This window comes from Enterovibrio sp. FF113, assembly GCF_041439165.1.
Lineage (GTDB): Bacteria > Pseudomonadota > Gammaproteobacteria > Enterobacterales > Vibrionaceae > Enterovibrio > Enterovibrio norvegicus_A.
The window spans coordinates 57,672-114,725 of the sequence record NZ_JBGONO010000001.1 but is presented as its reverse complement, the minus strand read 5'-3'; the positions used below and the strand labels follow the sequence as shown (position 1 = coordinate 114,725).

General features: G+C 45.7%; 59 protein-coding genes (1 of these 59 cut by a window edge). 34 read left to right on the top strand and 25 right to left on the bottom strand.

The window, feature by feature from the left end:
- The 4 genes from ACED36_RS00590 to ACED36_RS00575 all read right to left on the bottom strand — a co-directional run.
- Positions 1-564 carry the 5' portion of a LysE family translocator gene (locus ACED36_RS00590; RefSeq protein ID WP_241823323.1) on the bottom strand. 60 nt of this gene lie to the left of the window's left edge, so 564 of the gene's 624 nt are visible here — the first part of the coding sequence; its start codon is at positions 562-564; the stop codon falls past the left edge of the window.
- 180 nt (positions 565-744) lie between these two features.
- Entirely contained in the window at positions 745-1,539 is a 795-nt protein-coding gene (locus ACED36_RS00585; RefSeq protein WP_016958675.1) for an ABC transporter ATP-binding protein, read from the bottom strand.
- A complete protein-coding gene (locus ACED36_RS00580) occupies positions 1,536-2,447 on the bottom strand; it encodes an ABC transporter permease (protein ID WP_016958676.1) in 912 nt (303 codons plus the stop codon). The genes ACED36_RS00585 and ACED36_RS00580 overlap by 4 nt, the downstream gene beginning before the upstream one ends.
- Before the next feature lie 16 nt (positions 2,448-2,463).
- Positions 2,464-3,432 (bottom strand): ABC transporter substrate binding protein, encoded by a 969-nt coding sequence (locus tag ACED36_RS00575; RefSeq protein ID WP_016958677.1) that lies wholly within the window; start codon positions 3,430-3,432, stop codon positions 2,464-2,466.
- Between the two features lie 752 nt (positions 3,433-4,184).
- On the opposite strand from ACED36_RS00575, the gene nhaD reads away from it, so the two are divergent.
- The 3 genes from nhaD to ACED36_RS00560 all read left to right on the top strand — a co-directional run bounded on the left by nhaD (position 4,185) and on the right by ACED36_RS00560 (position 6,525).
- Complete coding sequence (nhaD, locus tag ACED36_RS00570; protein ID WP_016958678.1) at positions 4,185-5,609, top strand: sodium:proton antiporter NhaD; 1,425 nt, start codon at positions 4,185-4,187, stop codon at positions 5,607-5,609.
- Positions 5,610-5,723: 114 nt separating this feature from the next.
- Positions 5,724-6,182: a dCMP deaminase family protein gene (locus ACED36_RS00565; RefSeq protein WP_016958679.1), complete on the top strand. Its 459-nt coding sequence runs from the start codon at positions 5,724-5,726 to the stop codon at positions 6,180-6,182.
- Positions 6,183-6,246: 64 nt separating this feature from the next.
- On the top strand, positions 6,247-6,525 hold the full coding sequence (locus tag ACED36_RS00560) for a peptidylprolyl isomerase (protein WP_016958680.1): 279 nt from the start codon (positions 6,247-6,249) through the stop codon (positions 6,523-6,525).
- A gap of 109 nt (positions 6,526-6,634) precedes the next feature.
- Here ACED36_RS00560 and ACED36_RS00555 read toward each other — a convergent pair whose 3' ends face one another.
- Complete coding sequence (locus tag ACED36_RS00555) at positions 6,635-7,069, bottom strand: DUF3069 domain-containing protein (RefSeq protein WP_016958681.1); 435 nt, start codon at positions 7,067-7,069, stop codon at positions 6,635-6,637.
- 115 nt (positions 7,070-7,184) lie between these two features.
- Positions 7,185-7,613 (bottom strand): polymer-forming cytoskeletal protein, encoded by a 429-nt coding sequence (locus tag ACED36_RS00550; RefSeq protein ID WP_371732556.1) that lies wholly within the window; start codon positions 7,611-7,613, stop codon positions 7,185-7,187.
- 338 nt (positions 7,614-7,951) lie between these two features.
- On the opposite strand from ACED36_RS00550, the gene ACED36_RS00545 reads away from it, so the two are divergent.
- From ACED36_RS00545 to ACED36_RS00535, 3 genes are read left to right on the top strand one after another with little or no spacing between them, the layout of a single operon-like run.
- Positions 7,952-8,578 carry a YceH family protein gene (locus ACED36_RS00545; protein WP_371732555.1) on the top strand — a complete coding sequence of 209 codons (627 nt, stop codon included), beginning with the start codon at positions 7,952-7,954 and terminating at the stop codon, positions 8,576-8,578.
- Between the two features lie 29 nt (positions 8,579-8,607).
- Positions 8,608-8,931: a GIY-YIG nuclease family protein gene (locus ACED36_RS00540; protein WP_016958684.1), complete on the top strand. Its 324-nt coding sequence runs from the start codon at positions 8,608-8,610 to the stop codon at positions 8,929-8,931.
- Positions 8,932-8,944: 13 nt separating this feature from the next.
- Positions 8,945-9,493, top strand: a complete 549-nt coding sequence (locus tag ACED36_RS00535) for a YaeQ family protein (protein WP_371732554.1) — start codon at positions 8,945-8,947, stop codon at positions 9,491-9,493.
- A gap of 77 nt (positions 9,494-9,570) precedes the next feature.
- Here the strand turns inward: ACED36_RS00535 and ACED36_RS00530 are convergent, their stop codons facing one another.
- Complete coding sequence (locus tag ACED36_RS00530) at positions 9,571-11,817, bottom strand: bifunctional diguanylate cyclase/phosphodiesterase (RefSeq protein ID WP_017003473.1); 2,247 nt, start codon at positions 11,815-11,817, stop codon at positions 9,571-9,573.
- Between the two features lie 157 nt (positions 11,818-11,974).
- On the bottom strand, positions 11,975-12,826 hold the full coding sequence (gene thiD / locus ACED36_RS00525; RefSeq protein ID WP_371732553.1) for a bifunctional hydroxymethylpyrimidine kinase/phosphomethylpyrimidine kinase: 852 nt from the start codon (positions 12,824-12,826) through the stop codon (positions 11,975-11,977).
- Positions 12,827-13,035: 209 nt separating this feature from the next.
- Between thiD and ACED36_RS00520 the strand changes: the two genes are divergently transcribed.
- From ACED36_RS00520 to ACED36_RS00460, 13 genes are all read left to right on the top strand, one after another.
- On the top strand, positions 13,036-14,571 hold the full coding sequence (locus ACED36_RS00520) for an EAL domain-containing protein (protein ID WP_016958688.1): 1,536 nt from the start codon (positions 13,036-13,038) through the stop codon (positions 14,569-14,571).
- Between the two features lie 274 nt (positions 14,572-14,845).
- Positions 14,846-15,850 (top strand): peptide antibiotic transporter SbmA, encoded by a 1,005-nt coding sequence (sbmA, locus tag ACED36_RS00515; RefSeq protein WP_016958689.1) that lies wholly within the window; start codon positions 14,846-14,848, stop codon positions 15,848-15,850.
- A 158-nt stretch (positions 15,851-16,008) separates the two neighbouring features.
- A complete protein-coding gene (locus ACED36_RS00510) occupies positions 16,009-16,968 on the top strand; it encodes a DUF523 and DUF1722 domain-containing protein (protein WP_016958690.1) in 960 nt (319 codons plus the stop codon).
- On the top strand, positions 16,958-17,803 hold the full coding sequence (locus ACED36_RS00505) for a MerR family transcriptional regulator (RefSeq protein ID WP_016958691.1): 846 nt from the start codon (positions 16,958-16,960) through the stop codon (positions 17,801-17,803). Before ACED36_RS00510 ends, ACED36_RS00505 begins: the two co-directional genes overlap by 11 nt.
- Positions 17,800-19,251: a deoxyribodipyrimidine photo-lyase gene (phrB, locus tag ACED36_RS00500; protein WP_371732552.1), complete on the top strand. Its 1,452-nt coding sequence runs from the start codon at positions 17,800-17,802 to the stop codon at positions 19,249-19,251. The genes ACED36_RS00505 and phrB overlap by 4 nt, the downstream gene beginning before the upstream one ends.
- Positions 19,248-19,694, top strand: coding sequence for a nuclear transport factor 2 family protein (locus ACED36_RS00495; RefSeq protein WP_016958693.1), 447 nt, complete (start codon positions 19,248-19,250; stop codon positions 19,692-19,694). Before phrB ends, ACED36_RS00495 begins: the two co-directional genes overlap by 4 nt.
- The gene (locus tag ACED36_RS00490; protein WP_371732551.1) at positions 19,691-20,422 is read left to right on the top strand and encodes an SDR family NAD(P)-dependent oxidoreductase; all 732 of its coding nucleotides are present in this window, start codon (positions 19,691-19,693) and stop codon (positions 20,420-20,422) included. The genes ACED36_RS00495 and ACED36_RS00490 overlap by 4 nt, the downstream gene beginning before the upstream one ends.
- Positions 20,419-21,705 carry an NAD(P)/FAD-dependent oxidoreductase gene (locus tag ACED36_RS00485; RefSeq protein ID WP_371732550.1) on the top strand — a complete coding sequence of 429 codons (1,287 nt, stop codon included), beginning with the start codon at positions 20,419-20,421 and terminating at the stop codon, positions 21,703-21,705. The genes ACED36_RS00490 and ACED36_RS00485 overlap by 4 nt, the downstream gene beginning before the upstream one ends.
- A complete protein-coding gene (locus ACED36_RS00480; RefSeq protein ID WP_017003480.1) occupies positions 21,702-22,439 on the top strand; it encodes a DUF1365 domain-containing protein in 738 nt (245 codons plus the stop codon). Before ACED36_RS00485 ends, ACED36_RS00480 begins: the two co-directional genes overlap by 4 nt.
- A gap of 2 nt (positions 22,440-22,441) precedes the next feature.
- Positions 22,442-23,680 carry a cyclopropane-fatty-acyl-phospholipid synthase family protein gene (locus ACED36_RS00475; RefSeq protein WP_017003481.1) on the top strand — a complete coding sequence of 413 codons (1,239 nt, stop codon included), beginning with the start codon at positions 22,442-22,444 and terminating at the stop codon, positions 23,678-23,680.
- 36 nt (positions 23,681-23,716) lie between these two features.
- Positions 23,717-24,235 (top strand): DUF2878 domain-containing protein, encoded by a 519-nt coding sequence (locus ACED36_RS00470; protein WP_017003482.1) that lies wholly within the window; start codon positions 23,717-23,719, stop codon positions 24,233-24,235.
- A complete protein-coding gene (locus tag ACED36_RS00465; RefSeq protein WP_016958699.1) occupies positions 24,199-24,843 on the top strand; it encodes a hypothetical protein in 645 nt (214 codons plus the stop codon). Before ACED36_RS00470 ends, ACED36_RS00465 begins: the two co-directional genes overlap by 37 nt.
- A gap of 2 nt (positions 24,844-24,845) precedes the next feature.
- A complete protein-coding gene (locus ACED36_RS00460; protein ID WP_016958700.1) occupies positions 24,846-25,370 on the top strand; it encodes a DUF3833 domain-containing protein in 525 nt (174 codons plus the stop codon).
- Here ACED36_RS00460 and ACED36_RS00455 read toward each other — a convergent pair.
- Positions 25,367-27,001 (bottom strand): DUF2813 domain-containing protein, encoded by a 1,635-nt coding sequence (locus tag ACED36_RS00455; protein WP_016958701.1) that lies wholly within the window; start codon positions 26,999-27,001, stop codon positions 25,367-25,369. The genes ACED36_RS00460 and ACED36_RS00455 overlap by 4 nt on opposite strands.
- 268 nt (positions 27,002-27,269) lie before the next feature.
- On the opposite strand from ACED36_RS00455, the gene ACED36_RS00450 reads away from it, so the two are divergent.
- Together ACED36_RS00450 and ACED36_RS00445 are read left to right on the top strand one after the other, a co-directional pair.
- Positions 27,270-28,175 carry a LysR family transcriptional regulator gene (locus tag ACED36_RS00450; RefSeq protein ID WP_371732549.1) on the top strand — a complete coding sequence of 302 codons (906 nt, stop codon included), beginning with the start codon at positions 27,270-27,272 and terminating at the stop codon, positions 28,173-28,175.
- Positions 28,176-28,205: 30 nt separating this feature from the next.
- On the top strand, positions 28,206-28,520 hold the full coding sequence (locus tag ACED36_RS00445; protein ID WP_016958703.1) for a Dabb family protein: 315 nt from the start codon (positions 28,206-28,208) through the stop codon (positions 28,518-28,520).
- Between the two features lie 100 nt (positions 28,521-28,620).
- On the opposite strand, the gene ACED36_RS00440 is transcribed toward ACED36_RS00445, so the two are convergent.
- Positions 28,621-31,302: a bifunctional acetate--CoA ligase family protein/GNAT family N-acetyltransferase gene (locus tag ACED36_RS00440; protein WP_016958704.1), complete on the bottom strand. Its 2,682-nt coding sequence runs from the start codon at positions 31,300-31,302 to the stop codon at positions 28,621-28,623.
- Between the two features lie 258 nt (positions 31,303-31,560).
- On the opposite strand from ACED36_RS00440, the gene ACED36_RS00435 reads away from it, so the two are divergent.
- A complete protein-coding gene (locus ACED36_RS00435) occupies positions 31,561-32,130 on the top strand; it encodes an SPOR domain-containing protein (protein WP_016958706.1) in 570 nt (189 codons plus the stop codon).
- Positions 32,131-32,396: 266 nt separating this feature from the next.
- A complete protein-coding gene (locus tag ACED36_RS00430) occupies positions 32,397-33,398 on the top strand; it encodes a D-alanine--D-alanine ligase (RefSeq protein WP_017005547.1) in 1,002 nt (333 codons plus the stop codon).
- Here ACED36_RS00430 and ACED36_RS00425 read toward each other — a convergent pair.
- Entirely contained in the window at positions 33,395-34,357 is a 963-nt protein-coding gene (locus tag ACED36_RS00425) for a tyrosine-type recombinase/integrase (protein ID WP_017003485.1), read from the bottom strand. The genes ACED36_RS00430 and ACED36_RS00425 overlap by 4 nt on opposite strands.
- 224 nt (positions 34,358-34,581) lie before the next feature.
- Here ACED36_RS00425 and ACED36_RS00420 point away from each other — a divergent pair, with 224 nt between their 5' ends.
- The 3 genes from ACED36_RS00420 (at position 34,582) to yciH (ending at position 35,817) form a co-directional block, all read left to right on the top strand.
- A complete protein-coding gene (locus ACED36_RS00420) occupies positions 34,582-34,935 on the top strand; it encodes a DUF3319 domain-containing protein (RefSeq protein ID WP_016958709.1) in 354 nt (117 codons plus the stop codon).
- 139 nt (positions 34,936-35,074) lie between these two features.
- A complete protein-coding gene (locus tag ACED36_RS00415; protein ID WP_371732548.1) occupies positions 35,075-35,413 on the top strand; it encodes a DUF3319 domain-containing protein in 339 nt (112 codons plus the stop codon).
- Positions 35,414-35,490: 77 nt separating this feature from the next.
- Complete coding sequence (yciH, locus tag ACED36_RS00410) at positions 35,491-35,817, top strand: stress response translation initiation inhibitor YciH (RefSeq protein WP_016958711.1); 327 nt, start codon at positions 35,491-35,493, stop codon at positions 35,815-35,817.
- Positions 35,818-35,940: 123 nt separating this feature from the next.
- On the opposite strand, the gene ACED36_RS00405 is transcribed toward yciH, so the two are convergent.
- On the bottom strand, positions 35,941-37,452 hold the full coding sequence (locus tag ACED36_RS00405) for a sodium:alanine symporter family protein (protein ID WP_016958712.1): 1,512 nt from the start codon (positions 37,450-37,452) through the stop codon (positions 35,941-35,943).
- Between the two features lie 679 nt (positions 37,453-38,131).
- Here ACED36_RS00405 and ACED36_RS00400 point away from each other — a divergent pair.
- The gene (locus ACED36_RS00400; protein WP_371732547.1) at positions 38,132-38,659 is read left to right on the top strand and encodes a hypothetical protein; all 528 of its coding nucleotides are present in this window, start codon (positions 38,132-38,134) and stop codon (positions 38,657-38,659) included.
- Between the two features lie 59 nt (positions 38,660-38,718).
- Here ACED36_RS00400 and ACED36_RS00395 read toward each other — a convergent pair whose 3' ends face one another.
- On the bottom strand, positions 38,719-40,530 hold the full coding sequence (locus ACED36_RS00395; protein WP_016958714.1) for a PLP-dependent transferase: 1,812 nt from the start codon (positions 40,528-40,530) through the stop codon (positions 38,719-38,721).
- A 176-nt stretch (positions 40,531-40,706) separates the two neighbouring features.
- Here ACED36_RS00395 and ACED36_RS00390 point away from each other — a divergent pair, with 176 nt between their 5' ends.
- The 3 genes from ACED36_RS00390 to ACED36_RS00380 all read left to right on the top strand — a co-directional run bounded on the left by ACED36_RS00390 (position 40,707) and on the right by ACED36_RS00380 (position 42,157).
- Positions 40,707-41,171, top strand: coding sequence for an Lrp/AsnC family transcriptional regulator (locus ACED36_RS00390; RefSeq protein WP_016958715.1), 465 nt, complete (start codon positions 40,707-40,709; stop codon positions 41,169-41,171).
- A gap of 102 nt (positions 41,172-41,273) precedes the next feature.
- Positions 41,274-41,696 carry an antitoxin Xre/MbcA/ParS toxin-binding domain-containing protein gene (locus ACED36_RS00385; RefSeq protein ID WP_016958716.1) on the top strand — a complete coding sequence of 141 codons (423 nt, stop codon included), beginning with the start codon at positions 41,274-41,276 and terminating at the stop codon, positions 41,694-41,696.
- Positions 41,696-42,157, top strand: coding sequence for an RES family NAD+ phosphorylase (locus ACED36_RS00380; RefSeq protein ID WP_017003487.1), 462 nt, complete (start codon positions 41,696-41,698; stop codon positions 42,155-42,157). Before ACED36_RS00385 ends, ACED36_RS00380 begins: the two co-directional genes overlap by 1 nt.
- A gap of 207 nt (positions 42,158-42,364) precedes the next feature.
- Here ACED36_RS00380 and ACED36_RS00375 read toward each other — a convergent pair whose 3' ends face one another.
- Positions 42,365-42,709 carry a YajD family HNH nuclease gene (locus ACED36_RS00375; protein WP_016958718.1) on the bottom strand — a complete coding sequence of 115 codons (345 nt, stop codon included), beginning with the start codon at positions 42,707-42,709 and terminating at the stop codon, positions 42,365-42,367.
- Between the two features lie 652 nt (positions 42,710-43,361).
- Entirely contained in the window at positions 43,362-43,577 is a 216-nt protein-coding gene (locus ACED36_RS00370) for a DUF6500 family protein (RefSeq protein WP_016958719.1), read from the bottom strand.
- Positions 43,578-43,732: 155 nt separating this feature from the next.
- Here ACED36_RS00370 and ACED36_RS00365 point away from each other — a divergent pair, with 155 nt between their 5' ends.
- On the top strand, positions 43,733-44,131 hold the full coding sequence (locus ACED36_RS00365; RefSeq protein ID WP_016958720.1) for an ACT domain-containing protein: 399 nt from the start codon (positions 43,733-43,735) through the stop codon (positions 44,129-44,131).
- Positions 44,132-44,174: 43 nt separating this feature from the next.
- Here the strand turns inward: ACED36_RS00365 and ACED36_RS00360 are convergent, their stop codons facing one another.
- Both ACED36_RS00360 and ACED36_RS00355 read right to left on the bottom strand, forming a co-directional pair.
- Positions 44,175-44,513, bottom strand: coding sequence for a hypothetical protein (locus ACED36_RS00360; RefSeq protein WP_371732546.1), 339 nt, complete (start codon positions 44,511-44,513; stop codon positions 44,175-44,177).
- 268 nt (positions 44,514-44,781) lie between these two features.
- Positions 44,782-45,270 (bottom strand): hypothetical protein, encoded by a 489-nt coding sequence (locus ACED36_RS00355; protein ID WP_371732545.1) that lies wholly within the window; start codon positions 45,268-45,270, stop codon positions 44,782-44,784.
- A gap of 299 nt (positions 45,271-45,569) precedes the next feature.
- Between ACED36_RS00355 and ACED36_RS00350 the strand changes: the two genes are divergently transcribed.
- The gene (locus ACED36_RS00350; RefSeq protein ID WP_371732544.1) at positions 45,570-45,851 is read left to right on the top strand and encodes a hypothetical protein; all 282 of its coding nucleotides are present in this window, start codon (positions 45,570-45,572) and stop codon (positions 45,849-45,851) included.
- A gap of 130 nt (positions 45,852-45,981) precedes the next feature.
- Here ACED36_RS00350 and ACED36_RS00345 read toward each other — a convergent pair whose 3' ends face one another.
- A complete protein-coding gene (locus ACED36_RS00345) occupies positions 45,982-46,188 on the bottom strand; it encodes a hypothetical protein (RefSeq protein ID WP_016958724.1) in 207 nt (68 codons plus the stop codon).
- A 314-nt stretch (positions 46,189-46,502) separates the two neighbouring features.
- Here ACED36_RS00345 and ACED36_RS00340 point away from each other — a divergent pair, with 314 nt between their 5' ends.
- Together ACED36_RS00340 and ACED36_RS00335 are read left to right on the top strand one after the other, a co-directional pair.
- Positions 46,503-48,641, top strand: coding sequence for an LruC domain-containing protein (locus ACED36_RS00340; RefSeq protein WP_371732543.1), 2,139 nt, complete (start codon positions 46,503-46,505; stop codon positions 48,639-48,641).
- 5 nt (positions 48,642-48,646) lie between these two features.
- A complete protein-coding gene (locus ACED36_RS00335) occupies positions 48,647-49,201 on the top strand; it encodes a hypothetical protein (RefSeq protein WP_371732542.1) in 555 nt (184 codons plus the stop codon).
- A 295-nt stretch (positions 49,202-49,496) separates the two neighbouring features.
- Here the strand turns inward: ACED36_RS00335 and ACED36_RS00330 are convergent, their stop codons facing one another.
- From ACED36_RS00330 to hutW, 7 genes are all read right to left on the bottom strand, one after another.
- The gene (locus ACED36_RS00330) at positions 49,497-49,718 is read right to left on the bottom strand and encodes a hypothetical protein (protein WP_016958727.1); all 222 of its coding nucleotides are present in this window, start codon (positions 49,716-49,718) and stop codon (positions 49,497-49,499) included.
- Positions 49,719-49,906: 188 nt separating this feature from the next.
- Positions 49,907-50,122 carry a GDCCVxC domain-containing (seleno)protein gene (locus ACED36_RS00325; protein WP_016958728.1) on the bottom strand — a complete coding sequence of 72 codons (216 nt, stop codon included), beginning with the start codon at positions 50,120-50,122 and terminating at the stop codon, positions 49,907-49,909.
- Between the two features lie 157 nt (positions 50,123-50,279).
- Entirely contained in the window at positions 50,280-52,079 is a 1,800-nt protein-coding gene (locus tag ACED36_RS00320; RefSeq protein ID WP_016958730.1) for an ABC transporter ATP-binding protein, read from the bottom strand.
- A gap of 116 nt (positions 52,080-52,195) precedes the next feature.
- Positions 52,196-54,373 (bottom strand): TonB-dependent hemoglobin/transferrin/lactoferrin family receptor, encoded by a 2,178-nt coding sequence (locus ACED36_RS00315; RefSeq protein ID WP_016958731.1) that lies wholly within the window; start codon positions 54,371-54,373, stop codon positions 52,196-52,198.
- 155 nt (positions 54,374-54,528) lie between these two features.
- Positions 54,529-55,059, bottom strand: a complete 531-nt coding sequence (gene hutZ / locus ACED36_RS00310; protein ID WP_016958732.1) for a heme utilization protein HutZ — start codon at positions 55,057-55,059, stop codon at positions 54,529-54,531.
- Positions 55,056-55,580, bottom strand: coding sequence for a heme utilization cystosolic carrier protein HutX (hutX, locus tag ACED36_RS00305; protein ID WP_016958733.1), 525 nt, complete (start codon positions 55,578-55,580; stop codon positions 55,056-55,058). Before hutX ends, hutZ begins: the two co-directional genes overlap by 4 nt.
- 14 nt (positions 55,581-55,594) lie before the next feature.
- Positions 55,595-57,037, bottom strand: a complete 1,443-nt coding sequence (gene hutW, locus ACED36_RS00300) for a heme anaerobic degradation radical SAM methyltransferase ChuW/HutW (RefSeq protein WP_016958734.1) — start codon at positions 57,035-57,037, stop codon at positions 55,595-55,597.
- Between the last annotated feature and the right edge of the window lie 17 nt (positions 57,038-57,054).

The window sequence follows — 57,054 nt, the reverse complement described above, 5'->3', positions numbered from 1 at the left end:
GCGTTGCAGAAGGGTAGAGACGCGTTTTGAATGGATAATAATATCCCTAACACTTACCGCCAGTGCGCCGTAGAGGATGAATACAAAAAAGGTCATGGCCATAAAAATGCTACCCAAAAGTAGCATGTAGACGGTTGGGTCTACGACATTTGGTGGAACAAATTGTGGCAAGAATGCCATGAAAAACACCGTTAGTTTTGGGTTGAGAATGTTCATCAAGCAGCCTTTTATGGCAATGTTGTACATGCTTTTCTTTTCGGCTTTTTCATCTATTGCGAGTGCACCACTTGCGCGCCACATAGAGATCGCCAAATACAACAAGTAGGCAACACCCGCATATTTCACGATCTGAAAAGCTAATGCGCTAGTGTGAAGAATGATCGCAAGGCCAGTGATACTCGCTATGAGTGATGGGATAATACCAAATGTGCATCCTACAGAGGCCCAGATGCTTGCCCGTAAGCCCAAGAGTAGACCAGTAGAGACGGTATATAACACACCGGTACCAGGTATTAGGACAACGACTAAAGATGTTATAAGAAATTCGAGACTGACCATCATCATGCCTTTGTTCATCTTGTTTAATTCAGACTATCGTCTTTGCATGCCCGAAGACATACCCGAAGACATGTCCTTAGTCGCGTATTAACACCATTATCAAAAATGCGTCATTGAGAACGCGTAAAACGAAAAAAAGCGGCCTAAGCCGCTTTCGTGTTCGTTGGTTCAAAAAACAAGTCGATGTTAGCTAAGAAGCAAACTGTCATCAGCCAGTTCTTCACCACGCACTTTACTGAACATTTCCAGTAGATCGGGTACACCCATGTTAGCGCGTTTGTCCCCAGCAACATCCAACACAATTTCACCTTGGTGAAGCATGACAGTGCGATCGCCACAGGCAAGAGCATCTTTCATTGAGTGGGTAACCATTAAGGCCGTCAAACCGAACTCGGTGATGACTTTCTTGGTTAAGTCGATGACAAATGCAGCCATGCGTGGATCGAGCGCAGCGGTGTGCTCATCAAGCAGCAACAGCTTACTGTCAGACAGTGTTGCCATGACGAGGCTAACCGCTTGGCGTTGACCGCCAGAGAGCAGGCCGATGCTATCGCTAAGACGATCTTCCAAACCTAATCCGAGAATAGAAATTCGATCTCTAAAGATCTCACGTCGATTCTTTGTCAGTGCTTTATGCCAGCCTCTGTAAGAGCCCCGTTTAAATGCCAGTGCGAGATTTTCTTCGATCGTTAATGAGGCGCACGTACCCGCCAATGGATCTTGAAAAACGCGCGCCGCTAAACTGGCGCGCTGGTGGACTTGTTGCTTGGTTACATCGATGCCATCAATGATGACTTGACCACCAACCATCGGTGTTTCACCGCTGACAGCGCCAAGTAACGTCGATTTACCTGCACCATTTGAACCAATAATGGTGAGAAACTGATTTTTAGGAACGGTGAGTGACACGCTACGAAGCGCACGGTTTTCCAGCACAGTGCCAGGATTAAAAGTGACTTGAATGTCTTTCAGTTCAATCATTTCGCCACCCCAGCATCTTTCATTTTCTTGTTCTTTTGGTATTGTTCGCGCGCTTTTGGCGCAATCAATGCTAGTGCGACCAACAACGCGGTCACCAGATTAAGATCAGACGCTTTCAAACCAAACATGCCAGAGCTTAATGCGAATGCCACGGCAAGACGGTAGAGCACTGAACCTAAGATGACGGCAACAACGGCCACCCATACCTTGCGACCAGGGATCAGGGTTTGACCCAAGATGACAGAGGCGAGGCCAACAACAATGGTACCGACGCCCGACGTGACATCCGCGAAGCTGTTAGTTTGCGCGAATAGCGCCCCTGAAAAGCCGACAAAACCATTTGAAATGGCGAGACCAAAATACGTGTAAAAGGCAGTGCTACCGCCTTGTGCTTTCACCATTCGAGCATTGACGCCTGTGGCACGAAGACCCAAGCCAAAATCACTCGCCAGTAAGCGAATCACAAACAGGGCGCTGAGTAATACAAGAATGAAGACGACCAGCGGGCGAGCATAAACAGGGTCTATACCCATATTCTCAAACGGCGTTAGAATCGTATCGACACCGAGTAGAGCAATGTTCGGACGACCCATGATTCGAATATTGATAGAAAACGCCGCAATCATGGTAAGAATACTGGCGAGCAGGTTCAGAATGCCGCATTTCACGGTAAGAAATGCGGTAATAAGTCCTGTTGCTGCACCAGCGAAAATGGCCGCGAATGTCGCGATCCATGGGTCAATACCGGAAATGATGAGCGTGGCTGCAACAGCAGCTCCCATAGGGAAGCTGCCATCTACAGTCAGATCCGGAAAATCGAGAACCCGAAAGGTAAGATATACGCCTAGTGCGACTAGGCCATAAACCAGACCTACTTCCAGTGTGCCGAAGAAGGCAATTGAGGTCATGTATTGCTCCTACCTATTACTTTTCTACAGAGGTTGCGCGATCAAGCAGCGTTTGAGGAACAGTTATTCCCAATTTCTGTGCCGCTTTCAAGTTAATCACCAGATCAGAACCTACGGCTACCTTGGCTGGCAATGCTGCCACTTCTTTACCATCGAGTAGAGCGGCAACATAGTCAGCGGTTTGAACACCGATTTGGTAGTAGTCAAATCCAAGCGCAGCAACTGCACCGTTAGGAATGTAAGAAGTCGCGCCGCCAATGACGGGCTTTTTCGCTTGGTTTGCTGCGTTAACAAGACCATCAATCGCACTCGCCACTGTATTGTCTGTTGGTGCATAAATGACGTCAGACTTAGAGGCAACAATTTGTGCCGCAGATTGCACGTCAGCACTTCTTAGCGCGGTACCTTCAACAACTTTCAGGCCTTGTTGGTCTGCGGCTTCGCGGAGTAATTCAACCAGTGCGACGGCATTAGATTCGCCCGGGTTATATACCACACCAATGGTTGTCATGTTTGGAAGAAGTTCTTTAGCCAAAGCCACGTGTTGAGCAACGGGAGAAAGATCAGATAAACCAGTGACATTGGCACTTGGTTTCGCCATATCTTTAATCAGTCTTGCGCCAACAGGGTCGGTAACGGCAGTGAATACGACAGGAATAGATTTTGTGGCTGCAACCAATGCTTGAGCTGAAGGTGTGGCAATACCGACGAGAACATCAGGGCTTTCACCTACATACTGGCGAGCGATTTGTACCGCAATAGCAGGGTTGCCTTGAGCGGTTTGGTATGAAAACTCGAGGTTTTCACCGTCAACATAGCCTTTCGCTTTTAGACCATCTAACAGTCCTTGGCGCGTTGCATCAAGAGCAGGGTGTTCCACGATTTGTGAAACGGCGACTTTCGCTGTTTCTGCCGAGACCACAAAAGGTGCAGTAAACAGTGTAGTGGCACAGCAAGCCGATAAAAGTAGTTTGGAAATGTTCATCTCGTTCTCCCTGATAAGTGACAATTGGCAGCACACCAATCTAGCTGTCACGTGTTAATCCATTGTTATATCCAAAATCCCGCGTTAAATCAGTCACTAAAGTTGCAGTCTAAGAGTGATGGTCAATAAAACGTAGTGCTTATATGCGCATATTTACTGTTAAGCCCATGAATAAAATAGAGAAATATACAAAAGCTAAACTATACCCAATAATTTAAAATGTCGAACAATTAACCTTAATTAAACTGATAATGTAGATATATAACTGGTTTTTGGTTGCAGGGTGGTGAATAGCTTGTCACATTGGAGTTTATGTGGATGAGTGGGCTTTTTATGAAAAAGTTTGATCTTTGCAGGTTAACAGCGCAATTTTTACACTGTAAACCGAGTCAACGTATTCGCCCATTTCACAAATTAATTTTAGGCTGATATCACCTTTTGACTTTGAAATGAAAGATCCTGCTCTCATTTACCAACACGCTTTACAGCATTGGTGGAAATATAAGCATGTTTGTGGGGCAAGCCTAAAAGCAACACATTTACTCTGCAATTATCTCTTTCTGCATATACTATTTCTCGCAATAGCCAGTCTCTGCGCCTAACTCAACACTTGTTAGGTGACATTACTACAAATCAATAATATTGAGATTTGGCCAATTGGGGTAATGCGTTAACGAAAATGAGATACGAGATCGTGCGTGTGTCATTGCCCCCTGCATTGGAATAATTCTAGTTTGCTCGGAGGCACAAGGATGAAGCTTTTACTCGCGTTAGCATTGCTATTTTCTAGCAATGTGTTCGCATCTGGCAGTGATGCCAACTATCTCGATTTAACAGACTCATACGTGGGTTATATCTCCCTTCTTATATTTGCAGCTGCTTACACTTTAGTGATGCTGGAAGAACAGCTGCACTTGAGAAAATCAAAACCTGTTTTGCTAGCCGCCGGTTTGATCTGGCTCCTGATCGGCTTTACTTATAGCCATTCTGGGGATATCGAGGTTGCGAAAGCCGCGATCGAACACAACTTATTGGAATACGCAGAGCTGATGCTTTTCCTGCTGGTTGCGATGACCTACATATCGGCCATGGAAGAGAGGCGCTTATTTGATGGCTTAAAAGCTTGGATCCTTGGAAAAGGATATGACCTGCGGCAGTTATTCTGGATTACCGGCATTCTCTCATTCTTTATTTCTCCTATTGCCGATAACCTCACCACTGCGCTTCTCATGTGTACTGTGGTGATGAAAATAGGGGCAGACAACCCGCGCTTTATAAATATTGCTTGTATCAACATTGTTGTTGCTGCCAATGCAGGTGGGGCATTTAGTCCATTTGGCGACATTACAACGCTAATGGTCTGGCAGGCGGGCATTGTGAACTTTACTGAGTTCGGTAGCTTGTTTATTCCATCAGTGGTCAACTATGTGATCCCTGCATTTATCATGTCGTTGTTCATTCCTAAAGAACAACCCAATGTGGTTCAAGAGTTTGTCGACGTTAAGCGAGGTGCTAAGCGTATTGTCGTTTTGTTCTTACTCACGATTGTCACTGCTGTTGGTTTCCATGGCCTTGTTCATTTCCCACCTGTCATCGGCATGATGATGGGTTTAGCTTACTTACAATTCTTTGGATTCTACCTCCGCAAAACCTTGCCTCGTTCTTTGGCAAGAAAGCGAGCAGAAGCGCAAGCTAAACATGATGAAGCAGCACTTAAGCGCTTGGGCTCCGTGGTGCCGTTTGATGTGTTTCGAAGAGTGTCCCATGCGGAGTGGGATACGTTATTGTTTTTCTACGGCGTTGTGATGTGTGTAGGCGGCTTGAGTCTGATTGGCTATTTGAGTCTTGTTTCCAATGTTATGTATTTGGAATGGGACCCAATTTGGGCCAATACCATTGTGGGCTTACTTTCCGCTGTTGTAGACAACATTCCCGTGATGTTTGCGGTGCTAACGATGCAACCTGATATGTCACTTGGCAATTGGTTGTTGGTGACGTTGACGGCGGGTGTTGGTGGTAGCTTGCTATCACTAGGTTCAGCTGCCGGTGTGGCTTTGATGGGGCAGGCGAGAGGCATGTATACCTTCTTCGGTCACCTTAAGTGGGCACCCGTTATTCTGTTAGGTTACGTCGCTTCTATCCTGACGCACCTAGTGATAAACAGCGCTGCTTTTTAGAAAATAGTGAAATAATCAAAGAGCGACCGAATAAGGTCGCTTTTTTGTGTTGAGCTATTGGCAGCAGTTTTGCAAAATAGACCCATTACGAATGGGTAACATATTGGAAATACAATGATCTCGAAATGGGCAGTACGTTTTTATCAAATGGCGGAACTTGTCGGTTCATGGAGTAAAGACCCATCAACACAAGTCGGCGCGGTCATTACCAAAGGTAATCGCATCGTATCAGTGGGCTTTAATGGCTATCCACATGGTATATCGGACAGTGCTGACACCGATGACCGCGAAATGAAACTGCTGAAAACGCTGCATGCAGAAGAGAATGCCATCTTGTTTGCTAAACGTGATTTGTTTGAGTGCGAAATTTGGGTCACGCACTTTCCTTGTCCAAATTGTGCGGCGAAAATTATTCAAACGGGCATGACCAAGGTATTTTGCCCAGAGCAGAGTGAAGATTTTCTGTCTCGATGGGGTGAGAAAATCAAAGTTAGCGCCGAGATGTTCGAACAAGCGGGGGTTGAGGTGAATTGGTTGCCGCTTGCAGAGCTTCCACCTAAACGCGACGTGTGACAGCGAGCGTGATATGGGTATAATCAGCGCCCATATCGAAATAGCAGTAGAATAGGGGTGCGTTATGGCCAGCACTGCACATGCACTTCACATTTTGGTGAAGCATAAAGAACAAGCTGATGACATCATGGCTCAACTCAAGAAAGGCGCAAAATTTCAAACGCTTGCGAAGAAATACTCTACGTGTCCGTCGGGTAAGAAAGGTGGTGATTTGGGTGAGTTTCGACGTGGGCAGATGGTGCCACAGTTTGATAAAATCTGCTTTACCGGAGAAGTATTGACCCCACACCTCGTGAAAACCAAGTTTGGTTGGCACGTTGTGAAGGTACTTTTTCGCACGTAGTTTTCAGTGTCAGAATGGCCAATGCGACCAGGACTGACATTTGGGTAAAAAAAAGAGGTGACAGTGTCACCTCTTTTTTTAGCTACAGTTTTTAACGCTATATAACGAATTACTTGGTGAAAATCTCACGGAATTCACGCTTCATTACTGGCTTCAAACGTGCTTGTTTTAGCTGTTTTGCCAAATCTTTCACACAGTTATGAAGCAGTTTGTCGAGCAAGCCTGCTTTGTAATCTTGTGTTTGCTCGTCAGTCATGTCGTCAAATTTCATGTCCTGGGCTTCAGTCATGAAATCGATACCTGCATAGCTTTGGCTTAGGCTAACCAGCGCATGGAATTGCTCGAAGTTATCAAGAATGTTCTGCGCACTTGCTGGCATTGTATTCCAAGTTTCGCGAACAACGTCTTCTGATGCTTCATGAACAGACGCTAGCATGTTGAATAGCTCAACTGGAACTTTTTCGTATTTGATAACTTGTTGAAGCTCTGCAGATAGATCTTCCAGGTTCACAGTTTCTAGAGTTGGGGTAGCTTGTTCAGACATCTCTTTAATTCCTGATAATGCACAAAACTGCGCATCCTATCTCGCTTGAAGGTGAAGTCAACAGAAGATAGCCAAATCGACTATCGAGTGTCGACGATTAAAGCAATATAACGTGTTAGGCAGATGCTTGAGCCTTTTTAGACTCAGATGAAGACTGAGACTTCGTCGTGTTATCTTCATTCACCACTGTCAGTGATGGCTCATCTTTTAGCTTGTTTTCGCCCATCAAACAGCCACCTTTTTCGATGGTGAGCTGCTCACTTTCGATTTGGCCTTTCATTTTGCCGTTGCCGAGAATATTCACTTCACGCGCAACGCATGAGCCTTCGACGAAACCATTAATAGTGACGTGTTCGGCGTAAATGTCACCTTTAAAATGACCTGTTGAAGAGATGACAACATTGCGGGCACGGATGATAGTACCTTCACCCTGACCATCGAACTGAATGTCACCGTCCAAATCAAACTCGCCAAAAACTCGGCATTGTTTCGCAACCAGTGACATCGACGGCATAGACGCAGCGCTTTTACCAAACAGCCCCATTTTCATCTCCTTAAATCGCTTCCACACCAATGTGAGAGAAGTGACTACTACAAAATTAGAATATTGGTCGGATCTTATATGAATTTCTATTAATGACGTGACAAAAATTTTCGTGATTGAGGCGAAATCACATCGTTGCGACAAACTTGCAGGAGAGTGTTCGGTAATAATGATGATTTTTCCAACGATTGCTCGGGTATCCATGCTCAAAAAGGTAAATTGGTGAAATATCTATCAGTCGTCAGTGCCATTTGCGCGTTTATCGACAGAAGTGATTGATGACCTGTCGGTTGATTGCTATAACCTCGAGTTATAAGGATTTATTCAGAGGCATTACCATGGCGATTGAACTTACTCCCTACGAAGCGCGTGTTATCGGCTGCTTGCTTGAAAAAGAAGTGACAACACCTGAACTTTACCCACTCACACTGAACAGCTTGACCACTGCGGCAAATCAGAAAAGTAATCGTGACCCTGTCTACTCACTGACTGATGCAGAAGTGATGGATACGGTTGAGCAACTGAAAGCGAAACGCATGGTCAGTGACGTGGAAGGTTTTGGTAGCCGAGTGACCAAATATCAACACCGATTCTGCAACACAGAGTTTGGTACCTTGCAGTTTACGGTACAGCAGAAGGGCATTATTTGTGTACTTTTGCTCCGTGGACCACAAACGCCAGGTGAACTTCGTACTCGTACTAACCGCCTGTGTGAATTCTCTGAGATGAAAGACGTGGAATCAGCGCTGGTAACCTTGATTGAAAAAGGGTACGTTGCGCAGCTTCCGCGTGAACCGGGTAAACGAGAAAGCCGATATACTCACCTTTTTGGTTCTGATACACCAGAGACGACAGCGTTTGTTGCTTCCACGGAAGTGGCAGATACTTCACTGACTACACGTGTTGAAGCGTTGGAGCGAGAAGTGGCGGAACTGAAAGCACTGGTCAATGAACTGCTTCAATAAGACGCCGAATAGCGAATTCGTTTAACCCGATGGAATCAATACCTGCCGAGCAAACGCCCGACGATTTTCCTTCTTGGTCTGTTTATCTCATCCGAACACGAGACAACGCGCTCTACTGTGGTGTCACAACCGATGTAGAGCGGCGATTTGGCGAACACCAAAAAAACGGCACGAAAACTGCTAAGTATTTGAGAGGAAAACAACCTCTCACGCTTGCTTGGTCTTATGAAGTAGGGAATAAGCAAAAGGCTATGTCGCTTGAGTGGAAAATAAAGCGGCTGACCAAGAGAGACAAGGAGCGCCTTTGCACAGAAAGCGACCTTATCACGGTCTTATTTAACGACAGCATTTAATCTAGGAAATACCATGGCACTTAAAGCAACGGTGTATAAAGCGTCAATTAACGTAGCAGATATGTCGAGAGGCGTGTACCTCGACCACGCTGTTACGTTGGCGCAGCACCCATCCGAAACGAATAAGCGCATGATGCTTCGTCTTCTTGCGTGGACGTTATATGCGGATGAACGTTTGCAATTTACAAAAGGCCTGAGTGACGAATCAGAACCTGAGCTATGGATCAAAAATTATAGCGACGAGATTGAGCTTTGGGTTGAACTCGGTTTGCCGGATGAAAAGCGCCTGAAGAAAGCCTGTTCGCTGGCGAAAGACGTCGTGTTGTTCACCTACGATGATCACGCAGCGAGAGTGTGGAAAACGCAACTGTTAAACAAGTTGCATCCCTTCAAGAATTTGACCGTGATTAATATCATGGATGAAGTGTTGGATGCGGCGGGGACAAGTTTGTCTCGCAGCATGTCGATTCAGGCAACGATTGAAGATGATCAGGTGTGGTTTTCAATTGGCGATACGGTGGTATCAATCCAACCTGAAATTTGGAAAACTGCAACCAACTAGCCAAAATGCTTTGCATTTTGCAGCTAAAAAAATAGTCATCAAGTCGTTCTGGCTGAAATGCGATGAAGCTGAAAAGATTAAGAAGCCGGGTAGAGACGCCCGGCTCTTTGTTTCTTGAGCACCACCATTAAATCGTCTGCACTCATTGGTTCATAGTAAAAGTGACCTTGAGCGAAATTACAGCCGATATTTCTGAGCAATTCCTGTTGATCGATCGTTTCAACACCTTCCGCAACCACTTTCAATTGTAACAAGTTCGCCATGCTAACTACGGCCTGACATATGACTAAATCATCTTTTGACTGGGGCAGGTCTTTAATGAAACCGCGGTCAATCTTGACGGTGTTGACAGGGAAGTGTTTGAGGTATGCCAACGAAGAGTACCCCGTGCCAAAATCATCAATGGCGAGACTAATGCCAGAGGCGGTCAGTCGATTAAGAATATGCTGGTTACGTTCAAGGTTTTCGATAAACACTTGTTCAGTGAGTTCGATTTGTACTCGAGATGCGGGTATGTCATAGCGGTTCACAGAACGTATCACATAGTCAGCTAAATACCCGTCTTGAAATTCATGACCAGACACATTGATGGCAATACATTTGGGCGCACAGCGCTCATCAAGCATTCTGGAAAACTCTTTCAACGCTGTATCAACAACCCAATGACCCAGGCGTTGCATCAAGCCTGTTTCTTCAGCGGTTTGAATAATGACATCCGTACTGATGGCGACGCCATTTTGAGACTCCCAACGAACTAAAGCTTCTACGCCGACAATCTGACGTGTCCGCAAATCAACTTGAGGTTGAAAATGCAGTTTTAGTTCATCATTATTGATCGCTTGTCGTATAGCTCGCTCAAGCTCTTTTTTACGATTCAGTTGCTCTTGCATGGTCTGGTTGTAAGCCACTACCTTACGGCTTCCTAAAGCTTTCGCTTTGTTCGCGGCAGTGTCGGCGTGGCGAAGCATGTCATCGGCGAGAAGTTCATTGTTGTAACGATAAGCGATACCTATTGCACAAGTTGTCAGAATGTCGTTGTCTTCGATGTAGAATTCTTCTTCCAAGCACATTCGCAGCTGATTGGCTTGCATTTCCGCTTCCAATTGCGACATACCCGCGCAGGCAACCATAAACTGGTCGTTCCTAATTCTTGCCAAAATTGCGTGGGGCGGCAGCACGGATTTGAACCGTTTCGCCGCTTCAAACAACAACTGGTCAGCCACCAGGTGTCCATACATGTCATTGATTTCTTGAAATTTATCGAGGGACACACACATCAATACCATGTCGTGATCTGAACGAAGGTTTCTATTTAAATATTGTTCCATGGCGAATCGATTAGGCAGATGCGTTTGTGGGTCGTGATTAGCGGTAAACTTGAGTTGCGCTTCAGCCTCTCGACGCTGTGTTATTTCTTCTTTAAGCATCGAGACCATGCTGGACTCAGCGCGTCTTCCGATAATATTGACTTCGAGTAGGTATAGAGACATGGCAACCAATGCTGTGACCACAATTCCCGCAATGAAAATCAATATAGGCAGCGAAAAATAGGTGTGCTCTGCCTCTTTGCTTTGCCAAACAGTCAATTGCCATTGACCATTAAGCGCATTGAGTGCAACCGTATTCACCATCGCTCCAGCAGCCGTGGGAAGCTCTCCGATAAATGGTCTGGCTCCATCACTCAACACTAAGTTTTGTCCAGGTCGCAGAAATTCCGCCGCAATGGCTTCAACCATCATCTTGATGTTGTAACTGGCACCGAGATGACCGGCTATTTCACCATCAAACACAACGGGATGAAGCATTTCAATTGCCAATCTACCATTTGGGGCAGGATGAACCGTGGAGGTTGATAGTCTTGACAGCACAGGCATTGCGTTGAGTTTTACTGAACTCGAGGCTTCCCAATTAGCGTTTGTCGGGTAGGGGGTAAAATTGGTTGGCGTTGTCCATTGGACGGTACTTTCTGCGTCAAGCCAGTACACGCCAGCGAAAAAAGGAAATGTTGAGCGAATCCCTGCCGTGGTTCGTTTCCAAACTCGGTCATCAATTTTGCCTTTATTCTGCAAGGTATTTGCAAGCCAAACCAAAAAATAGGCTTCTTTTTGTAGGTTGACTTCGATGGCACGTTGAACTCGATTTATCTCAACGTTAAGCATGTGATTTTTAAGCTCGTGCTGACGTGATTGCGCGCTGTGGTAAAGCGTAAAGGTGAAAATGAGTATCAACGAACAAACAAGCGCAATAGCCGCTAAGGATGACAAGCGAGGAGAGTAGGGTGACTGCTCAGATGTTTGCTCGGTGTGGTACATGGCTGGCTGCAAAAGTCATAACCTTAATTAAGAGTCTATGGTCTCAAAAATAAGTCTATGTCATAACAGTCAAATCGCAACGTAGAGAGCTGAAAAGTCCCTGATTTTAAAGATGCTTAGTGCTATCTGTGATGAAAAAGCGATTGCAAGGCTAAGCGTGATAATTGGATCAATTTGCATATTGTTCAGGAGAGGTCGCAATCGGGAAATGTTGCAATGCTCCATGACCTTGGCCAAGTTCGAGATGACTTGCATTGATAATGGCGAGGGTCAAATAGCGTTTACTGTGTTCTACAGCCTCAGCCATTGACATGCCCTTAGCAAGGCTAGTCGCAATAGCCGAAGACAGGGTACAGCCCGTGCCATGGGTATTGCGTGATTGAATACGTGGTGCTGAAAAGCATTGAATGTAGTGTTGTCCGACCAATTGGTCGGTCGACAATGCTGGGTCGACGCCGTGTCCTCCCTTGATAAGGAGCCATTGGCAGCCTAACTGTTGTCTAGCGAGTTCGTATACATTTTCATTGTGCGATGTCTGTGTGAAATCGTTGAGTTCGATATTGCCTGTTAACGCCATAAACTCTGGGATATTAGGCGTGAGCAGTGTCGCAAGTGGGTATAAATGGGCTTTGCAGTAAGCTATTGCCTCTTCGCAAAGTAATTCTCGTCCACTGGTTGATAGCATGACTGGATCGACAACAACGTTCTTGGCGGCATACATGGTGAGCTTGTCGACAACAACTTTTGCGATATCGACGTTTGCTAGCATTCCAATTTTAACGGCTGCAACATTAAAATCCGCAAAAATTGCGTCAATCTGAGCGGCAACGCTCGCGGGAGAAAGGGGACAAACATCGTAAACACCTTGTGTGTTTTGTGCAGTCACTGCCGTAATAACTGTGCATGCATAGCCGCCATTTGCCGAAATGGTTTTTAGGTCAGCTTGAATACCTGCACCTGCGGAACTGTCTGAACCTGCGATAGAAAGAACAACAGGCGGTGTAAAGTGTTTATGAGCCATAGTCGCTATACATCTTATTTATTATGCATCTTGATAGAAGAGGCAGAAATATCTGCGTTCGACTTTATCACATGTTGCTAGGTGATATATCCGGGCAAAAATTGCAGACATGAAGAAAAATCACTCATTAGTCTCGATTATTTACATATTTATACGTTCCAATTGTCCTATTCTTAGTGTCAACGTGCAGGGATTAAACGGTAGCCTCAGTGGAATGGCTTGAAAAACACAGTAAAGCGCTAATTATAATATTTGTATCGATACTTTTTGCCTACTTTTCTCAGGTTGCCGTTTCAAACTGGCTTGTGCAGAAAAAAATACAGGAAGATGTTTCGGTTCTTTCGCAGCTATACACTGAGCTTTATCGACAAAGCTTCGAACAAATGCGCGCGTTATCTGAGCAATTGCTTTTTCATTGTGACGATGATGATATCGAGCTGATGAGCCAGGCAGGAACAGGTAATATTTTTATTGAATATGTTGATCTTCACCTCAGTGACGGCAGTTCATGTTCAATTTATAACAAAGAAAAAGCGGGGCGCGCGTTAATGGGGTACGCCCCAGAAAATGAAATTGTTTTTTCGGAAGTTTCCCTGATTTTAAGCGAAAGCCAATTTGAAGAAATGCGCCTTCACAGTCAAAAAGGCGTGCTGAGATTCGTTTTTGAGCAGCCGAGAAACTTTCTGTCAAACTGCGACAAATGCCTTTACATGGTCACCAATGTTAATGGCCGAGACATCACACTTTACCAACGCAATGAGCTACCTTACCGTGAAATATTTGATGGGGATCTCGGTAATAATATTGGCGTTAAACTGTTTATTAATGAAGACGGCGTTGAGTATCTCGTTGGTGATTTAGTTAATTTATTCTCCATACTGGTCATATTGTTTGGTGCCTTGATCGCAGTGGGAGTGGAACTGAATCAATCTGATAGAAAAGGGTTAACTGGATTGCTCAATGAAGCGATTGAATCCAATGCCCTGATACCGTTTTATCAGCCGATTGTGCGTCCTGTTGATGGCGGCTATCGTATCGTTGGCGCCGAAGTATTGGTTCGTTGGTTATCGAACACCGGCGAATATATCCCTCCTGATACGTTTATCCCTCTCGCCGAGCAGAATGGCTCAATTGATAAAATCACCGATCAGCTGGTGGACAATGTTTTGCATCATATTAAAACATTGGTATTACCAAAGTATTTTTTCGTCAGCGTTAATGTGTCACCTAGCTATCTCGAAAAAAATGATACGGCGACGAAGTTACTCGACAAAATGGAAGAGCATGGGCTCGATCCTCATTTATTGTCGCTTGAAATCACGGAACGAACTAAATTTGGTGATCTCAATAAAGCTGCGATTTGCATCGAAACGCTTACAGAAAAAGGCATTTCGATAAAGTTGGATGATTGTGGTACGGGGTATGGCGCGTTCTCTTACTTACATATCTTAAACATCGACACCATTAAAATTGACCGAATGTTTGTTGATGGTATTGGTTTGGAGGATTTCAAAAATACCATTTTGGATTCGATATTAGCTTTTTCACGCGAGTCGGGATTGCATGTGGTTGCAGAAGGAATTGAGACCAAAGTGCAAGCCGACTATTTGATACATGCGGGTGTCGAAATGCTTCAAGGTTCTTATTTTGGTGATCCTGTTCCCTTTGACGTATTTAAGAAGAGCTTGGGAGAAGATTCATTAGATGATGATTTCCCTCTCACCATTGAACCTACGCAACCCTAGTCGCTATCCCAGATAGTTGCCCAATCTGTCTAATACCTGTCGCAAATCACGCTCAAATTCATTTGCTTTTGATAAATTGGTCAATAAGATCAATTTGTTATCTTTGAGTGAAAGGCTATTTATCTGACTAGACTTGAAATAACCTAGTGCAAAACGGGTCTATCTCACTAATGGACTATGCACGCGGAAAAGCGGCGGGTATACATACAAATAAACTCTTTTTGGATAAAGCACTCAAAGAGCTGTACGCACAAAATGTAGAGGATGTGTTTTCATGTTTAAATCTTTTTTTCTTGATAGACGTTGGTTTCGGTGGTCTATCTTGGGTACTGCTTTGATCCTATACGTGACTTGGTACAAAGTTCAGATAGATGTGCAAGTCAATGAATGGTTTGGTTCATTTTATAACCTTGTGCAGGAGGCGCTGACCACCCCAAACGCTGTTGAGTTTGAGGAATTTCTAGCGGGCTGTATCGAATTTTTCAATATTGTGTCGATCTATATTGTTATTGCCGTTGCGCTTGAATTCTTTGTTCGTCACTACGTGTTCCGCTGGCGTACAGCGATGAACGACTATTACATGCGTCATTGGAGCAAAATCCACCACATTGAAGGTGCTTCTCAGCGTGTTCAGGAAGACACCATGCGTTTTGCTCGTATCGTAGAAGGGTTGGGCGTGAGCTTCATGCGCTCAATCATGACATTGATAGCATTTTTGCCCATCCTTTGGACCTTAAGTGAGAGCGTCACTGAGTTACCTTGGATAGGAAAGGTGGATCATTCACTGGTCTATTTGGCTATCCTGTCTGCAATTTTTGGCACTGTTTTGTTGGCTGTGGTTGGAATCAAGCTTCCGGGTTTGGAATTCAAAAACCAAAAAGTAGAAGCAGCGTATCGAAAAGAATTGGTGCTTGGTGAAGATCATGAATCTCGCGCTGAACCTGAAACAGTAAAAGAACTCTTTGTTAACGTCCGTCGAAATTACTTCAATCTCTATCGTCACTACCTTTATTTTGATGTCGCCAAGTGGTCGTACATTCAGTATACCGTGATCATGCCGTATATCTTTATGGGGCCAACGATTGTCTCTGGCGCAATCACCTTAGGGGTGTTGCAACAGATCCTGCGCGCATTTGGTAAGGTGGAAGAATCGTTTCAATTCTTGGTGCACTCGTGGAGTACCATTGTCGAACTGATGTCCATTTACAAGCGACTTAAAGCGTTTGAAGTACAGATAGAATCGGCCATTACCGCAGAAAAAGCAGCGGTGACCGATTAGTAAATTACTGAATTATCAATAAGTACGAGGCGCACCATCATTTTTTGTGATGGTGCGCCTTTTTGTTACCTATACACCAAAATAAATTCGTACAACTGTGATCCATTATTACAGTTAACTTGTACAAATAATAAAACATGTACAACAGGGAGAAAGATATGAGCATAAAATTGGGTGTCAGTGCATGTGTCATTGGAGACAATGTCCGTTTCGATAGCGGTCACAAACGTAATCAATTCATTTGTGAACAATTATCGCCGTTCATTGAGTTTGTCCCTGTTTGTCCAGAAGTCGGTATTGGCCTACCTGTCCCTCGTCCCACTATCCGACTTTTGGATCGTGGTGACGAGATTGGTATACGTTTGGTTGAGACGAAAAATGCGGACGTTGACCACACCGAGAAAATGGAAGCGTTCAGTCGCAAGAAGGCTGACCATCTCGCGACGATGGATCTGTGTGGGTATGTGGTATGCGCAAAGTCACCAACCTGTGGCATGGAACGCGTAAAGGTTTATCGCGAGAACGGCTACGTGTCGGCAGAAAAAATTGGTGTCGGCCTGTACACCAAACAACTGATGAAGCGCATGCCATGGTTGCCTATTGAAGAAGATGGTCGACTTCATGACCCAGTATTGCGTGAAAATTTCGTCTTCCGAATTTTCGCATTGAGAGATTTATACGATTCGATGGCAGAGGGGATTACTCGCCGTGCCATTGTTGAGTTTCATTCCCGTTACAAACTTGTACTGATGGCGCATAGCCCGCTAGATTACAAATCCTTGGGTAAATTTGTCGCCACTATTGCTGATCATGATATCGATGAATTCTATATCGAATATCGCACGTTGTTTATGCAAGCCATTGCCAATCGCGCTAGCCGAAAAAATAACACCAATGTACTAATGCATTTGCAAGGTTATTTCAAACGTGATTTGGACAAAAAGGAAAAAGAAGAACTGTCAGGGCTTATCCATTCTTATCGCCAAGGCATCATGCCTTTATTGGCACCATTAACGCTGATAAATCACCATCTACAGCAGCACCCAGATGACTATCTCCAACATCAGAGTTACCTAAACCCTTACCCAGAAAGTTTGAGATTGCGTTATGGGCTCTGACAAAACGCCATTAGCGATTGGTGAGGTGTCTGAGCGCACTGGCGTCAATACCGTCACGCTACGAGCATGGCAACGCCGATATGGGCTTTTAAAGCCACAACGAACGCCGAAAGGGCACCGATTATACAGTGAGCACGATGTTGAACGTATAAAAGAGATACTTTCATGGCTGCATAAAGGTGTTGCGGTTAGCCAAGTGAAACAGTTGTTAGGCAAACATGATGTGGTGAGTGCAGAGAGTGCACAAAACTTGCCGGAAGTCGCGATGCTGAAAGATGCTGTCATGCGGTTTGACGCAAGATTCGTCAATAATTGCCTGTCAGAACTGACTAAGAACTACCCCATATCGACGTTGAAAACGACAGTGCTTGATCCGTTAAGTGATTGGTTTAGCGAACAGAATACAGACGTAATGAAAATGTGCGATAGCTTCTGGTGTACTTCGCTGGCGTATGTGTTGGTTCATTGTTTGCATAACAATCAAAAAGCATCAACGAAGAAACCCTGCTGGATGGTTGCCGTACAAGGAAATAAAGCGCACCGAGTTTATCTTCATGCACTGTTGCTTCAATCCAAAGGTTACAGCGTCACTGTTGTGGAGGGGGCGGGTATAGGTTTAGCTGCTCTTCATAAAACGTTAATAGAACAACACACAGAGAAAATGGTTATCTATTCCGATTGTTCGTTTACGGCATCGTTAAAGCGCGAAGTTGAAAGTGTATTAGCGAGCACAGTGCTGATTACTGAACTGCTGGGAGAGTGTCGACTTATCCACCCCGAGCTGGTGAATTCAGCAACCCTGTCAGCGAAAGAAAATCTGGAGCATCAAAAATGAAGCTAGTTTGGTTCAGAAGAGATTTGCGAGTAAAAGACAACATTGCACTGACCGAAGCGTGCAAAAGTGGTGAGCCTGTTATGGCCATTTACTACGAAACGCCGATTCAGTGGAAATCTCATGGTATGGCTCCCATTCAGGCCGACCTAATCAGACGTCGTTTGATGGTGCTACAGCAAGATCTAGAAGCGCTCAATATCCCATTGCTGTTCCGGACTGTGAATACATTTAGTGACATTAATCCGTCATTGGCACAGCTTTGCCAACAGTATCAAATTGCTGATATTTATTGTATTCGTGACCATGAACTTGATGAAGTCAATCGCGATAATTCGATAGCAGGTCTTCTCAGTTTAACCAGCACTAAGCTCAATGTGTTTGATTACAAATGCATCTTCCCTCCAGGATCTGTCATTAATGGCGCGGGGAATGTCTATCGTGTTTTTACACCATTCAAAAAGGCGTGGATAGCAAGGTTACAACGCGAAAATGTGGCACCCATAGGAACACCTGAACCGGTTCAAATTAATGCTACTGTGCAGGCTTTATTGAAGCAGCCAAGCAGCATCGAGTTTCATTATCACCAAGATGATTCAGTGGGTTGGCCAATTGACGACAACACTATCATTCAGCGAATGCGTGATTTCTGCAGGTATCGCGTAGAGCAGTACGAAGCTTCAAGAGACTTTCCCGCTATTCCAGCGACTAGCCAACTTTCACCGTACTTGGCGATTGGTGCGATATCACCGCGACAGTGCCTAGCAAGGTTGTTTTCCGAAAACCAGAACTGCCTTGATAAGAGTGGTGGCGGTGCTCACGTATGGTTATCAGAGCTGATTTGGCGTGAGTTCTATCAGCATATTACTGCGTCTTACCCAGATATTAGTAAAGGAAAAGGCTTCCAGAGCTGGACTGATTCTATTACGTGGAATGGTGATGAGCTGCAATTCGCGCGATGGAAGCAAGGGCGAACGGGCTTTCCTATCGTCGATGCGGCGATGCGTCAGTTGAACGAAACCGGTTGGATGCATAACAGACTAAGAATGATTGTGGCGAGCTTCCTCGTAAAGGATTTGCACATTGATTGGCGCTGGGGAGAAAAGTACTTCATGTCCAAGCTGATTGATGGCGATTTTGCTGCCAACAACGGTGGTTGGCAATGGTCTGCATCCGTCGGCACTGATGCCCAACCTTATTTTCGTGTCTTTAATCCCACCGCACAGAGTAAGAAGTTTGATCCAAACGTGCGATTTATCCGTAGATGGTTGAAAGAATTAGAATCAGTTCCTGATGAAGCATTGCATGAGCCTCACCGCTGGGCAGAAAAACAAGGAATTGATTTAGCTTATCCGCGTCCGATTGTTGATCATAAGGCCGCACGAGAGACTGCCATCTCCATGTTTGAAATGGCGAAGTCGCAACAGAATACCCAAAGGGCTGAATCATGATGCAAGCAGCGACTCCACAACAAGACACACTCAATCGATTCATCTCGATATATACGTCGCTAAGCAAAGACAATTTGAACTCTCTCGACGCGATTTATAGCGAAGACGTGGTGTTTGAAGACCCAGCACACCGCATTGAAGGTTATGACAATTTAGCGCGCTACTTCGAATCTATGTACACCAACGTGACTGACTGCCGCTTTGATATTCATGATCACGCTGTAAACGGCGACATTGCTTTTATCAGTTGGACGATGACCCTGTCCCATCCCAAGTTGTCTGGTGGCGCGGAGAGGTCTGTTGAAGGCTGTTCAAAGCTAGTACTGAAAGAGGGGCGAGTTATTCGGCATCGTGATTATTTTGATCTTGGCGAAATGCTTTATGAAGCACTCCCTGTGCTGGGCGCTGCGGTCAAAATGATCAAGAAGAGATTGGGACAATGAAGCGGGTTCTGATCACGGGTGCGTCGTCAGGTATTGGCCTACAGCTTGCAAAAGACTACGCAAATGACGGCTGGCATGTGGTGGCGTGTGGTCGCAACGTTGAGCAACTTAATCTCTGGTCAAAAGGTAGTGACGCTGTCACAATTCTAAGCTTCGATGTAACAAATGAAATTGAAACTAAAGAAGTTTTAGGTAATATCGAATCTCCCTGTGATTTGATTATTCTCAATGCAGGAACGTGTGAATACATCGATAACGGTCATATTGATGTTGCGTTGTTCAAGCGTGTCTTTGACATCAATGTTTTTGGGCTTCTCAACTGTATTCAAGCATTGCAGGACACGTTTTCTGCTCAAACACACTTAGCGTTGATGGGATCGACGGCATCATATTTGGGTTTACCTCGCGCTGAAGCATATGGCGCATCAAAGGCGGCCGTTTCGTACTTGGCGAAAACATTAACGATTGACTTGGAACCTAAGGGTGTGACGGTGTCACTTGTTTCGCCAGGGTTCGTTAAAACACCACTGACGGATAAGAATGATTTTCCGATGCCAATGCTTGTCACGCCTAAAGAGGCATCATTGGCTATTCGTCAGGGGTTAGAAAAGAAGAAAAGTGAAGTCCATTTCCCCAAGAAGTTCACCTTTTTCCTCAAGCTGATCGCTTCATTACCCATGGCATTACAACTTGCTGTGATAAGAAAAATAACAAGGAAAGCACAATGAAAATTGCAATTATCGGTTCTGGCATTTCAGGGCTAACTTGTGCGCATTATTTGCACAAAGAGCATGACATTACGCTGTTTGAAGCGAACAACTATATTGGCGGACATACAGCGACGGTTGATGTCGAAGTGGCTAGTGGCAAATATGCTATTGATACAGGCTTTATTGTCTTTAATGATCGCACTTATCCTAACTTCCAAAATCTAATGGCAGACATTGGAATGGGCGCTCAGGAATCAGAAATGAGCTTTAGTGTGCGCAATGATGACAATGGCCTTGAGTACAACGGTCACAGCATGGGCTCTTTGTTTGCTCAAAAGCGAAACTTGCTTAACCCTAAGTTCTACAAATTTATCTCTGAAATTCTGCGATTCAACAAAGAAGCGCGTGAGGCGTATACCATCGCAACGCATGGCGATCCGCTGATTGAACAAACGTTGGGTGATTTCCTCTCGCGTCGCGATTTTAGCGAGTATTTCTGTCAGAACTACATTTTGCCAATGGGTGCGGCGATTTGGTCATCGACCTTGTCAGATATGCGCGCATTCCCGCTCAAATTCTTTCTTCGCTTCTTCCAAAACCACGGCCTGTTAAACGTTACTAATCGGCCGCAATGGTATGTGATTCCGGGTGGCTCTCGAGAATACGTGCGTAAGATGGTTCCTGCTTTTGAAGACCGCATCAAACTCAATGCTGGCATTAAACATGTTGAGCGTTTCTCTGATCATGTTGTGGTTGTTACAGAGAACGGCGAATACGACTTTGACCAAGTGATTTTCGCCTGTCACAGCGACCAGGCTTTGGCGCTATTGCAAAAGCCAACGAAAGATGAGCAGCGCGTTTTGGGTAGCATTGATTATCAAGACAACGACGTTGTTCTGCATACCGATATCAGTGTGTTACCACGTCGGAAAGCCGCCTGGGCTAGCTGGAACTACTCCCTTGGTGGACGTTCAGGTCGAGAAGAGCGCCCGGCAGCCCTAAGTTACAACATGAATATCCTGCAAGGTATCGACGCACCAGAAACTTTCTGTGTGACCTTGAATCAATCTGACAACATTGATCCTTCCAAGATCTTGCGCAAATTTGTTTATGCCCATCCCGTGTTTGACCAAAAATGCATTGAAGCACAGAAGCATCGTGAGCTTATCTCTGGCGAAAACTTGAGTTGGTTCTGTGGTGCGTACTGGTACAACGGCTTTCATGAAGACGGTGTACGCAGTGCATTGGATGTTGTTAACGGTGTCCACGCATTGCCAGTTCCGCTGCGGAGCGCGTCATGAGTGCCGAATCATTAAGTGGTTTGTATGTGGGGAGTGTCCGCCATCGTCGGTTCACGCCAGTAAAACATGGTTTTACTTATCCTATGTTCATGCCCTTGATTGATTTGGATGAAATAGAAGAGCTATCACAGAAAGTGAGAGGGTTCTCTCTTAAGAAATGGGGTGTCGCAAGTTTTTACCGTCCTGATTATATGGAAGGACGCACAGATACCCAACAAGCAGTACAAGACAAAGTGTTTGCTTTGACAGGCAAGCGTTACACCGGAAAAGTGCTCGCGTTGTGTCACTTGCGTTATTTCGGGCTGTACTTTAGCCCAGTCAATTTCTACTACTTGTACGACAGAGATGGCAACTGGTGTTACATGTTGGCTGAGGTCAGTAATACGCCATGGAATCAACGCCATTATTATGCGATTCCGGCTGGTAAGCACTGGGAGAATGACAAGGCGTTCCACGTATCTCCCTTTAATCCGATTGAACAGAAGTACGTTTGGAAATTGCGTCCGATTAACAAAGTCGCGTTCATTCATCTCGAAACGCATCGAGAGGGGCGCGAGTTCGACGCCACGCTTGCGATGTCGAAGAAGCCTTTTTCTTCATCTGAACTTTCCAAACTTATCGTAAGAACGCCCGTGATGACGGTTAAAGTTGTCGCCTCAATCTATTGGCAAGCGTTAAAGCTTTGGATAAAAGGCGCACCACTTTATACCCATACCGCACAGGCAAAGGAGTGAATATGTATTCTAGCGAAATTGAATCGACAACGTGGCCTGTAACGAAGAAAGACACGTTTGCCCGCAGCATGCTCCTATCTACCTTTGGGCATATAGAAGGCGTCGCTTTGACATTGGTTGACTATGACGGTCAAACCCAACAGCTAGGCGACATGAATGCAGAATTGCATGCCGAAATCATTGTGCGCCATCCGGGTTTTTATCGCCGAGTATTGAGCGGTGGAAGTATCGGCGCCTCAGAGGCTTACGTCGACGGCTGGTGGGATTCGCCAGATTTGACCAATGTGATTCGCGCGGTGTGTCGCAACTTGCCCGCGTTAGATCGCCTTGAAAGCAAAGTGGGTTGGATTGCAAATATTGCTCAAAAGTTTGCGCATTGGAAAAACAGAAACACCAAAGAAAACTCTCGTACCAACATTTCGGCACATTACGACCTTGGAAACGATCTTTATGAACGTTTCCTCGACAAAGAAATGCTCTATTCAAGCGCTATCTATGAAAACGACACGGATACGTTGGAAAGCGCCCAGTTTGAGAAAATGGACCGATTGTGCCGCGAATTGAGATTGCAACCCAGTGATCATCTTGTCGAAATAGGCACAGGTTGGGGTGGCATGGCCATTCACGCTGCCAAGCATTACGGATGCAAAGTGACCACGACAACCATCTCCAATGAGCAATACGAATGGGCGAAGAGTCGCGTTGAGCAAGAAGGGCTGTCAGGTCAAATAACCTTGCTGAAAGAAGATTATCGCGATCTCGAAGGGCAATTTGACAAGCTTGTGTCGATTGAAATGATTGAAGCGGTGGGCAAAACGTATCTGACGACCTACATCAAGAAGTGTCAGTCTTTGCTGAAACCGAATGGTTTGATGGCGATTCAATCAATTACCATCGCCGATCAACGCTATGACTACTACAGCAGTAACGTCGACTTCATTCAAAAACACATTTTCCCAGGTGGCTTCCTTCCGTCAGTGAATGTACTGCTTGAACACTTTACACGTGAGAGCGATCTGGTTGCGCGCGATTTGAAAGATATTGGTTTGGATTACGCGCGCACGCTAAAAGATTGGCACGCAAGGTTCAACGATAAGCATGCGGAGCTTAGTGAACTTGGGTATGACGATCGTTTTGCTCGCCTATGGCGTTACTATTTCTGCTACTGCGAAGGGGGTTTCCGCGAACGCACCATCAGCACAGTACAGCTTGTACTGAGCCGTCCCGACTGGCGCGAGTAACTGCACCAAAAAACTCAATTAATCAGGGGGCAGAACATGCGTATTATCCTAGTTTCATTAGCATTTAACCTATATTGGTTCGCTGCAGTGGTTGGGCAAAACAGCTTTCTTCCTCTTCTTGTATTGGTTTTGATTGCGTCGATGTTTATTGACCGCGGCGTGATCATCGCCATTCCTCTGTTCGCATTGATCGGCATTGCTGGTGATAGCGTACTGATGTCTAGCCAATTCTTGGTATTCGATACGCCGTTTCTTCCTTTATGGCTTTGCTTACTTTGGGCGGGTTTTGGTGCTTATCTGTGGCTAATCAAAGATTGGATTTTAGATAAGAATATTGGCGTGTTGATTGGGGCCGGCTCTATTGGTGGCGCAGTGAGTTATCTCGGCGGTGAGCGGTTGGGCGCAGTATCGTTTGGACAGCCGTATTGGACAACAGTTGCCGTGCTGGCCATTGGATGGGCGGTATACAGCGTGTTGTTTCTATTGTTGTTGAAATACTTCCAGTCGAAGGGGGAAGTATGGTTTCTTTCACGTTCGGTTTCAGTAAAAAAATGACATTTCTTGGCTTGGCAGGTCCATTGGCGCTGCTGACGTCTTTGTCGTCCTATGCCTTTATTGGCTCTAGCACAGGGCAGCCTGCGAGCGTTGCCGTGCCGTTGACCAGTGCAGTCACGAAGGGGCTATCGGAAAACACCTCAGATAAAAAAGAGCAGTGGATGTGGTGGAAGCCTGTTGGTTCCGCTTCATTGTCATGGGGTTTCTGGAAAATATACGACAGTGAGCTTCGCACTCCAGCGGGAGTATATAATCCCGAATCCCCTCTGCCCTTGGCGCTGGTGATCACCTATGACCGGGATATCGATGCCGACGATTTGCTCGATGCGACCGTCGAACAATGGGAGCACCTTGGATTCTCTGCCGACACCATTGCGAGTTGGGATCCGCAAATGAAAAATGCGTGGCCAAACGTCAAAGAAGGCGATCGCCTTATCTACGTTCTGGAAAGCAGTGGCGGTGCATTTTTTTACCAGCCCAAACAAGGCCAGCCCAAACCGTATGCAACATTGAAAGACATACCTTTAGCCCAAGCGTTTGCTGATATCTGGCTGTCTCCGAAAACCGCTTACCCATCACTTCGTTTAGCTCTCATTGGAGGAAAATAAACGTGAGAAAACTCGCCATTATAGGGGTATTTTTCCTTACGCTCATCGGCTGCTCAAGCTCGATTGAAGATTACAAAAACACCACGCCAGCGTTTAACCTCTTTGAATATTTTGACGGAGAGGTCAAAGCTTGGGGGATGGTGCAAGACTATACAGGCAAACAAACTCGTCGCTTTGATGTTGATATCAAAGGTACGGTTGTAGGTAGCGTGATAACACTGGATGAAGACTTTTTGTTTGATGATGGTGAAACACAAAAGCGTATTTGGACGATCACTCGTCTAGAGGATGGCAGTTATCAAGGTACAGCGGGTGATGTGGTTGGTATCGCGTCTGGGCGTGAAGAAGGCAATGCACTCAATTGGGTGTATGACCTCAACGTTGACGTGGGTGACAGTACCTATGTGCTTACGCTCGATGATTGGCTATTCCGCCAAGATGAAAAGCGTGCATTTAACCTGACTTCGATGAGAAAATTCGGTGTAGAAGTAGGGCGAATTTCGATCTTCTTTGAAAAGCAGGACTAACCCGCACCTCTCGCCATGCCGATCACTCTTTGTAAAATCCGCCGTAGTAATAGCGGGATACCGTCTTCATGATGCTGCTCCGTATACGCAATAATCGCGAGAGCAGCATCAGGCTTAGCATACTTTTTTAGCGCTTTGCTGATGATTTTCTTCGGCGCAATATGATGCATGTTGTCATCAATGTTTGCCATTTCTCTAAACAACGGCTCGTAACCATGACGGAAAAGGTAGTGCTCGATATCTCGGTCGGGCAATAGAGTCAGTCGATGGCTTTCTTGATCGCCATTCAGCATTTTCCGCGCGGCGTACGCGTATTTTTGTCCCGCCATATCGCCATCGGCAATCAGGTGCCATTCAATCCCCAATATAATCGCGAGCTTGATCAGGGGTTTAAGCCCACTTTGGGCAAATTCAATCAGTTGAACCCCTTCTGCTGACAGGTCATAACCTTGGAGCCTTGCTAATTCACTGAAAAGCCATATCTCGGTTTCGCCTTCGACCAAAAGCCAACATCGAGCAAACAATGCGCTTGGACGATGAAAGCGAACATGAAAAGACACGCGACGTTCCTCGTCTTTACTCAAACATCCTTTAGGCACTTGAAATGATTCTGTTTGCGTTGAACCTCTTTCTAAGCGCCGAATACTCGTGAGAGGAACGGCTGATAGTAAATCGCCGCTGTTTGTAGTGATGATTTTCTGCATTGGCATTAACGCAATTAAGCGCCAAGCCTGATTGAGTAACGTGGGGTGCAACCGGCTTTCAGGGTCTTCAAAAATCACAATTGGGCGAGCGTTTGGCCTAAGTTGTTTTGGGCCGCGCGCGCGAACAAAAGTGCTAAGTAGTCCCATGAGTAACAAACGGCTTTGGTTGGATGTGTTACGCGCCACCAGTTCTAGCGGGTGAATGTTGCTGGCCCGCATGTTGAGGTGTCGTGACGGCTCAATATCTGAAGGTGACCGGTTGTGGCTATCAAACGCAAAATAGTGGTCGAGTAGCGTCCGCATGGCTTTAATGCCACTGCGCACTTCGCCTTTGTTCACATGCCCAGGCATGTGCTGTAATCGCTTAACCGTATTTTCTAACCGCTTTTCTAGCCGAGTTTTGTTGCCATTTAGGTCGAGTTCTATATCACGTAAACGACGCGCATCCTGCATACGAATAATGGGATGAAGCAGCGCAAGTTGTTTGGCGAGATGTTGTTGGTTTTCCAGCGAAATGATGTTTCCGGTTTCATCAAGAAAATCGCGAGTGACGTTGATCTTCCCGTCGTCGTGCAATGCATTGATGTGAAAATCGAGTTGGCGAAGGCCTTCTTCATTGGTCTTGTTCCATACCTGATTGAACTGTCGGTAGCGACGGGCGCGGTGTTCACCCGAATAGCTTTCAACCCAGCGAAGAATGATTTGGATTTGATTCGTTTGCGCATTTCCCAATGTGTGGTCGATGTGAAAATCTTTGCGCTCGAATGTATAAGGGTCACCTGTAGAGGGTAACGAAAGAGACAGTGCATCCAGCAAAGAGCTTTTGCCCCACGCGTTCTCACCGATAAGGACCGTCACCTCGTCAAGACTGAGCGAAAGCCGTCGAATACCGCGAAAACCTGATATTTCAATACGATCTAACTTCATAGCCACCTCATTCCTAAGGGTAAGACAGATGAAGACACAGTGGCGATGTATTCATCACGAATTTGCGGATCAGGAAAAAATTTCTGTTCTCATTCAGTGGATTGTGCCAGATTGAGGCGAAATGAATATTCGCTCGCTATCTTCAGACGAATACTTATAGAGCTAAGTCAGGTCATTTACGTTGATGACAGTGTTGTGGCTGTCCTGGTGGCAAAACTAATCACCTGTCTTTAATAACCCTGACTCTATACAAGGAACGAGTATCACCATGTTATCTTTCGAAGCACTGCAGGTTCTAGACGCCATTGACCGTAAAGGGAGCTTTGCTGCGGCTGCAGATTCGTTGAATCGTGCGCCCTCGTCTTTGAGTTATCAGGTCCAAAAACTAGAACAAGAGTTGGACTTAGTGATTTTTGATCGTTCTGGACATAAAGCCGCGTTTACTGATGCTGGAAGATTGCTGTTAGAGCGAGGCCGGATACTGATCAATGCCGCCGATGAAATGGTTGCCGACGCCAAATCCCTTGCGCACGGCTGGGAGTTAGATATTACGATTGCATTCGATGGTTTGTTAACCGCAAGACAGTTTTTCCCGCTGGTGGAGCAACTTGGTCGTGAATCAAATACTCGTGTCCGGCTGCAAGAGGAAATATTGGCAGGGTCGTGGGAGGCGTTACATGATGATCGCGCCGACATTCTTATTAGCCCCAAGCCCCCAACGATTCCTTTAGGTGTGAAAATTCAAGAGCTGGGCTATTCCGATGGTTACTGGATAGCAGCACCCGATCATCCTATTCACAAGCACAGCAACCCGTTTGATCCTGAAACGCGGCGTTTGTATCGCAGTATTTCTGTGGCTGACACCGCCCGCAGTGCGAAAACATACACCTTCAATATATTGGACGAACAGCCGAGGCTCACGGTCAGCTCCATGACAGAGAAGTATCACGCTATTCTTGATGGATATGGTATTGGCACAATGCCTTTATGGTGGATTGAAAAAGACATTGAGGAAGGGCGTTTAAAAGTGATTGAAGGGAGTGAAATTTACCAGCTCCATTGGGTGATGGCATGGAAGAGAAATCGAATGGGTAACGCGAAAGGCTGGTTGGTAAGACAAATACCGAAAGTACTAAAAATGATTCAACCTGTTCGTGAAGAAAACGTAGATTAGATTCTTGGTAATAATTGACGGAGCAACACCATGATCAGACATATCCTGCTGGTGAAATTTAAGCCCGAATCCAACGAAGCCGATTTTGGTGAGATCCGTGAAGAGTTTGCTTCCATGACAGAGCGAGTGGAAGGCGTGGAGTCTGTTGAATGGGGCGAGAATGATAGCCCTGAGGGAAAGAATCAAGGATTTACGCATGTCATTTTGATGACTCTGAAAGACGAAGCCGCCCGTCAGCGCTATTTGGTCGACCCTGAGCATGACGCATTAAAAGAAGTGTTTGGCCCGCATATCGAAGATATTATCGTGGTGGACTACAGCCTAGTTGCTGAATTGCACGACTAGCCAAGCGTCATTTCATACTCAAACGAACCAAAGAATAAAAGGCTGCATTAGTATGCAGCCTTTTTCGTTTAACGTTATTCTTGATAAGAAAATGAATTGGTTACAGCATCATATCCATATCAACGATGCCATCTTGTATTTGGACATCAATGCTGAATCCCACTTTTTGTGCCAAGGCGATCATTCCTGAGTTAGACGGCATGGTCATGCCGTTGATACGTTTTAAGCCGCTTTGGCGTCCGTACTCGATGACCTTGTCCATTAAGATCCTGCCCAATCCCATGCCTTTGAGATCAGAACGCACCAATACGGCGAACTCAGCATCCGTATGTGATGGGTTTGCCAGCGCACGTACTACGCCGAGAATTTCATCTTCGCCATTGGGCGCACGAAAGACCGCCACGAAGGCCATTTCACGGTCGTAATCAATCTGTGTGAGATTGGCTAAGGCTTCATGGTTCAACTCTCCGACATCAGAGAAGAAGCGCTTATACAGGTCTTCCACAGACACACGTTCCACAAAGGATTTATGGTTAGGTTCATCTTCAGGAAGAATAGGGCGCAGCAATATTTTGCGTCCGTCTTTGAGGGCCGCACTCTGCTCCAACTCTTTTGGATAAGGCCGAATCGCGAGACGAGTATTGGCGTCTCCTTCAAACGGTGACAATTTGATGGAAGCATCCAGAACGGTAAAGCTGTCGCCTGTGACAAGCAAGGGGTGGATATCCAACTCCGTGATTTCAGGGTAATCGATTACGACCTGTGACAGTGTCACTAAAAAGTGGCAAAGTGAGTTCACATCAATGTTATAAGGATGACCACGTTGACGTAATTTGCCCGCTTTGAGTGCACCAATCACTAGGTAACGCGCCAACGCCATATTAAGCGGTGGAATAGCAACGGCTGCGTCACGGTTTACATTCCACTCGCTGCCGCCTTCGCCCAGCAAAATGACAGGGCCAAAAACGGGGTCGTGACGAACACAAACCCTAAGTTCTTGCGAACCGGCACGGTTGGCCATCGCTTGAATTTGTAACCCTTCAATGCGTGCGGTTGGATAAGACAGCGACATACGATTGAGCATCAATTGGGCGGCATTGGCGACTTCGGTGGCATTGTTCAGATCGAGCATGACGCCGTTAACGTCAGACTTGTGAGCAATGTCTGGCGAACGTAGCTTAACGGCAACGGGATACCCCACTTGCTCTGTGATTTGAGCGGCTTCCGCAGCGTCAGCAGCCAACCATGTTGCCATTACATTGATGCCATATTTTGAAAGAAACGGCCTTGCTTCGTGGGTAGTCAATGAGGTTAATTGGCTGTCTAGCGCTTGCTGGATAAAGGCACGACCGCCTTCTACATCGTATTCGATCTGTCCAATGGAAGTTGGCGTTTCCATTAATTGTTTTTGGTTTCGACGGTATTCGACCAAGTGCATGAATGCGGTAACGGCACTTTCTGGTGTGCGATACGCAGGAAATCCTGCATGGGCAAAGGCCAAACGCGCCACTGTCGCGTCATCACTCTCACCTTGCCAATTGGTCAATATATTAAATCGTTTGGCGCGGGGGTTGTTCTTTAGCATTTCTGCCAGCGCTTTAGCGGTTTTCAATCCGGGAGCGGTGACCGACGGAGAATGAAGGATCAGCAAGGCATCTGCTTCATCACTTTCAAGTAAAATCTCCGTAGCTTTCTTGTAGCGCTCTATGTCGGCATCGCCAACGATATCAAGTGGATTGCCTTGCGACCAACTCACCGGTAACACTTTGCCGAGTTTTTCGATGGTTTCTTCGCTCAGGACTGCCAATTTGCCGCCCATTTCCATCAATGTATCCACCGCCATGACGGCTGGGCCGCCGCCATTCGAAATGATGGCTAATCGTTCCCCGCGAAGCGGCACTGAATGGGAAAGTGTTTCTACTGCGGCAAATAACTCATGCGTCGTATTTACGCGAAGCATGCCCGAACGTCGAATCGCGGCATCGTATGCACCATCTAGACCCGGCAAGCTTTCTGATAAGTGGGGGAGAGCCGCGGCCCCTTCTGGCGTACGGCCGCTTTTTAACACCAACACACGACGGTTTCGAGATGCAGCACGAGCCGCAGATATAAATGCCCTTGCGTCCTGAATGTTGTCGATATAAAGCAGAATTGCATCGGTTTTGCTTTCTCGGCTCAGGTAGTCAAGCAGTTCGGGAAAATCGATATCACTCGCTTCCCCTAACGAAATAAAAGTTGAAAACCCAATGCGTCGGTTTCTTGCCCAGTCCAAAATCGTGGTACATACCGCTGCCGACTGAGAAACAAACGCAATGTTGCCACGGTTGGCGGGGATGGGCGAAAACGACGCGTTCAGATTTAGCCAAGGAAGGATTAAACCAAGACTATTGGGGCCGATAACACGCATGTCGTATTGCGATGCGATCTCGCGCATGATGTCGAATTCAGTACGTCCATCTTGGTTGATGCATTTTTTCATGCCCGCTGCCAAAATGATGGCAACCTTCACGCCTTTTTCCCCCAACTGACGAATAAGCTCACTGTTTTTATCTGCTTGTGTACAGAGTACAGCCATGTCGGGAATCAAGGGTAAGGCATTGATCGTTGGATATGCGAGAATCCCCGCGACAGCTTGATATTTTGGTGTGACAGGCATTATGGGGCCTTGAAACCCACCTGATTGGAGATTACGGATAATCACATTACCCGCACGGCCTGGTGTATCAGAAGCGCCAATGACAGCGATTGATTTTGGTTTAAAAAGCATATCTAGGCCGAGCATGTGCATCTCCTGAGGCATCTGAGGTTACTCGTTTATATCCTACAATGTTTCTGTTGGCGCATCCTGACCCATTAAGTCTGGCTGTGATCCGCAACGAAAAGACGCGTATTAAAAAAGAAATCCTTGTCATCTCAATCATTTTCGCAAAATGATGTGTGACATGTAGCAGATACTTATCAGAGTGCGCATCGTTTAAGTTGAATGAATGGATAGGTGCGTTCAGAATAGAAGACAGTGGCTCCTAAAAGTAGAATATTCATGAAGAAAATCCTTTCTATCGCATTTACCTTTGCGCTCGCTGGCTGTTCCGGTGGAGCCAGTACGACTCAGATTTTGACTCAATCTATAGAAGAAGAAGTGTTCCCGACTCCCCAATCTTCTTCTATTCCTGCTCCTGCAAAAAAAGCAGAAATGAATTCAGCTAAACCCATGCCAAAACCTGCATCTAAAGCAACAATGGCAGAAAATCCGATGAAATCTAAGCCTGCGGTAATCGCTAAACCTGCAGTTAAAAAGCAACCGGCAACGAAAAAAATGGCGGCGATGAGCGGACAAAATTACACAATACAGGTCATCGCACTTAGCCATAATAAAGGCTTCAATGAATACATGAATAAGTTGCCTTCGGACAAACCCGTTTGGTCGAACAAAAAAATGGTCGATGGTTTGCCGTGGTATACCTTGTTGTATGGTGATTTTGACTCGAAAACTGACGCGAAGCATGCGCTAAGCGCTTTACCAAAAGACATTAAGCAGTATGGGCCCTTTATTCGCTCTTTTGCCTCGATTAAATCGTCAGCAAACCCTGAGATGAAGCCGCTCAATTAACATTTCCCAAACAATCAAAAAGAGAGCAAATGCTCTCTTTTTTCATATTGATATACGTGTGGTAGCCACAAGCGTCCTGTAACCGTCGGGAATACGACGAGTTTTTGCGCGATCACACAAAAATAGACAGATATTTGCTTTTCATTGGATGAAAGGGAGAAGGCGATTGTCTACTATAGGCGTCTCACCTTCCATGCGATGCACCGGATTGTGCAATTGAATTATGTTATCCCTGATCGAAGAATCAGGGCGAAGTAGGAATGGTCATGAACCCAACTCAAGTATTGCTGCTATGTGGCGGCGGTAGCGCTGAACATGAAGTGTCTCTCGTATCGGCGAACTATCTGGAATCAGAACTGACGTCATTACCCTCAGTGTCTGTTGTTCGCGTTGAAATCACAAAAGACGAAGGCTGGAAAGATAGCGAAGGCCAAGCTTGTCGGCTGAACTTAGATAAAACACTGACCGTTGGCGATAAAATTATTGCCATTGATTATGTGGTGCCTTGTATTCACGGTTACCCGGGCGAAACTGGTGATATCCAATCATTGCTTGAACTTGCTGGCTTGCCTTATATGGGGTGCGACCCTTCAGCCAGTATCGTTTGCTTCAATAAAATCACATCAAAATTGTGGTTTGATGCCATTGGTATCCCTAATACACCGTACGTGTTCTTGACTGAAAACAGTGCCGACAGTGTATTGAAAGCCGAAGAGGCGTTTGAACGCTGGGGGGCAATATTCGTTAAAGCGGCTTGCCAGGGCTCTTCTGTTGGCTGCTTTAAGGTGTCAGAAAAAGAATCGATCAAGGATGCTATCGAGCAGGCATTTACCTTTTCCAATCAAGTTTTGGTCGAGAAGGCTGTTCGCCCACGTGAGCTAGAAATTGCGGCGTATCATTTTAACGGAGAAGTCGTGGTGACTAATCCGGGTGAGATTCGTTGCCCTGAAGATACCTTCTATACCTATGACGAAAAATACAGCACGGCAAGTCACAGCTTAACAACGTTAGAGCCGGATAACCTGACTGACGAGCAAATCGCGAAGATGCGTGAATACGCGAAGAGAGCCTTTGTTCATTTGAAGTTAAAAGACTTGTCCCGGATTGATTTCTTTCTAACCACTGATGGCGAAGTGCTATTAAACGAAATCAATACCTTCCCAGGAATGACACCGATTTCTATGTTCCCGAAATTGGTCGAGCATAATGGACACACGTTCTCAGATTATCTGGCGAGCTGCATCCAAAGTGGTATCAACGGCGGTTAATCTTTCTCTATCTTGCGCTTGAACTGCTCCATAGCCTCGTTCTTTGCCTGCTTATTCCCCACATATTGAGCTGGCATAGCGGGGCTTTTCCATCTTCCTTGCTGTTGAATTTCCTTAATTGATTTACCTGAATCTGATAAATCCACACTGGCACCTACACGTGGAGATTGCCCTGAGAACGTCAGCGTGCTTTCTAAACCCAGCTCAGTGGCAGCACGTCGGAACACGCGGTAAATAGAGGAGTGATCCATCGGCAAGTCACCCAGCTGTTCATGCTTGTTGATGCGACGCAGCAACGGGCCATCGGCAATGCCGGATACTAAAAACCAATGATCAATCAGCTCACCTGCTTCCGGGCTGAGTTCGATACGCTGATCATCAACCACCAACATATAACCCTCTGCGTCTTTTTGTATCGAATGACAAGTCAATGCCGCGAGTTCGCTTCTTTTCAGCATACCCTCAAAGCACAGCGTCCAAATAAGTAGGTCGCGAATATCTTTCAATCGGTCGCTGCTTCCCAATTTCTGCTGTAATGCGTTCAAATGGGAAAGGTGAAACGCATTGGCCTGCGCGGCATCATCAGCTTTTTCTGAATACAGTCGATTAAGGGTAAATCGGACTTCTCTGTGGCGAGTAGGGTCAGGTAAACCATGAACACGGTGTAGTAGCGAAATAGTAATGACGTAGCGTTTGATACTGGATATTTTACGTGTTTTTGATCTGTGTTCAATGAAGCGTCTAACCGCCGTGACCGCCGCGGGGAGCGCAGAGACATTGACCTCTTTGCAATAATCGACAAAGGTTTGCCAGTCATTTTGAAAGCTAAGTACGGAGTTATGACTGTACAGATTCATCGTCAGAGATTTCCAGTGTGCCAAATCAACATGGCCAGCTTTAAATTGCATGATGCTTTGTTTGTTTTCTTCTGGATTTGCGATGGGTTCAATCTTTTTCATTCTATAGCGCACTATAACTTATCATTTGAATAGATCTATTATTCCACCTAATTGAGGTTTAAAGAAGAGGGATGATCACATAACCCTTTAATGAAATGTCAGTTTTTCTGGCGGGTCAAAGACGGAAACTTGGCACTTGCTGTTAATCTGGTCTAATTTACATAGTGAAACGCAATTTTGTTGCAGTTGTTTCTTTTATATGTAAATAGACAGAGGTGTCGCTGGTGAAAAAGCGCCTATACCATCGTGGTTATAACGTCGAATTGAACGACGAAAACAAAGAAGAATACAGTGCTCGAGTCGGGGGAAAGCGCATACTTGGTTCACTGCTGGGTGTTAAGCAATCCATCGATTGGTGGAGCGACACTAACATTTTGCGCTTGCCTGAAGAGTTTGATAAGCAAGACTTCGTTGATGCCAAAGAGAAAAAAATTGAAGAATATAAAGGCATTCAAATCATGAACGACTCTGAAGATGATGATAAGGCCTGGTATATGATCATCAAAGGGAATCTGCTAAAAGGTTCACTTCCAGCACTTAAGCAATTCGTAGATAAAAAAGTCGTTACTAAGACTTAACCACATCGCTATCAAGGCGTTATCGCCTTGTAATAAAATCATTTTTTTTGGGTCAAAATCACAATTATTGTCGTCAAATCCTGCTGTATTCATTAATATCCTCGCTATAAGAAAAAGCAATAATAGATACGGGAAACCAATGAAAAAGCGGTATTCACATCGTGGACATTCCATCGAGTGCAGAGATGATATCTATACATCACTCGTCGGTGGTAGAACAGTATCAGGAAGTATGCTGGGCATTAGACAGTGTATAGATTGGTGGTGTGACACGCGTATATTCCGCCGTCCGGCTGAATTTGAGCGTCAAACGTTCGGCACGTCACAAGCCCACTCAGCAGAAACGTATCGAGGTATTCAGATCATGAGTGATGAGAAGCAACCAGGCCTTTGGTACATTCTTGTTCGTGGTCAGCTTCTCAAAGGTCCATTGCCTAAAATTAAGCAGTATATCGACACTCACTCACTATCTCGTTGATTGCGAAATCACTATACGTGTTCAATCCCAAGACTTTTGATACCATACGCGCATTGTGACGCGTCAAAGAGTGGATTATGAAAAACGATAACAGCCGTTTGGTGTATTCGACAGAAACCGGGCGAATAAAGGAAGAAGTGCAAGCGCCTCAGCGTGATAAAGGCGATGGTATTGTCCGTATTCAACGCCAGACTAAAGGCCGAAAAGGAAAAGGTGTGTGTCTGGTGACTGGGCTAGATATGGATGACACTCAACTAAAGCTCGTTGCTGCGGATTTAAAGAAAGTGTGTGGCTGTGGTGGTGCAGTAAAAGATGGGATCATCGAGATTCAAGGCGACAAACGCGATCAAATCAAAGCGTACCTTGAGAAGAAAGGTCACACGGTAAAATTGGCTGGCGGTTGAATCATTGGCTGGCCGACTTTAAGAGCCAAGTTATACATGACGAACATAAAAAAGAGATGCCATTTGGCATCTCTTTTTTCGTTGTACCGCTTTAGTTAGAAATACTAAGTTTAGATAAACGAATTATGCTTTGTGACGCACGATAGCACCGCTTTGCAGGCGTGCTAGGTAGTCATTCATATCTGTTTTGATTTCAGGAACCAAACGGTACAGACCAATGATGTTAATCAGTGCCATGGCAAAGATCATCGCATCAGAGAAGTCGATAACCGGACCGAGGTTCATGGAAGCACCAATCACAACGAACACGCAGAATATAACCTTGAAGATCATTTCAGCGCGCAGGCTTTCACCAAACAGGTAAGTCCAAGCTTTCAGGCCGTAGTAAGACCAAGAAATCATGGTAGAGAAAGCGAACAAGATAACTGCAATCGCAAGAACATATGGGAACCAAGAGATAGCGCTACCAAATGCAGCAGAAGTCAGCGCAACACCTGTCAGTTCTTGTCCTGCATGAAGCTGACCCGTGATGATGATCACAAGGGCAGTCATGGTACAGATAACAACGGTATCGATGAACGGTTCAAGTAGAGATACAAAACCTTCTGACATGTGTTCATTGGTTTTTACCGCTGAGTGAGCAATTGCTGCAGAGCCTACACCGGCTTCGTTCGAGAACGCCGCACGTTTGAAGCCCTGAATCATTGCGCCGATAACACCGCCAGCAACACCCTCACCAGTAAACGCACCGTTGAAGATTGCAGCAAACGCGTCACCTACGTGGTTCAGGTTAAACAGAATAATAACCAGTGCAGCACCAACATAAACAACGGCCATCAATGGAACGACTTTCTCAGTCACTTTCGCAATTGACTTGATACCACCGATGATAACCACACCAACAATGATCGCCATGATCAGACCAAACAACCAGCCTTTATCCGCGAAGAAAGACATGTCGCCGCCAGTTACACCAACCACTTGTTTAAATGCTTGGTTTGCTTGGAACATGTTACCGCCACCCAAAGCACCGCCGACCGCACAAACTGAGAATAAAACGGCGAGGGTTCGACCAAGTGCTGGGTTACCACGTTTAGCAAGGCCCTTGCTCAGGTAGTACATTGGACCACCAGAAACAGAGCCATCCGGGTTTGTCTTACGGTATTTAACACCGAGAGCACACTCTACAAACTTGGTTGACATGCCGAGCAGACCAGCAAGAATCATCCAGAATGTTGCGCCTGCACCACCGATGGAAATAGCCACTGCGACACCTGCAATGTTACCTAGACCAACGGTTCCCGAGAGGGCGGTGGTAAGCGCCTGAAAGTGTGAGACTTCACCAGGTTCATTTGGATTGGTGTAGTCACCTTTTACGAGGCGAATAGCGTGGGCGAAACCGCGAAAGTTGATGAAGCCGAGATAGAGTGTGAATACGATTGCAGCAACTACAAGCCAGAGAACAATCCATGGCGCTTGTGCATCTACAAATGGTAGGGGGATGGTGGAGAAAATCATACCCACGAATGGGTTTACAATTGGCGCAACTATTTCATTGATTGCTTCGTCGATCCCTGCCGCAGAGGCTGAGCTCGCAAACAACGAAAGTCCAGCAGTCGTCATTATACGTTTCATTACCGAGTCCTTTTTCTTATTTTATATTGCTTTCAGTGTTACCCGACAGCAAGTGTGTTGCATACTTGTTAACAAGTATTGCGCTGCGGATTATTTCACGTATAAACATATTTGCAATATATTTCGACCCCAGCTTTTTTGCTTTTCTAATAGCTTATATAAGGCTCACACTTTTCTGATTTTATAATTATCAAATATTTCTTTACGCGAATTTTGTTGCTGTGCACGTTATTGGGCAATATATGCACCACAATGTATGCACGGATATATTCTCCGCTTGGCTGATGCCTCTAAGGTCTTGTTGTCATTGGCCTAGGTGTATTTTGGGTGAAATGTGTAAAATTTGAAGAGAGCATCGTAATTTTATTCTGAAAATACAAAGGCTAATTTCTCGCACTATTATTGTGCGGTGTGTATTGATTTTAAGACTAGATATAAATAATAGAAAATTAGCACTGTAATTAGAAAAGTACTACCCAGCAATTAATTAATAAATTCTCAAAAATGAGTCAAACGAAGCATAGGGTTTTAGTTCATCGCAAGTAAACTAATATTCAGTACAGCACGTTTGATATGGACACATTTCACTGCTTTATAGATATACATCACAATAAGAATATAAACCCAATATCAAGCCTATTCTAAGCATAATTAGTCAGTTGGTGGTATTCCTTTAATCATGATATTAATTGGAAAATTGAACTCGACATCAGGGCTATCGATAGCGGCATTTGCATTGGCGTGTGTTGTTGCTGCACTTGCGATTCGAGGTTACGCGGTATCTAACGAAAGCGCGCTGCACAGATACCTCCAAGTACTTCCTTCAATTGCGTTAGAGATGATAAAAGCACAGAGCTCCCTAGAAGCGTCTGATGGGAAAGTGCTTGTCGAAAGTCAAATTGCCATGCTTGAAGAGTCATTCGCCAAGCTGTTGACACGTCAGTCATCAAGCTTTGACCAGCGTCGATTGGCCATGAAAATTGAGATCCAAAGAAGCGAGCCTTCTAAAACGGAAAAGATTGATAGAGAATTGCATCGTTTTGGTTTTATTGAATGTGAACCCGAAGCCCACTTGGGATCGCAGATGACGACACTGATGGAACCCAGCCAGTTAACCTCAAAGCAACAACCGCAGTATCAAGTCACACTTTGCTATCTCAATCGTGATGGCTCAATACTCAAATCCAGTGCGTCATCGACAAAGTAGCGATAACGCACGGGTTTGAATTGATGGTAGATACCGGTGCTGATTGCGATAACGTTACGTCATTGCATCAAAGTAAGATACGAAGGTAAATCCTCAACAAACCGCTGTTGCACATCCAAATACGTTTTACGATAGATATCGTCAATCATTTCGGGTGCTGGGAATTTTGTTGAGAAATCCGTGTGCTTGATGTCTATGGTTATCTCCGCCGCACGTTGCATGTGGGCAATGAACATGCGCGGATCTTCTAAACCCACAGCAATGCGTAACGTAGTCAGTTTTATTCCTGCATCCTCTCGCGCTTTACCAGACAACTCTGAATGGGTAGTCATCGCAGGGCAAAGTGCAACCGTATTGGTTTGACCCAAGCTAACCTGCATGCCGATCGCGGGTTCTAGCATATCGAAGAATTGCTTAAATGCATGGGGATCAATAGCGGGACGACCTGCTGAGCCTTCCATATCAATGGTAAACAGTGCTGCAGGCAAACCTAAGCGCATGTTGGACTGCATGAGCGGATAGTTCGGGCTCTCTGGCAGTGCAGGGCATGACACATTGATATCCGGATGAAGGTCGAAAACTCTGGCCAGTGTCAGCGTATTGATGGTTTTTTGAAGTACACGCAGCTCGTAGGTTTTCATACCATTCAATACTTCAAACGCTTTATCCGCATCCAAAAATGCACCTTTGATGTAGTAAACATTCCAGAACAAGGTGTTATCCCATTTAACCGTGCGAGGCGTACCATTTGGCGAACTAGTAGTGACGCTGTCACCTTTAGGGATAAACATATCTTCGTTACGACCAATAACCACGCCAGCAGTTGTTGTTCCTGATCCAGCCAGTTCTTTGGTGTAAGAATGAATCACAAAATCAGGGCGTTCCATTGGGTCTTTACGTTTCAATACTGGATGCAGAAATGGCGTCCCGACCGTCGTATCTGCAACAATTACCCAGTCCCGCTCATGGGCGGCGCGACTAATGCCAGCAACATCCAACACAAAGCCATGAGGGTTGCATGGGCTTTCGAGGTAAACGTATATTTTACGACCTTCGCTGATGCGGTCTGCATATTTTTCAGCGGCAGCATCTAAGGCGTGTGCAAACGCAGCGGCGTCATAACCATCAACCCATTCAACCGCAACATCAAGGTTGGAGGACTTTCGATACCAGTCTTGAAGCAGTTGGTATGAACCACCGTAGATATTGCGGGATGCCAATACGATGTCTTCACGTCCGAGAAGATGGCTGAGTAGGCCGTCAATGGCGGCCATGCCTGAGTTAAAATTCCAAGCCAGATATTGATCCGCCATATCGCCAGCCTCAATGTCGACAATATGATTGGCAAGGCTAATGGACGTTGGGTTCAGCAGGCGTGAGTAGATCTCGTGTAATGGCTCTCTACCGTTAAACGCATCTTCTACCCATTCAGTACAAGCAAATAGATAGGTCGCTGTTCTTGTTATTACAGGGCTGGCGGAGAATATCGCTGCCACGTTATCAAAGATAGGGTAAGCGCCTTTCGCAGCAAAGTGCCCGTTCTTAGTGGCGATAGATTGGTAAGTCGCTCGCATGGGGTTTTGCAGATTATCGAGGATCTTCGCTAACTGAAATGACAAGAATCGTTTGGCATTAAACCAAGCAATGCGATCGTTGCGGTCGAGATCCGCCAAGCCATCCATCGTGATAGCCCAAAGGTCATGAGTATGGTGATTCGCGCGATACAATGTCGTAGCCAGCTCAACCAGCGCCTCACCAAACTCGGAGCGAGTATCAATACCGAAGTGCTGTGCCTGTTCGATTGCCAGCGCTTCCGCCTGTTCGTGTTTGGTCGTGTTGCGCAGTGGACTGAGTTGCGTCGCCTTCTTCATGCTCTCTCCGTTTAACAATCTATGTCCAATGTCATGCTCTTAACTTAGCAAAGGTGGAGAGCTGAAAAATTGCCATTTCTGCTTGTTAAATGTTAAATATTGGCAATATCTGCCAACTATAAAAATTTGTGCGCTATACCTTGATTGAATCATGGATAAATAAAAACAGGACTGCTATGGACATCAATCTCGATAACATCGATAAGAAGATTCTTAATGAACTGCAAATGGAAGGGCGCTTAACCAATCAAGAACTGTCAGACAGAGTGTCACTCTCTCCATCGCCTTGCTTACGTCGTGTTCGTGCTTTGGAAAAAAAAGGCATTATTACTGGTTATCATGCGGTGGTTGACCAGGAAAAATGTGGCTTACCGATTAACGTGTTTGTTTTAGTTAAACTCGAAAAACCGACCGAAGAAAACATGCTCAAATTTGAAGCATTGATTGATCATATGGATGAAGTGTTGGAGTGCTTCCTCATGACTGGCACCCATGACTATTTGCTGCATGTAGTGAGTGAATCACTGAAAACCTATGAGCGTTTCATCCGACGAGAACTCACACGCTTGCCCAACATTGCTGCCATTGAGTCCAGTTTTGCTTTTGGTCAGGTGAAGAAGCGTAGACGCTTACCTCTGTGACAACGTGTTAGCGTTTTAGCAGAGGAATACCAATGCGACATATGGCGCTTTACAATACGACAAATGGCGCTCATAATTTAACCATTGTCGAGAGAGGTGTTTATGTACGCACAGCAGTTGATGTCACTTGGTCTTGTTAAAAAAGGGCAGGTGGTTAACCAAGACACGGAGCTAGAGATAATCCGTCACGGTTTAACGGTGAAGCAAGCTCGTAAAGTCATGACAGAAATGGCCATGACCAGCGGGGAGTGGGTGTCATTGATTGGCCTGAGTCCACGAAGCCTTCAACGTAAAAGTGATACGGATTTACTCACGCCATCACAATCTGAAAAGACTCTCGCTATTCGTCGGGTTGTCGATCTGGCTATCGAATATTACGGCGACAAGCAAACCGCACTCGACTGGCTTAAAATGCCTCAAGTCGCGTTTGGCGGTAATGCCGCGGTTGATTATTTGGATACCAATACAGGCATTCAATACGTGGAGACCATTCTCAATCGACTCATGCATGGTATGACGGCGTAATGGAAGTTTTTCGATTATCGGTCAAGAAATTTGCCGATTTGAGTGGAATGGGGGGCATGTTTGGTTCTGGTCGGTGGCATCATAAAGGCCAGCCAATTCTTTATACTGCGGGATCTCGTTCATTGTCAGCACTTGAGCGTTTTGTGCATGAAAGCCCAGTGCAAATGCCAAACCTCGTGATGATGACTATCTATATTCCCGATGACCTGGCGATTCAACGCGCTAGCGAGCAAGAATTACCAACGGGCTGGGACGCAGTTCCTGATGCGGATGTTTCTCGAAATTATGGGACAGATTGGCTGCGAGACGGTAATACTGGCGTCATGCAACTTCCGTCAGCCATCATTGCCAGTGAATACAACTTCCTCATCAATCCCGTTCACCCAGACAGCACTAAAATAAAAGTCATCGATCAGCGTGATTTCTATTACGACAGTAGACTTAAGCGAATGATGCGATAGCAAATCCATGCTCATAAGGCTTATACAGTCAAAGACGCTTAGGGTGATGAAAGGCGTTAGTCTGTCAGCGTCGATAGAGCTTACAGTTGTGAATCATTTATATAGCAGCTAATTAAAAAGGCAGAATAGCGAGCCGTAAACTCAACCAATTCTGCCTGTAAATGGTGCCATTTATGAGTTGGAAAAATCAGTAAGCATGATGAATGCTTATTTTTTCAACAAATCCTTCAAATTGGCAAAAGGATTGTGAGTTGCAGACTGATGATCATCTTGTCCTGCTTTGATTTCTGTGCCGAATTGATGGTGATCGATGTATTTTGAATGCTCATGATCATGACAAAACAGACACAGTAACTCCCAGTTGCTGCCATCTGGCGGGTTATTAGTATGGTCATGGTCGACGTGGTGAACGGTGAGTTCACGCAAATTTGAGTAAACAAACTCTCGCGCACAGTGTCCGCATACCCATGGATACAGTTTCAGTGCTTTTTCTCGATAACCACTTTCTTGACGAGCATAGCTGGCACTGGTTCCGTAATAATCTGATGACATGTTGATTTCTTCTTATCTGTCTTTTAGCCTGCGAACAATATACCAAACAGCCACCCAGTTACCAATTTCCAAATCAAGGTTTTGCAAGAAGCACATCACATGTCTAGCGCCTTGACGAAGTCGAGCACTCCGCGCATCGCGCTAATAATTCCCAGAGTAAGAAGAAGCACCAGGAAATCCATTTCGTGGGAGGCTTCTTAATACGCTAGTAATTATATACTTTATGGTAAATAGACAGTTGCGTTCAATAGGCTAGATCCAATGAGAAAAGAGAGGACTTGATGGCATGAGGGAGGCACATTTCACGCTACCGCATATCTTATTTAACATAAGATACATAATGCGCACTGAGAGTGTAAGAGCAAAGTAGTAATGTCCGGTTTGAGCAATTTAAAAATGTCCTCTAGTTCTTGATGAACAATTCGCTTCTGTGGACATAAACTGATGCTGATACCTATAAGTGACCGAGACATTAATCGATTCAAAGTACTTCAAGATGTTCGAGAACGACGACTTCGACAAATCGATGCCGCAGCGATCCTAAACATTACGGCTCATCAGGTTCGCCTTTTACTCTTTCCATTCATGAATATGCAGGAACGAGCTTGTCCATGATAGATGAACAATGAATGGCAAATTCATCCTCGTTTCACTAAAGCGTTTTTACCATCCCAATAATCTTCGTCGCCTTTTCGAAGTGGTCGAGTTTGTGTTTCTGTATCCACCAGGTGGCGGCTTCCATGAGTAACTCTGGGTTGTCATTCTTGTTGGCAAAGAAGGCGTAGAAAGAGACGCTCACGTTCTCTCCTTTGGTTTGGATTTTTTTGTTGCAGACGTTGATAACTTTTTCACGCAGTGATTCTCTCATGAAATTTCTCCAAAGTTTGTGGTTAACGCGAAATACTGTACATAAACACAGTTGCAACTAAAAGTGTCACTTCTTGTTTATTTGATCGCGCGATCCTTCTTTGTTTTTGGGTGGCACGCTATAGTGAGCAAATCAAACCGCATAGGAGAATGTGAATGGCTGGAATTATGGCTTTAGACGTTTTGTTGTCTTCCATGAAGCCTGCGCTGATGGATGGCGAATATGTTTTTTGTGTTGTACCTGGCAAGCTCGAAGATTATATCGGCCTAACTCCTCTAGCGACCTTTCAGGAAAGCGAAGGGTTAACGTTATTACTTGATAAGTCGGTCGCTGAGTCAAAGGGGCTCACTTTTGACTGCGCGTTTAAACAGATCACATTGACAGTGCATTCCAGCTTGGAAGCGGTTGGTTTAACGGCTGCGGTGTCGACAAAGCTGGCAGAGAAAGGTATCAGTGCCAATGTGATTGCCGCTTATTATCACGACCATATCTTTGTTCAAGCGGAGGTCGCGCAACGTGCCCTCGCCGCTCTGCAAGAATTCAACGAACACTGATCGCGTAAGCTTCTCGCCTTTGCCTAACTGTGTACTTCCATGTTCATCGTTTGTGTCTTGATGCAGTGATGGGCTTACCGTTGTTCAGAACAACAAAGTATTTACCTTTAATGAACGCACCTAGCAAGGTTTGACTGCTGACATCACGCCATGACTCTGAGAATGCATTCCCTTCGTCGGTCGCCGCTGAGAAGCCGTGAATATCGGTTAATTGGACGGTTTGCTCATATTTAAGGGCATCACGGCTAACAAAGCCGCCAAATGGATAGTAAACAAGGCTACCGTCTTTGAGGTAAGCGGGGATCAGCGATGACCCGCCATGAATTTTTGCGTCATGTAGTACGACAGATTTGTCGTTATGTTGGTATCGAATCGCTGGCATAATTAATAGCACTGTATATACATACAGCCAATTCTAGTCGAAATGAAAACTACGGCAAGTGCCGTGACGAAGCCTCCTTACTCTATTGATATATCAACGGCACAAAGGCAGAGAAAGTAAATCGGCTTCAATAGGACTTCACTCTTTGACTCAGGGTCACTCAATAGATTGATTATGTGAGGTTCGTAGGGATTAGGTGCTATGTCTGATGTCTGCGCCCTTTGCTTTATTGCTATGGACACTGGCTTTGACCGTTAGGCAGAAAGGATCAGTGTTGATCGAGAAGCATGATGATGTCATCCAGCATGTCTTTTTCCCCTTGCTTGTTTCTTGGGTAATCAAGGTCGACACCAATATCTTTGGAGAACTTACGGTAGTACTTAGGGAGGTGCGAGAGGATGTAGTCAGAGCACTCGGGCTGCTTGTTATGTATGAAGTTACTGATGATACGCTCGTAGCCGGCAACAACATCGTGAACCCCGTTATTTTGAACGAAGAACTCGTTTTTGTTGTCTTCTAAAAACCGAATATATCGGTTTTCAGTGAGATATTTATCGAGCAGTGCTTGTCGAATACACGACAACACGATCTTCGATGCCCGCTTGGGCTTGATGTCACCGCTGTCACGCAATGAGTCGAGAATTCTTTGCTCGAGGTAGTCGTGATACTTCTCATTATTAAAGAAATCACTCCCTACACGCTCGAAGAACGTCTCGTATTTTTTTTTCTGAATCCAGCTCGTCAGAATCCATTTCATAGTCATATCAACGCAGTTATCACCCGTCGCTAACCTATCATTATTCAGATCAACAACATCGCTTCGATGGGAAAATTTGCGTTTTGTGCAGCATTTTTAGATGCCGCCAGGTAAGAGTGTACACATCATCGCCAAAATATGTGTGACTCTTCTCTCTTTTGATTTCCTATTAGTCAACCTAGAGTGCGTCTGGTTGAGTATATTTGCGATCGTCATCATGTGAATAGGTTGCGTTTTGCTATCTAATAGTTGTGACATATTTCTGAAACATAAATGAAATTTGGATGCTAGGAGTCATCATGACGACATTCACCCTCGGCCGAAAAACGATCATCAATGAGTGCTCGTTGGAATATGATTGGATTCGGCAGCAAGTGGCAGAAGGGACAGAAAGTGGGCTCATCATATCCGCGATACAGCGCTGCTTTGGTGGTGATGAAGAAACCGCGGGATTATTTTTTGATATTGCGATTGGAGAAAGTTCGCCAGGTATATTACTTGCTCATCTCAGCATGATAGGTTGGACAGCACATAGGGAATATGATGCCTACTCTGAGCCGCGTGATGCTTATTCGGCGTAATATAATATGAGTGATTCTGCTTTGTCAGCGTTAGCTTTTGATGATTGACAGAAAGATAAATAATCGCGTGGACAGCGCATTGTGCCCTGTCCACAGGTGTTCAATGTCAATGATGACCGTATGGTCTCAATTACTGTTTGAACAGTGCCATCACCATCGGCACAACTTCAATCCACACAAACACACCAATACCCACCCAAACAGCCAGCCAGAACAAACGGCCTAACCACGTATTGCGTGAGTGATAGCGGGCAGGATCTGGCTCTCCACATCCTGTACAAGCAAGTGCGCGCTTGGAGACTTGTTTTTCACAAACAGGGCAAGCAATTAATGGCATGGTAACTCTCTTCCTTCAGTAGTTATTTTATTTTCTGCAATGGTATTACGTCGCGACCATTCGCTCTAGCGCTTTTCGGCAAAATTATTTGGAAATCCCCTGCTGATGACCAGTAAACAACGAACAAGCATGAGATAAGCAGATTTCTCATTTTGAGAAACTAATCTCATCTGTTCCTCATTACGGCTGTCATTTTAGGAAACCTGATATCGTCTAGACTCAACTGAAACAGAAAAACACATAACTATCAATATATTGAAATATGGCATGGTTGTTGTAGTAAGAGAGAACCTCTGCATTGTTGGGTAGCACTTATGCGCAAATATCTATTGCTATTGTCTCTTGCTGTGTTCTTCTCGCTTGAAGCGCATGCTGATGTGCCTTTTGATACTTGCCCTAGTCAGGCATTTTTGTTCCAGAGTTCCCCGAGTAAATTGTACGGCGTGAATCTCGCGACTGGCGGGTACTCAGAACTCGCTGCAACGACTGGCTTAAATACACATATTAATGCGGTAGGCTTTAACGATACTGACAGATACATATATGGTTTTGACTACGATAACGTGAATGTCATCCGTATCGGTAAGAATTATGCGGGTGAACAACTCTCAGTGTCAGGGCTCCCGGAAGGCCAGCGCTTTATCAGTGGTGACGTGCATGACAACGTGTACTACTTGCATCAAAGAGCACTGGGCCTTTTCAAAATTGACCTTTCACCTCTGCTAACAGACTCCTCCTCCACACTGATAGCAGAAGCGATCGAGTCTAACTTGGGGACGTTAAGGGCATCAGACGTTGCAATCAACCCCATTGATGGGAAGCTCTATGCGGTTGATAACCCCAGCTATGACCTTTATCAAGTCGATTTATCTACCGGAAACGCAGAGGTCGTCACTAATATGTCCACTGATATTGGTGTGCCATCGGGCGGATTTGGCGCCATATATTTTGATGTGAATGGCAACCTTTACCTGTCACGAAATACGGATGGAAAAATTTTCCGGGTCGATTTGTCTGATGAAGATGAAATCGCCTCTGGAGATGTTGCTGTCGAGCACTTTGCTGACGGCCCTGCTTCCGCCCAAAACGATGGCGCACGTTGTGCCAACGCCCCTATTGTCGACGAAGATTCCACGATAGATTTCGGCGACGCGCCTGATAGCTATCTAACGTTGCTTGCCTCGAATGGTCCTCGTCATGAAATCAATACAGGCTATTACCTAGGTGCTATCGCACCAGACAGCGAAGGTGACGGCTTTATCTCACCACTTGATGACAATAAAGCAGGTTTTGCCGACGAAGACGGTGTTGGTTTTGTGACGACACTAGAAGCTGGCAATACCGCTATTGTGAGTGTTCAAGCGTCTACAACAGGTTATTTATCAGCATGGATTGATTGGAACCAAGACGGTGACTTTGAAGACCTTAACGAAAAAATTATTTCAGATAATTTGTTAAGCGCAGGCACCAATGCTCTAAGCATTGCTGTGCCTGTAGATGCAGTTATCGGTTCAACCTGGTCGCGTTTTCGTTTCGCTGAAACCAGCGGGTTAAATTTCTATGGTGGCGCAACAACAGGTGAAGTGGAAGACCACCCAATTACGGTTATGGAAGACGGTTCATCACTACGTTATTACCCAAGTTCAAGTGGTTACGCCACAGTAGCGTATGAAGATAATTGGCCCAAAGAAGGCGATTATGACATGAACGATGTGGTTATTCGTTTTCGCGTAACTGAAACCCTTGACGAAAATGACAAAATAACCCGAGTGCTCATTCAAGGCTATCTTGCTGCTTACGGTGCGGGCTATCACAATGGGTTTGCCTTTCGGCTTGGCGGTTTGAGTCGCACAGACATTAATGCCGCAACCACCTTAACGCACAATGCGGTAGTACAAGAACATAATGGCCTTGAACTCGATGCCAATGAAGCCATTTTCATTGTGTCTGATGATTTGAAGCAAAAACTCCCTTCAGGCTGCATGTATTACCGAACAGCACAACACTGTCATGAAGCCATCTCTTTTGAATTTGAAATTGATGTGTACTTTGACGAAAGCGTTGATACCAGTTCACTCATGTCTATGCCATATGACCCCTTTGTGTTCGCAACCCCCGGTGCGTATGTTCGTGATGGGCTTTGGTATAACCCTGGGCGCGGCCTTGAGATTCATTTAGCCGATCAGGAGCCTACAGAAAAGTTTGACACATATTGGTACGGTTGGTGGTCTGATTCGAGTGACCCAGGCAGTGACCGTTACTTTAAAACATCATCTAACCACCCTTGGGCGTTGCTCATTACGGACCAATGGAGTTGGCCACGAGAGCATGTTGACTTAGTTGACGCCTACGCTGAGTTTGCTGGGTATGCGGAGTCCGCAGGTAACAACAACGTTAATTGGTATCTCTTAGAGAAAGCCACCACTGATAAAACCTTTGCGCCTGAGGATTAATCCCCATGAATAGACTTCTTTCAATAACATCATTAATTACCCTGCTGACAGCGTGTGGCGGAGGTGGTGACGGCGGTGATGCAGTATCGGTCACTACAACAGATGACAGCGGTGCTTTTGAAAATCCTATTGCCGCGGGTACGCTAGAAGACGCTAACGAACCCGAGACACTGGGCATGCAGGTCGACAACTCGGGCGGGCTCGCAAACATTCCCACTACCGTCTCGAGTTCTGCAACGTCAATGAGTGCCACTGTCGTCCCCGATGGCTTCTCCTACAACCCAGTGCTTGAACAACTTTTTGTGGTCGATATTCGTGGTTATTCTGTATCTCCCGCTTACATCACGGTATATGGAGACTTCACAGAAAATGATGATGGTACATTTACCGCCCATTACAACAGTCAGATTGTTGCTGCATCATTAGAAAACGGGCAAACCACATTGAACTACGTGTCTTCTGATTCGCAATTCTATGTACTTGCTGAGGTTTGGTTCTACGATGGCACCAATCCGGTTCAAAAACGCATTCCTAATACAGAATCGAGTTGGGTGTGGTAACTCAGCATCATTATATAGACCTCAAATGGGATGAGTGACTGGCTGTACATGGTGATTAAAAGTATCTAGGTATCAGAGATTTGGCGCTTTTCCCAGCGAGATATCGCGTTATGAGCCCTATTTTTATTATTGTCACACTGACACAAACGGCTAATTTTAGGGATATTCACATCAACACAGGTATAAAGTTAATCTCGGTTCGGATGATAGATTAACACTATCAACAATAAGTTATAGTGCGTTAAATGGTATAAAAAAGAGCAGTACACTGCTCTCTTGATGTAGGCATGTGATATTAATCTCCGAAATCATGGACGCCTAATTTGAGGACATCTGAAGCGTCAACCCACGCAACTTGTCCGCAAACAGTGCAGGTGCACTCCGATGCCTCAGCAAAACGCTCATCCATCGGTGGGGCTGTTAAGGCACGAATAGCAGGATCATGGTGTGCTTGCTCTCGCACTTCATGCCCTGTTTCCGCTTCACAATTTTCGCAATACCACATATGTACACTCATCGCTTTCTCCTTGGGTGTTATCTCCTTTATCGCGGTGAGTGTAATTTCATATTGGCTCCAATTTTTGATGCATTTTTGAGACAAATGCAAATTCGTTTTTTGACGTGGCAATGACAACGCACTCTCCCCCTTAAAGTGAGCGAAGACATTGGTACTTGCATAGGAGAGGAACAATAAACTAACTGGCGTTAGTGGCGAAGAGTATTAGGGCCTTTCACTTGAGATGACGGGCAAGTTACCGAACCAAACGCACAGAACACGCAGCAGCAAGCATCTTGAGCGACCAATGCTTCATGGCAGCTCTCACACTCATAGTGCTTCTTAGGCGCGTCAATTGGCATCATTTCGGTTTTCGTGTGCCCACAAAATGGGCATGTGATATCTGACTTTAGAATGACTTTCATCTTATGTGTCTATCCTTTACCTCAATGCACACGTCATCATTTAAGCGTGGAACATGCATCCAATGATTGCCAGCCAGTATGGCAATATTCCCGCTATTAATTGGCAGATTATCGCCTGAATAAGAAAAAGCCCCGCGAGTGCGAGGCTTAAGAGGCTTCATCCAACCTGTAAATTTCCGTAGAGGGTTTGATAAACCCCCTCTTCTTTGACCAGCTCTTGGTGATTGCCGCTTTGTGCGACTTTGCCATCTTCCAACACGTAAATCAGATCGGCCTGTTTCACAGCAGATAAGCGGTGAGCCACAATCAAGGTCGTGCGACCTTGCAGGAAGTTATTCAAAGCATCATGCAATGCTGCTTCTGTTGCAGTATCCAATGCTGATGTGGCTTCATCCAGAATCACGAGCTTTGGATTGGTGAGTATCATGCGGGCGATAGCCAAACGCTGACGTTGACCGCCAGACAATTTCAGACCTTGTCGTCCGAGTTGGGACGATAGCCCATCATCTAATCGTTCAACCACATCGCTTAGTTGCGCAATTTCTAGTGACTTCCACAGCTGCTCATCGGAGAAATCTGTACGCCCTAACGTCAGGTTCTCTCGTAACGTATCATTGAATATCACAGGCTGCTGCAGCACAACGGCCGTATGTTGGCGCAAGGTTTCATAACCCACGTCTTCGACACGCTGACCATTGATCATGATGTCACCGTCGGTCTTGCGGTAAAGCCCAAGCAAGAGCTGTATTAACGTAGATTTACCGCCGCCTGACGCGCCAACTAATGCAACACGTTTACCAGCAGGAATCGCCAACGACAATCCATTCAAAATGGTTTTTTCACTGTTGTAACCGAACGTCAAATCACGGCATTCCACACCAAAGGTGTCGAGACCCGCTAGAGGGTCTTTCTCAGACGCGCTCTTAGGTTCTTCTTCGAGCGCTAGCAGACCATTGAGTCGTTTCATTGCGGCTGATGCACTAAACCAAGCGTACTGAATGCCTAACAGTTCTTGAATCGGACCCAGCATAAACCAGAGATAACCGAATACTGCGAAAATTTGACCAATAGACAGATCACTAAACAGCACCATGAGCATGGCTGCTGCTCGGAACAACTCAAAACCGATCAAGAACATCAGGAATGACACACGACTTGCCGCTTCTGATTGCCACGCATACTTATCGGCGTCGTGACGAATAGACTCCGCATCGCCTTTCAGTACATCCAGATACGCTCGCTCACGGTTAGCGGCGCGAAGCTGATAGATGCCATCCAAGGTTTCAACTAAACGTGTCTGAAAACGTTCAAAAGATTGGTTTTCGGCCTTTTTAAGATGCTTAACGCGCTGACCCATTTTGCGTGACAGGAAAATCACCAACGGATTCACAAGAAGAATAAAAAGCCCCAGCGCCCAATCGAGCCACAGCAAAATCACGGCCGTACCGAATACGGTCAGTACGCCAACTACAAATCGGCTCAGGCTGTTTCCGATGAAGGAATCGATGGTTTCGATATCCGTGACCAGATGCGAGCTTACCCCGCCGCTGCCACGTTCTTCGAACTCCTTCATGCTGACACGACCGAGCTTATCGAGTAGCTGCTGTCGAATGAAACAAGTGATCGACTTTGACACCAAAGTAAACTGACGGCTTTGCCAGATGTTCAGTGCTTGGCTTGCCACACGCATGACAATGACCAATAACAACACCATGACGATATAACTAGCGGGCTGCTGCAAAGACTCAGGCAATAAGTTGTTAAAAAATGCAACGCCTTGAGCGGGCTTGTTAAGCAGAACCTCATCAACCATCAATGGCATAAACAGCGGAATAGGCACACTGATCAATGTGGCGCATACCGCGATCAAATTGGCTGCAATAAGTTGCTTCTTATGCTGTTTCGCTTGGTCAATTAACCATTGCGTCGACAGCGTTGTTAAAACTCCATTACTCACTGTGTCTCCAAACTTTTCATTTTTGTTGTTCTTTTGTGGTTTCTATTTGAGTGTAACCGAAAACACCCCAGCATTGCCGGGGTGTTTTTCTGGACGTTACTAAAGATTACGCATTATTAGAAAACGTATTCAGCCTCTAACCCCCAATTACGTCCTGGTTGGCTACGGCGATCAATTCCCGACTCATCTTTATCGAAGCCTGCAAGATCTTCATAGTCCCAATACTCTTTATCAAAGACGTTAAAGATACCGGCACGCACCGTTAAATCAGACATAGGACGATAAAACGCCGTGACATCCGTGACACCGTAACCTGCAGCGTTGACGTTATCTACGTTGTTGGCATTGCTCCAATCTGAGCCAGATTTGCCCGCAACCGTTTTAAGTGAAACCTTACCGCCATAAGTGTCTTCAGGGTTCGAATAACCCAACGCAATGTACGCGGTTAAAGGTGCGACCGTGTCTATTGCTTCGCCATTGGTTTTGTTTTCACCTTTAGCATAAGCAATGCTCATGTCTGAATACATCCCCATTGGCGCGCCCACTAAGTAGTCCAGCGCAAGTTGCGCTTTGAACTCGGCGCCGTAGATTTCAGCACGACCAATGTTTTCGGTCGTCCACACTTCTTTTCCGTCTGGGCCGTTTGCGTCAACTAATCGGTTCTCAATGAAGTTTTTGTAGTCATTGAAAAACACTGCGGCGTCGAAGCGTCCATAAGGCTGCTTCAGGCGCAGACCAGTTTCGTATGAAATACTTTCTTCTGCTTCAAGATCCTGGTTAGGAATGAAGGTCGCACCTGTGTCGTAAAAGTAGTAGAGATCTTGTAGCGTTGGCGCTTTGAATCCCTGACTGATTTGCGCAAAAGTACTGAACGACTCCGTCCAGTGGTAAACCGTGCCTAGACGTCCCGTAAATGCGTGGTTATCCGCGTCAGCATAGGTGCTGTTACCTTTCGGACTCGCGCTGAAACTGTCATAACGAAGGCCGGCATTAAGAACAAGGGCTTCATTCATTAAGAACATCTGATCCTGTACAAACACACCCCATTTACGAGATTCAGCATTCGGCACTTCTGGAGTGGCATCCGTGACCAAACCGGTATCAAGATCGATGTTGTTGTAGTTCAGGTTAAATTCATTGGCGACATAATTCGCGCCGTAAACGACTTCGTGATAACTGCTTTCAAGTTCAAAGGCTTTATTAAACTGAATATCTGCCTGCCATGCCTCGTCTTCACCGATACGTTGACGATTTCGGTTTGAAACTGTGGTGCCAAATGGTGTGGTTTTAGTCAAGGTATCAGTATTATCGTGCTGAGATTCTGATTTTAGATACGCAACTCGCCATTCCAATGAATCAAAGCCTTGGTTATTCGCTTGCCACTGGTGCTCAACGCTATAACGCTGGCGTGAATCTTCATCAGAGGCGCGGGTATTCGAGTAAGCGTAAATATAGGGCCCAAACGCGATCACATCACCTTCATCTGAAAGTCGGTCAACGTCTTGCTCTCGGTTAAAATGCTCAACCGTCACACCAATACGGTGCGCGTCATTAAGTTGGTAATACGCTTTAGCTAACACGTTATCTGAGTTGAAATCCACCGGATCTGCCGCCCCACGATCAGGACCATTAATATCTGGGCCGCCGTAAGTTTGGGTTTCATGACCATCTCGATGGGTGAATATCAACAAGGTTTCCAGATCGCCAGTACGGTTCGCCAATGTCGCTGTGGCTTTGTAGCTTTCATCAGCACTGAAATAGCCGCCTTTGACGGAAGCATAAGAGTCATCACCCTCACCTTCCAGTAAGTCGTCTGGATTTTTGGTACGAATGATCACGGCACCAGCCAATGCATCACTGCCATATAGGCTGGAAACTGGGCCTTTGTTGATTTCAACGCGCTGGAGGGTATCGGTTTCTAACGTGTTGTTGTATTTGCGCATGACGTCTGCGCCTGGGTTATAGGTGCCAGGTAATTCAACGCCATCCACAATGGTTTTGACGTAGTTTTCGTCGCGACCACGAATATTGAAGCCTGTTAAACCGAATCGACCATTGCCGGCCATAGACACACCCGGCTCAGCATCAACCGCTTGTTTCATATTTTGTGACAAGCTTTCTTCGAGATCTTCGCTGGTTACCACATCGACTGAAGCAGCGATATCACCGATTTTTTGCTCACTTCGGGTTGCAGATACAACCACTTCGTCAAAGGTATACACATCCTGTGCTGATGCACTTCCGGCGCAGAATATCCCCACCAAAAGCGCCAGCTTGTTTTTCTTGATTGTCATGATATTTACTCTAAAAAAAGGCAATAGGAAGCCGCTCACACTGGCCTCAGCGCAAAATTATTATTTTTATGTGAAATTTGGCTCTATGCCCGAATAACTCAGAGCGTTAAGGTTATTCGGGTATTTACGGTCACAGAGCCTATATCGGGAAGGCGTTACACGTTCTCTTTCATTGATTTAACGTGTCCTTCATCGAGATGGACGACAGAGAGGAGATCTTCGCCTGTCACGTCGAATGCTTGGCCGAAGCCTTTTACATAACGCCCAATAACAGGGTTCAAGCGGTAAAGGCGGAAATCACCCAATTGGCTGAGGTTATCGATCATCTCACCAAGACGCGTTTGCATGACATCAACGCCTTGCTTCCAGTGATCAGATTCACGCTCGATCAGTTCTGCGTTAGTATCGAAAGACAAACGACGACGGGCGAAAATAGAGCGCGCTTCACCTTCATCTTCAATCATCATGATCGACACCGCTTTGCTGTTTTTCAGGTTCTGACCGTGAGTCGCCAAATCACTAACAAGGATGTAATAGCCTTTTTCTGAAAAGGCAAAAGGGGCATAGCTAGTGTGTGGTTTGCCATCTTTGTCTACCGTGCCCAGTTGCAACGTTTTGCGGGCGTCTCGGAACGCTTGAATTTCTGGTCCCAAACGGTTTTGTAGACGTTCTGCTTTATCAATCATTTTGCCAACTCCTGTTTCATGGCGTTAAACAGTTCAATTTGCTCAGGGAATAACTGACGCTTCTTGTCGCGACCCAAGTAAATTTTAAATACACAGTGGCCAGTGCTATCAAAGAAACCAATGTAATGGCTTTCAGACCCACGGAATGGTTTGCTGACGAAGACGATGTCAGACACGAGATCCAATCGAAGGTGACCGTGTAACTGACCTTCTTTGCCCATCAAGTTGTAATAGCCGTGAGCAAATTTACCTTTAGGAAACGGCGCCTTAAATTCAAAAACCGAACCGCCAGAGTGAACAATGGTGGTCACTTTTCCCCATTTAGGCATGACTTCTAAAATGCCCTGACTCAACTCACCCTCTGCGCGCGCAATCATTTCTTGTGGCAGCGCCAAGGTGATTTCGCCTTCCGTCAGTTTCAGGCTTTCCACCATATTTGAAACAGGGGTATGCACATCTTCGGCAAGATAGTCTGCGACGCGTTGTTTGGCTTCTGACGTGACGATAATCGCTTGTTGCATGGTAAATACTGCTCCTATGCCGCGACGTGTGTCGCTTCGTTCTTAATAACGTTTGAATTGCCCGTAGGCGTATTGCTTTGTAATACTTCAATCAGGTTTTGAGCCAAGGTGACTGCCCAGAACTGCCCAGCTAATGTCAGGCTGACATACCCGCCACCAGCGACTGACACAACCTCAATTCCCGTATCCGACGCTGCTTCATCACCTCTTTCAAGGTAGACCAAGCCGTTTCGCTCCCATGCATTAAACAAAGGAATTAACGCCTCAAAGGTACCGATGCCGGCAACACGATCAAGTTTGCTTTGTGCGAGTACACCCGCATCAAATCCCGATTTCACTTCTGCGGCGACTGCGCGATTTGAAGGTGCCATCGTCAACATAGTGACAGGGTAACGCCTTTCTGATATCGCCGACTTGTAAGTGTCCATATCGCGAGTTTGCATCATTTGGCAGCCATTGACGTTGCCGCCAGCGCCAGCGCCAAGCGGCATAATTTCCGCCGTGGTTTTGGCCAATGAGTTATAAATGCTTCGTTCTCGGTTATCCGACGCCCAATGGTTTACGCTAAGACGTTTTTGATGATGACGGGCCATAAATTTCACGCCCATGTCGAACATGGTCGCTTTCATTTGCGTGTCAGCGGGATGAGGTAATTTGCCTTGCTCAACCATTTTGGCCATGGGTAGACCTTGCATCTCAATCAACTGATACAAATCAACACCGTGAGCACCGGACTCCATATAGTCCTGCAAATCTTGTTGCCAAACGTCGAGCGTTTGATACGGGAGGCCGTAAAGCAGGTCCAGAACAATGGGAGCGGCGTTATAGGACACCAAGGTTTGAATGGTTTTCAGCACGTCTTCACGATCATCAAGACGTTTTGCGCTTCTGCGAACATGAGAATTAAAACTCTGAACGCCAAAAGAGAAGCGATTCACCCCAGCGTCCAGCGCCGCTTCAAATTTGTCGAGACCAAACCGGTTAACACGCCCTTCAAGAGTGATTTCACAATCAGGTGTCAATGGGAATTGGCTGCGAATATCAGAAACGATCGTGTGAATCTGTTTAGCGGATAAATCGGTTGGTGTTCCACCACCAATATATACCGCCTGAAACGGTGCTGCTTGTGTCCATGTTTGTGATGCTTTCCATCGAATTTCTTCACGTAGCGCCGCAACGTAACCTTCAATCAATGAGGAACTGGAAGCGTATTGAAAGAAATTGCAGTAAGTGCAACGCACGCGACAAAATGGAATGTGGATATACAGGCAACGCGGTGCAAGGGTATTGGCTGGCGCTAAGGCGTGCGCCTCTTCAAGGGAAATTTGAATGTCTTCCCCTTTCACTGAGTGCATCATGCCGCCAGCATGAGGACTTTTTTTGCGTGAGAATGCAAAACGGAGCGGATCTGGGGTTTGCTGACCCACCAGTTCTACATTGTGTAAATCAAAATTCATCGCCAGAAACGACCTTC

Bases quoted from the DNA above. Each gene is read 5' to 3' on its own strand.
- ACED36_RS00365 (WP_016958720.1), top strand. From the start codon at position 43,733: ATGGCTGGAATTATGGCTTTAGACGTTTTGTTGTCTTCCATGAAGCCT.
- ACED36_RS00550 (WP_371732556.1), bottom strand. From the start codon at position 7,613: ATGGGGCTGTTTGGTAAAAGCGCTGCGTCTATGCCGTCGATGTCACTG.
- yciH (WP_016958711.1), top strand. From the start codon at position 35,491: ATGAAAAACGATAACAGCCGTTTGGTGTATTCGACAGAAACCGGGCGA.
- ACED36_RS00335 (WP_371732542.1), top strand. From the start codon at position 48,647: ATGAATAGACTTCTTTCAATAACATCATTAATTACCCTGCTGACAGCG.
- sbmA (WP_016958689.1), top strand. From the start codon at position 14,846: ATGTTTAAATCTTTTTTTCTTGATAGACGTTGGTTTCGGTGGTCTATC.
- ACED36_RS00490 (WP_371732551.1), top strand. From the start codon at position 19,691: ATGAAGCGGGTTCTGATCACGGGTGCGTCGTCAGGTATTGGCCTACAG.
- ACED36_RS00480 (WP_017003480.1), top strand. From the start codon at position 21,702: ATGAGTGCCGAATCATTAAGTGGTTTGTATGTGGGGAGTGTCCGCCAT.
- ACED36_RS00315 (WP_016958731.1), bottom strand. From the start codon at position 54,373: ATGACAATCAAGAAAAACAAGCTGGCGCTTTTGGTGGGGATATTCTGC.
- ACED36_RS00395 (WP_016958714.1), bottom strand. From the start codon at position 40,530: ATGAAGAAGGCGACGCAACTCAGTCCACTGCGCAACACGACCAAACAC.
- ACED36_RS00345 (WP_016958724.1), bottom strand. From the start codon at position 46,188: ATGCCATTAATTGCTTGCCCTGTTTGTGAAAAACAAGTCTCCAAGCGC.
- hutZ (WP_016958732.1), bottom strand. From the start codon at position 55,059: ATGATTGATAAAGCAGAACGTCTACAAAACCGTTTGGGACCAGAAATT.
- ACED36_RS00445 (WP_016958703.1), top strand. From the start codon at position 28,206: ATGATCAGACATATCCTGCTGGTGAAATTTAAGCCCGAATCCAACGAA.
- ACED36_RS00470 (WP_017003482.1), top strand. From the start codon at position 23,717: ATGCGTATTATCCTAGTTTCATTAGCATTTAACCTATATTGGTTCGCT.
- ACED36_RS00540 (WP_016958684.1), top strand. From the start codon at position 8,608: ATGGAATCAATACCTGCCGAGCAAACGCCCGACGATTTTCCTTCTTGG.
- ACED36_RS00360 (WP_371732546.1), bottom strand. From the start codon at position 44,513: ATGCCAGCGATTCGATACCAACATAACGACAAATCTGTCGTACTACAT.
- ACED36_RS00455 (WP_016958701.1), bottom strand. From the start codon at position 27,001: ATGAAGTTAGATCGTATTGAAATATCAGGTTTTCGCGGTATTCGACGG.
- ACED36_RS00350 (WP_371732544.1), top strand. From the start codon at position 45,570: ATGACGACATTCACCCTCGGCCGAAAAACGATCATCAATGAGTGCTCG.
- ACED36_RS00560 (WP_016958680.1), top strand. From the start codon at position 6,247: ATGGCCAGCACTGCACATGCACTTCACATTTTGGTGAAGCATAAAGAA.
- ACED36_RS00475 (WP_017003481.1), top strand. From the start codon at position 22,442: ATGTATTCTAGCGAAATTGAATCGACAACGTGGCCTGTAACGAAGAAA.
- ACED36_RS00510 (WP_016958690.1), top strand. From the start codon at position 16,009: ATGAGCATAAAATTGGGTGTCAGTGCATGTGTCATTGGAGACAATGTC.
- ACED36_RS00505 (WP_016958691.1), top strand. From the start codon at position 16,958: ATGGGCTCTGACAAAACGCCATTAGCGATTGGTGAGGTGTCTGAGCGC.
- ACED36_RS00440 (WP_016958704.1), bottom strand. From the start codon at position 31,302: ATGCTCGGCCTAGATATGCTTTTTAAACCAAAATCAATCGCTGTCATT.
- ACED36_RS00535 (WP_371732554.1), top strand. From the start codon at position 8,945: ATGGCACTTAAAGCAACGGTGTATAAAGCGTCAATTAACGTAGCAGAT.
- ACED36_RS00330 (WP_016958727.1), bottom strand. From the start codon at position 49,718: ATGAGTGTACATATGTGGTATTGCGAAAATTGTGAAGCGGAAACAGGG.
- hutW (WP_016958734.1), bottom strand. From the start codon at position 57,037: ATGAATTTTGATTTACACAATGTAGAACTGGTGGGTCAGCAAACCCCA.
- ACED36_RS00385 (WP_016958716.1), top strand. From the start codon at position 41,274: ATGTACGCACAGCAGTTGATGTCACTTGGTCTTGTTAAAAAAGGGCAG.
- ACED36_RS00370 (WP_016958719.1), bottom strand. From the start codon at position 43,577: ATGAGAGAATCACTGCGTGAAAAAGTTATCAACGTCTGCAACAAAAAA.
- ACED36_RS00495 (WP_016958693.1), top strand. From the start codon at position 19,248: ATGATGCAAGCAGCGACTCCACAACAAGACACACTCAATCGATTCATC.
- ACED36_RS00555 (WP_016958681.1), bottom strand. From the start codon at position 7,069: ATGTCTGAACAAGCTACCCCAACTCTAGAAACTGTGAACCTGGAAGAT.
- ACED36_RS00585 (WP_016958675.1), bottom strand. From the start codon at position 1,539: ATGATTGAACTGAAAGACATTCAAGTCACTTTTAATCCTGGCACTGTG.
- nhaD (WP_016958678.1), top strand. From the start codon at position 4,185: ATGAAGCTTTTACTCGCGTTAGCATTGCTATTTTCTAGCAATGTGTTC.
- ACED36_RS00565 (WP_016958679.1), top strand. From the start codon at position 5,724: ATGATCTCGAAATGGGCAGTACGTTTTTATCAAATGGCGGAACTTGTC.
- ACED36_RS00325 (WP_016958728.1), bottom strand. From the start codon at position 50,122: ATGAAAGTCATTCTAAAGTCAGATATCACATGCCCATTTTGTGGGCAC.
- ACED36_RS00430 (WP_017005547.1), top strand. From the start codon at position 32,397: ATGAACCCAACTCAAGTATTGCTGCTATGTGGCGGCGGTAGCGCTGAA.
- ACED36_RS00390 (WP_016958715.1), top strand. From the start codon at position 40,707: ATGGACATCAATCTCGATAACATCGATAAGAAGATTCTTAATGAACTG.
- ACED36_RS00450 (WP_371732549.1), top strand. From the start codon at position 27,270: ATGTTATCTTTCGAAGCACTGCAGGTTCTAGACGCCATTGACCGTAAA.
- ACED36_RS00340 (WP_371732543.1), top strand. From the start codon at position 46,503: ATGCGCAAATATCTATTGCTATTGTCTCTTGCTGTGTTCTTCTCGCTT.
- ACED36_RS00400 (WP_371732547.1), top strand. From the start codon at position 38,132: ATGATATTAATTGGAAAATTGAACTCGACATCAGGGCTATCGATAGCG.
- ACED36_RS00375 (WP_016958718.1), bottom strand. From the start codon at position 42,709: ATGTCATCAGATTATTACGGAACCAGTGCCAGCTATGCTCGTCAAGAA.
- ACED36_RS00465 (WP_016958699.1), top strand. From the start codon at position 24,199: ATGGTTTCTTTCACGTTCGGTTTCAGTAAAAAAATGACATTTCTTGGC.
- ACED36_RS00435 (WP_016958706.1), top strand. From the start codon at position 31,561: ATGAAGAAAATCCTTTCTATCGCATTTACCTTTGCGCTCGCTGGCTGT.
- ACED36_RS00580 (WP_016958676.1), bottom strand. From the start codon at position 2,447: ATGACCTCAATTGCCTTCTTCGGCACACTGGAAGTAGGTCTGGTTTAT.
- thiD (WP_371732553.1), bottom strand. From the start codon at position 12,826: ATGGCTCATAAACACTTTACACCGCCTGTTGTTCTTTCTATCGCAGGT.
- ACED36_RS00425 (WP_017003485.1), bottom strand. From the start codon at position 34,357: ATGAAAAAGATTGAACCCATCGCAAATCCAGAAGAAAACAAACAAAGC.
- ACED36_RS00575 (WP_016958677.1), bottom strand. From the start codon at position 3,432: ATGAACATTTCCAAACTACTTTTATCGGCTTGCTGTGCCACTACACTG.
- phrB (WP_371732552.1), top strand. From the start codon at position 17,800: ATGAAGCTAGTTTGGTTCAGAAGAGATTTGCGAGTAAAAGACAACATT.
- hutX (WP_016958733.1), bottom strand. From the start codon at position 55,580: ATGCAACAAGCGATTATCGTCACGTCAGAAGCCAAACAACGCGTCGCA.
- ACED36_RS00415 (WP_371732548.1), top strand. From the start codon at position 35,075: ATGAAAAAGCGGTATTCACATCGTGGACATTCCATCGAGTGCAGAGAT.
- ACED36_RS00545 (WP_371732555.1), top strand. From the start codon at position 7,952: ATGGCGATTGAACTTACTCCCTACGAAGCGCGTGTTATCGGCTGCTTG.
- ACED36_RS00380 (WP_017003487.1), top strand. From the start codon at position 41,696: ATGGAAGTTTTTCGATTATCGGTCAAGAAATTTGCCGATTTGAGTGGA.
- ACED36_RS00355 (WP_371732545.1), bottom strand. From the start codon at position 45,270: ATGAAATGGATTCTGACGAGCTGGATTCAGAAAAAAAAATACGAGACG.
- ACED36_RS00485 (WP_371732550.1), top strand. From the start codon at position 20,419: ATGAAAATTGCAATTATCGGTTCTGGCATTTCAGGGCTAACTTGTGCG.
- ACED36_RS00405 (WP_016958712.1), bottom strand. From the start codon at position 37,452: ATGAAACGTATAATGACGACTGCTGGACTTTCGTTGTTTGCGAGCTCA.